This window comes from Rhodopirellula sp. UH5 (assembly GCF_056839225.1).
The window spans coordinates 5,618,432-5,676,102 of the sequence record NZ_CM166390.1 but is presented as its reverse complement, the minus strand read 5'-3'; the positions used below and the strand labels follow the sequence as shown (position 1 = coordinate 5,676,102).

The window sequence follows — 57,671 nt, the reverse complement described above, 5'->3', positions numbered from 1 at the left end:
AACTAATCCGGCGGTATCCGCATCATCCAAGTTGATCACAGAAATGGAACCGGGCAAGCCATCATAATCACCATCGCTGCTGCTGGCGATCAAGCCAATGTTGTAGCCAACAGGTCCATCGACGACATCATCATCGACGCCGGTGAGGGTAACCACTTGCGGTGAATTCCAATTCGCCGAAGTGAACGTCAGTGTGGCCGGACTTGCGGTCCCTTCGCCAGGGTCGTCCGAGACGACAGCGACAGTTACATCGTCGGTCGGCGCGCTCCCTAGCGAAACAGTGAATGTCGCTGTGTCGCCTGCTTCGGAGGTATCGCCACTGATGGACGAGACATTCAAGCCAACAGAATCGTCATCTTGGTTGGTGACGCTAATTGAGTTGGTCAGGTTGTAGTCCATGTCACTGCTCAATGTCGTGACATCGATGCTGTAGGACACATCACCGTCGGCGATCGCGTCATCAGCACCGGTCACAGTCACGGTTTTCGGCACATTCCAGTTCGCGGGGGTAAACGTGAACGATGATGTGCTTAGCGAACCTTCGCTGGGGTCACCGTTGGCTAATGTGACGAGCACATTGGCGGTTGGAGGAGTTCTCAGCACAAAATCAACGGATGCTGTTCCGCCGGCTTCATTAGTCGTCACCGATGTCGGTGTGATTGTTAATCCAACAGCATCGTCATCAATATTAGTGACGGCGACCGAACTCGTTAGCCCAAGATAATCCCCATCAGCCGAGGCGGTGACCTCCAGATCGATATCGTAGTCAACGTCGTCATCGTCCAAGACATCATCCACACCGGTCACAGTTACCGTTTGTGGCGAATCCCAGTCGGCTGGCGTAAAGGTCAAGGTCCCTGGAGTCGCCGTGCCTTCGCTGGTATCGTCGCTGCCGACCGTGATAGTGACGTCTGAGGTGGGTTCGGAATCCAATTGGACAGTGAACGTTGCCGTACCACCTGCTTCAGTCGTCGTCCCGGAGATCGCAGACGCCGTGATGCCGACGGCGTCGTCGTCCAAGTTCGTAACGCTGGCCGAATCGACCAAACCTTGATAATTCGTATCGGGGCTGAATCCCTCCAAGTCAACCATGTAACCGATATCACCGTCCTGTACATCATCATTGACACCGGTGACCGTGACCGCTTGAGCGACATTCCAGTTGCCGGGCGTGAACGTCAAAGTCGCGGGGCCAACGGTGCCCTCCGTCAAGTCACTGCTGTTGACAGTGAAGGTCACGTCATGAGTCGGCTCGCTGAGCAAGACCACGTCGAACGACGCTGGCGTTCCATCTTCGGCGGTATCGCCAGTAACCGGAGTCAACAAAACGCCTGACTCATCTAGATCATCTTCGTTTTCCACAGAAACCGTCGTGGAAGCCGATGGTCCATAGTTCGGATCCGCACTGGCCGAGTTCAAGGCGATCGAGTACGTCACATCACCGTCATCGATTGCGTCATCGAGTCCGGTGACGGTCACGCTCTGCGGCGTATCCCAGTTACCCGGTGTGAAGGTCAACGTGGTGGTCGAAAGCGTGCCCTCGGTGGTGTCGCCATTGACCAACGTAATCGTCACATTAGCAGTCGGCTCCGAATCGAGCACCACATCGAAGGAGTCGCTGCTCAGGTCCTCGCCCGTGGTCACCGAAGTTGGCGAGACGCTGATGCCGGCGGTGTCATCGTCGATGTTGGTGAATCCAACCGTCTCCATCAGCCCATCGTACGCCGTGTCACCACTCGCAAAATCAAGGGTAACGTTGAATGGCTTGTCGCCATCGTCAATATCTTCATCCACTGCCGTGACGGTCACCGTCTGCGGCGTGTCCCAGTTGGCAGGCGTGAAGGTCAAGGTGCCAAGGTCGACGACTCCTTCGGTCGTGTCATCGCTGGCAACCGTCACAGTGACGTCATCCGTTGGCTGACTGTCGAGGACGACATCAAAGGTTTGCGAGGTTGCTCCCGCTTCATTGACTTCGCTATCGACAGGTGGAGTGATCGTGACACCTGAAGTGTCATCGTCTTCATTGACTGTAGCGAGTGTGGTCGCAGCGCCGGTGTAATTTGAGTCGACGCTGAAGGATGTGACGACAATTCCGTAAGGCACATCGCCATCTTCAACCGCATCATCTTGACCGGTGACGGTCACAATTTGTGGGACGTTCCAGTTTCCGGCGTTGAAGGTTAGCGAAGCTGGCAATGCTTCACCTTCAGTCGCATCATCGCTCGCTACCGAAAACAGAACCGAGCTTGTCGGTTCGCTCTGAAGCACAACGCTGAACGTGGCCGTGCCACCCGCTTCGGTGGTGTTTCCTGAAATTGGAGTGATCACGATGCCGGACGTGTCATTGTCCTCATTTGTAACCGAAACAGAATTTCCCAGACCGGTGTAGTCCGATCCCGACGCGGTTACATTGACATCGACATCAAACGTCTGATCGCTGTCATCCACGTCGTCGTTCACGCCCGTGACCGTGACCGTTTGTGGTGTGCCCCAATTCGCCGACGTAAATGTCAGCGTCGTCGGGCCGACAGAGCCTTCCGTCGTGTCACCACTTACCACTTCGACGGTTACGTCGCTGAGTGGTTCGGTGTCCAAAACAACGTCAAACGTGGCAGTCGTACCGGATTCATTGGTCGTCAACGATGTTGTGGAAACCGAAACACCCGCAATGTCGTCATCCAGATTGTTGAGCGATTGCGAGCTGGTATAGGCATCGTAGAACGCGTCGCCACTGGTTCCATCCAAAGTGATGGTGTAATTGATGTCACCATCGACGACGTCATCATCTTCGCCAGTGATCGTTACCGTTTGCAGCGTGTCCCAGTTTGACGAATCAAAGACCAACGAGGTAGGGCTCACGGTGCCCTCATCCGTCGCACTACTGGTGACGTCGATCGTTACCGGTGTGGTTGGCTCGCTATCCAACACGACGGTGAACGTTTGGAAGCCGCCGGTTTCATCGGTGTCGCCCGCGATGGTCGAAACGGTCACGCCTGCAACGTCGTCATCTTCGTTGACGACGCCAACTGCGTCCGAAAGCCCCTCGTAATTTGCATCAGCGACCGATGTGGAGGCAACATCAATGTTGTATGCAACGTTTCCATCGGCAACGTCGTCATCGACGCCGGTGACGGTCGCGATTTGCGGGGTGTTCCAATTGCCGGGCGTGAACGTGAAGGTCGCCGGTGAAACCGTGCCTTCGCTGGTGTCGTCGCTGGTTAGCGTGACGGTTACATTGCCAGTGGGCTCCGTGTTTAGAACGACCGTGAAGCTGCCGTCGGCACCACTTTCGTCCGTGTTGCTGGTGAGCGTGGAGACAGTGAGTCCGGCAGTATCACCGTCATCCTCGTTGGTTAGCGAAACCGAGGGGATCGCGAAACCATCGTAGGCCGCGTCGCCCGTCGAACTGGCGGTCAAAGTGACCGAGTAGGCAACATCACCATCTTGAATGCTGTCATCCACTCCTGTGACCGTCACCGTTTTGGGCGTGCTCCAGTCGCCGGGCCCGAAGGTAAGCGTGGCCGGTGAAACGATCCCTTCTCCGACGTCCAGCGACGCCAAATCGATCGTAACGGTATCGGTTGGCTCGGTGTCCAGTACGACAGTGAAGGTCGCGGTATCGCCGCCCTCATCGGTAATGGCGTCTGTCACGTCGACGGTGACTCCAACCGAATCATTATCAAGGTTGGTGACCGCGACGGAATCGGTGAGTCCCTGGTAAAGCACATCCGAGCTGAGAGCGACTAAATCGACATTGTATCCCACTGGGCCATCTTGCACCGCGTCATCTTCGCCTGTGACGGTAACAACCTGCGACACATTCCAGTTGGCGGGCGTGAAAGTCAATGAAGCAGGAACGGCAGAACCCTCGCCCGCATCATCACTATTAACCGAAACCACCACGGTCAACAACGGCTGGCTATCCAACACGACTTCGAACGTTGCTGAACCACCATCTTCGTCGGTATCACCGGATATCGGTGTGACCGACAGCCCCGCTGTGTCGCCATCATCCAAATTGACAAAAGTCTCGGTGACCCCCAACGGATCGTAGTTTGTATCCGAGCTTGAACCCACCAGCGTGACGTCGTACGAGACGTCACCGTCATCGATCGCATCATTGACGCCAGAGACGACCACCGCCTGTGGTGTAGCCCAGTTCGAAGGAGTGAAGGTAATTGTTGCTGGAGCAACAGTTCCCTCGGATGTGTCACTGCTGGCGACGGTGAAAACCACATCGTCGGTTGGCTCGCTAGTCAGCACAACATCAAATCCTCCCAAGTCGCCGCTTTCGCTAGTGTTGCTGTCAAGCAAAGTAACACTAATCCCGGCAGTATCACCGTCATCCAAGTTTTCGGCTGACAAAATCTCATCAGGCAATGCGTCGTAGGTTGCGTCGCCACTGGTGGTGCTCAACGTGATGTCATAGATCTGTGTTCCATCCTGGATTGCATCATCTTGACCGGTCACGGTCACGGTTTGAGGTGTCGCCCAGTTGGCGGGAGTGAAGGTCAAGGTACCAAGGTCTACGCTGCCTTCGGTTGCATCATCACTGGCGACCGTCACGGTCACGTCAGACAACGGCTCACTCGTCAAAGCGACGGTAAAGGTATCGGGCGTGCCGGTTTCGTCAGTGCTAATTGGCGACATAGCAACGACGTCTAGTCCCGCGGTGTCACCAACATCCAGGTTGGTCAATGACAACGTATCGGTGAAACCGTTATAGAGCGGGTCGGTGCTGAACGACGCCAGATCGACATGATAGGGAACGTCCCCATCGTCGATCGCATCGTTTTGACCGGTCACGGTCACGGTTTGAGCCACATTCCAGTTTGCAGCCGTGAAGACCAATGCCGCCGCACTCACGGCCCCTTCGCTTGCGTCATCACTGGATACAAAGATCGTCACATCTGTCGTCGGCTCGGTTGCCAATTGGACGGTGAAAGTCGAATCCGCACCTGCTTCGTCGGTTGTCGGTGAGGAAAGTGCCGAAACCAACACTTCGGCCGTGTCGCCTTCGTCTTCGTTAACTACCGAGACCGTTTCCCCCAGTCCCGTGTAATCGGCTCCCGATGCGGTCACATCGACACTGACGTCGTAGGCGATGTCGCCGTCGTCCAAGGCGTCGTCCAAGCCCGTGACGGTTACCGTCTGAGCGGTCGCCCAATTGGCGGCCGTGAAGGTCAATGTGGCTGGAGAAACCGAACCTTCGGTCGCATCACCACTACTGACCGTGATCGTCACATCGCTGAGCGGCTCGGTGTCCAACACAACGTCGAACGTCGCGGTGGTGCCTGTTTCTTCTGTCGTAAGAGTCGTCTCCGACACCGAAACACCAGCGACGTCTCCGTTATCCTCGTTGGTGAGCACGGCAAGGCCCGTCAACCCGTCATAATCAGGGTCCGTGCTGCTGGCATCGAAATCGATGTTGTAGTCGACGTCCCCGTCGTCAACCATGTCTTCGACGCCCTCGACCGTGACGGTCTGAGGCGTGTCCCAGTCCGAAGATGTGAATGTCAAAGTGACTCCTCCAATGACGTCACCTTCGGTGGTGTCATCACTGACCAGCATCAGCGTCACGTCGTCGGTCGGCTCACTATCGAGAACAACACTGAATGTGACGGTATCACCATTCTCAGTGGTGTTGCCAGAAATGGCCGTGATCGTCACACCCGGCGTATCTGCATTGTCTTCGTTGGTGACCGAAACAGCGTCCACCGCAAGACCCGCGTAGTTCGTGTCAGCACTGGCGGTGGTGAACGTGATATCGTAATTGATGTCGCCGTCGTTGATCGCATCATCCACACCGGTCACAGTAACCGTTTGCGGGGTGTCCCAGTCAGCGACCGTGAACGTCAGTGTGGTTGTGGACAAGGTTCCTTCACTTGCATCACCGTTGACAATCGTGATGGTCACATCATCAGTCGGGGTGCTCTCAAGAACGACATCAAAGCCAGCACTGGTGCCCGATTCACTGGTCGTCAAAGACAGCGGCGATATTGAAACGCCGGGCGAATCATTGTCTTCGTTGGTGACCGATACTGAGGCGGAGAAAGTCGCTGCATAGGCGGGATCCGTGCTACTGGTCGCCAAATCGACCGCGATCGCTTGATCTCCGTCAAGCGCCACATCGTCGACGCCGGTCACGGTGACTGATTGGGGAACGTTCCAATTGGCTGCCGTGAACGTCAAGTCACCCGATACCGTAGCTTCGCCCGTGTCGGAACTTGTAACGGCAACAGTCACGTCGGCGAGGGGCTGGCTATCGAGCACAACGTCGAATGTGGCCGAGGTGCCGTCCTCGGAGACTGTCAGTGGAGTCGTATCCACCGACAGTCCTGCGGTGTCAGCGTCATCTTCGTTGATAACTTCGACCGATCCAGACTCTGCGTTGTACACAGAGTCTCCGCTGGTCGTCGACCAATCCACATTGAACGCAACGTCACCATCATCAATCGCATCATTGACACCGGTGACGGTCACGGTCTGTGCCGCAGCCCAATTTGCAGCGGTGAAAGTCAACGCTGCGGGACTGACAGTCCCTTCGGAGAGATCATCACTGACCAAACTGAACGCCACATCGCTGGTTGGTTGGCTGTCTAATACCACGGTAAAAGTGGCGACCGCCCCAGACTCGCTGGTGTTGCCCGTGATGGTTGTCAACGAAACACCAGCGGTGTCATCGTCCACATTGCTGAATGCCAGCGTGTCGCTAAAACCGTCGTAATCGCCGTCCGTACTGGTGGCGTTCAAAGTGACATTAAAAGGTTGATCCCCGTCATCGACCGCATCATCGACCCCGGTCACCGTAACAGTTTGCACATCGCCCCAATTAGTGTCGTCAAAAGTCAGTGAGGCTGGGCCAACTGTTCCTTCGCTGGTGTTGCTGCTGGCGACAGCGATCGTGACGGTTCCCGTCGGGGCGCTTGTCAAAACGACATCAAAGGTTGCGGCCCCACCCGCTTCGGTAACTGAACCCGTCGCGGCTAAAACATCGACTCCTGCGATATCTCCGTCGTCGATGTTCTTGACCAGCGAGACTCCTGTCAGACCTTCGTAATCCAGGTCGGAACTGGTCGTTGAGATAGTCAGGTTGTAGTCAACGTCGCCATCGGCAACATCATCGTCTTGTCCTGTAACGACGACTGGCTGGGCGACATTCCAATTCGCAGGAGTAAACAACAGTGTGTCTCCCGTGGTGACCACGCCTTCGGTGGCGTCGTCGCTCATGACGCTGACGGTCACATTCGCCGTTGGAATCGTATCGAGAACAACCATGAAGTTGGCGGTCCCGCCGGCCTCGCTGCTGTCGTCGTTGATTGCGGACACCGTTACACCCGCCGTGTCGCCGTCATCCAGGTTGGTCACGTCGACCGGACCGGGGATCAGCGGGCTGTAATCAGCGTCGCCACCGGTGACCGACAGATCGATTTGAAAAGCGATATCGCCGTCGGAGACAGCATCATTCACACCCGTTACCGTGACGGTCTGGGCGGTATTCCAATCTGCCGCTGTGAAGGTAAGCGTCGCGGGAAGGGCGGTGCCCTCTGTCACGTCGTCGCTCAGAACGTCAATCGTGACATCTGACGTCGGCTCGGAGTCCAACACAACTGTGAACGTGGCGGTACCACCCGCCTCGGTAGTGTCGCCAGAAATCGCTGAAACCGTGATTCCAGCCGTGTCGTCGTCGGTGTTGGACGCGGCCACGATCACATCGGCGAGACCATTGTAGGTTGCGTCGCCAGTGCTGCTAATGTCAAGGGTGACCGAGTATGCAACGTCTCCGTCATCGACAGCGTCGTCGACTCCCGAGACGGTGACTGACTGAGCAGTATCCCAATTGGCAGGAGTGAACGTCAGGGAGGTCGTACTGACCGTTCCTTCGTCGGTGTTGTCGCTAGAAACGGCGATCGTCACGTCATCACTCGGCTGGCTATCCAGTGTTACTTCAAATGACTGGGCTCCTCCGGCCTCGGTGGTCGTTACATTGGTCGGCGTCACCGACACGCCTGCCATGTCATCATCCTGATTCGTAACCGCGACCGAGGTTGTTACACCGATGTACTCCGGGTCCAAGCTAAATGATTCAAGGTTAATATTGAAAACCTGATCGCCGTCGTCGACATCGTCGTCCACTCCGGCAGCGGTGATGGTTTGCGGTGAATTCCAGTTTGCCGCTGTGAAATTCAATGTCACCGGCGACGCTGTGCCTTCGGCCGTATCGTCGCTACCGACGGTCACAATCACCAAATTTGTGGGTGCTTGCGAAAGCTGGACATCGAAAGTTGCAGTCCCACCGGCTTCCGTCGTTGAGCCAATGATTGCAGATGTCAAAATGTCACCGGCTAACAACTGACGCTGCTCAAGCATTTCAGGATTCAAGCGACTGCGGGTGGTGTTTTTTCGCTTGCTACTCTTTCGTTTTTTGTTGCGTCCAAATTTGACGCCGAACGGCAGCATCGCGGTGAACGGCACCGAGGGGCGTTTTTCAATGCTGACCACAAACGGTGGGTTGGCGATGAAGTTCCAGAGGGCAACGAGCCCCAGGCCGATCTTGGTGATCCAGCTGCCGCGGAAGGCGTTGCGGTAGCGTTCGATGCGAGCTTTCTGGCGCTCGATGAACATGGACTTGCGTTCGTTGGCCTTGTGCTCCCAACGATTGAAACGCTCTCGCATTTTCTGCATGCGAGCGACGGAGGTGTTCTGGGTGTTGCCGGCGAAGTTGTGATGACTGGGGCGAATCGACATGGGTATTCTCTGATTATGAAAGTCAAATGCATGGGGGATGAAGCCTGGAGCGTTGGGCAAACGGCAGGCTTTGATTAGCTGTCGACGAGAATTCAACACTCGTCAGCGGTCGCGAAGCGAACTTTGGCGAACGCGGCCCCTCACTTGGGGAAAAATCGTTCGAACACGCCTCACTCACGTGCCGCCCCGAGGCGGGTGAGGCGGCCGGAAGACTTGCCAGCGTGACTGGCAGGTTGGCCCCTGCGAGTGCGATAAAAAGGGAGGCAGCGACTGCTCGAAATCTTGTTTTCCCGCCCCATCGAACACCATGCGGCGTCGCTCAGGAATCGCGGTCGTATCGATGCACTCAACCATTGCGTCTTCTCACTCGAGGAAGATACCAACCGCCCAAAAAGCGGCTTCAATCGAACCAGCCCGACCGGACACACCCCCAATGCTTGCTAGCACTGAAAACGACACAGCAACCCCTTGCTGGGGGGAACCAACCGAGCTTAGCGGAAGATCCTAACTGGGGGTTCTAGGGGAAACAAGCATTTGGATTGATAAATCCGGAAGAACTGTTCCCCCGTTTGAAAAAGTTCCCGCGAAGAGATTCAGCGACACTGCACAAAACACGATCAAAATCAATTTGACCCTTAGTTTTGCAGTCTTTTTGAACATACATCGCTTCAAGAAAAAAATTTTTCTTGAGTACATTTCGAGTGGCCGAGCGTACGAGGCTTCGAAACAACCAGCCACCACCGCTCACGAACCCCCTTTCAGGCAGTGTTCACCCGAATCCTGAACGTAATTCACCGACCATTTAGCGAAACCTTCCAATCACACCCATCCGTTGAGTTGACACAAATTTCTCGTTTCCACACGGGCCCCCTCTGTGATGGAACGCACGGCATCGCCAATCGACCCACAACGAGAGAGTCGCCTGAACGCCCATGCACCTCGCTGTTCAGCGTTGACGAAAGGCCGGGAATGCCACTGATGATGGTTCGAAACCAACGCTCTCGCAGCCCACTCAACTTGGCGCCGGCTGACCCTCACTTCGCCCCTCACACACGAGGAGGTCGTGCGGCTTTGCTTCCCCCTCCCGATGGGAGCTTGTTGATGAAAGGCCTGGCGATACGAGCAATGAAAACCGCACGACCTCCGAGAGCGTGGGCCCGGCACGTGACCGCCAACGGACGATGGCTGACGCGCAAAATGGGGGCCGGGAGATCGGCTAAGATGGGGCGGAAGCGTTCTCACGCTCGCGATCCGAACCGCGGTCGCAGGACGCTTTCCCCACCCCACTTCCCACCCTTGGAGCAGAGCTGATGAATCGTGACGTGAATGCTGTTGACGGCCCCGGACTTTCCAATATGAATTCCGAATTCTTGGCGAATCCGGCTACGGGATCATCTTCCGAATTCTTGGCACCGGACGGCTTGCGCCGTTCCGCTAACGATGGGGACGCGTTGGCTCGTCGCGGCTTTCTGAAATCAGCGACGTTGGCTGGTGGCGTTGCAGCAGGATTGACGCTGAACGCTCCTGCCGTGCATGGGCAGGAGACTCCGGATGTGATTCAAGTCGCTTTGGTGGGGGCGGGTGGTCGTGGAACGGGGGCTGCCAATGATGCGTTGCATGTCGACAACGCGAAGCTGAAAGTGGTCGCGGTGGCGGATGTGTTTCCGGAGAATGTGGCTCGCAGCGTCAAAGCTCTCTCGAATGAACACATCGATGCGCCGGAGAAAGTGGACGTGCCGGAGGAACGGCAGTTCGTTGGCTTCGATGCTTACAAGCACGCGATGGACGCGCTCAATCCTGGCGACATCGTGATCCTGGCGACTCCGCTGGCGTTTCGATGGATGCACTTCCAGTACGCGATCGACAAGGGTCTGAACGTGTTCATGGAGAAACCGCTGACGGCGGACGGGCCTTCGTCCAAACGGATGCTGGAACTTTCCGCCAAGGCCGACGCGAAGAATTTGAAGTGTGGCGTGGGTTTGATGGTTCGTCACTGCCGCGGACGACAAGAGTTGTTCGAACGCATTCAAGACGGCCAGATTGGCGACATCATCATGATGCGTGCTTACCGGATGCACGGCCCGATCGCGTCAGCGTTCACGAAACGCCGCTCGGACGACATGCCAGAAACGCTGTGGCAGATCAAGAATTTCCACAGCTTCCTGTGGGCCAGCGGTGGTTGCTTCAGCGATTTCTACATCCACCAAATCGACGAAACGTCTTGGATGAAGAACGCTTGGCCGGTCAAGGCTCAGGCTCTCGGTGGACGTCACTACCGCGGCGATTGGATCGACCAAAACTTTGACACTTACGCGGTGGAGTACACCTATCCCGACGGCAGCAAGCTGTTCTTCGACGGGCGCTGCATGACCGGGTGCCGCAACGACATGTCGAGCACGGTGCATGGCAGCAAGGGTTCAGCGATCGTGAGCACGTCCGGGCACACGCCGGGCAAGGTGCGGATCTTTGAAGGCCAAAACCAAAGTCGCCGCGAGGTGGCTTGGGCGTACCCGCAACCGGAGAAGAATCCGTACCGCCTGGAATGGACGGACTTGGTCGACGCGATCGTTCACAACAAGCCCTACAACGAGGTGCCACGTGGTGTGCAAGCGAGCTTGGTGACCAGCATGGGCCGCATGGCGGCTCACACGGGCCAAGAGATCACGCTGGAACAGATGGCCAACTGCCCGCACGAGTTCGCTCCCGGCGTGGCGGAGTTGACCGTTGACGGATCGGCGCCTGTGATCGCCAATGCAGATGGCTCGTACCCGGTTCCGCAGCCAGGGATCTTGAAAGAGGTTGAGTACGAGCTGTTTGACGTGTGAAAGGCGTAGCCGGATTCCTAAAACGTAGCCGGATTCGCCAAGAATTCGGACGGGCAACAATCAGCAACATCCGAATTCTGTCGAATCCGGCTACGGTGGCCTGACGGGTGCTGAGGATGAGTTTGGCCGTTGGCCAAGAACCCTCGAGGCGGACTTGCTTCGCAGCCTGTTGATTTAGCATCAAACGGTGTTTAATTGTCGGCTTTCGTAGTGGACGAGGTCACGAGTCCCGGACTGCTGGACTCGTAACCTCGTCCACTACGACACTTATTGACCGCTCATTCCTTCGTCAGCCCTAACCCGGGGCGTTGCCCCGGGCTGTCATAGGGCTGCCCCGTTGGGCAACGCCGTGAACGATTTAGGCGACGGTACAAAACCCCAGTTTTTGAAGTCGATCGCGATCTTCTTTCGTGGCGCGAGTGACGTTGGGGAGACCGCAACGAGGCTTGTCTTTCTTGTTCGGTTTATACCTCGCCTCCTTGCTCGACTTGCGTTCGTAATCATCGATCAGCGCATCCCTCAGCATCTCCGATAAGCTCGGTTCCTCGAGATCGGTCTCGTTGAGGTTCTCAAGAATGCGTTGGAAAGAACGCACCACCCCTGCGAAGCTGATTCGACCAGGCATCGCGACCGGATCACCCCGGCGACGTTTCTTCGCGAGGTGTACTTTCAAGGCATACAGCTTGACGATCAGAATACTGAGGATCGACCAATGCAACTCCACCAACGCCCGGACGCTCTGGCGGCAGCGAAGTTGTCGTCGTCCATACGTTTGCTTTAGGTTGCGAAATTCCAATTCGATTCCCCAGCGGCTCTTGTAAATTACCAGTGCTTGCTCGTCCGTGAGCTTCTTCTCATCCAAAACGCTCGTTAAGAGAACTGCCTCTTTGCGGCCGAGTTGGATCTGAATCATGCGAAGCTTCAGGGGACGCATGCCCTCACGGCGTTTGTCCTTGGGCCAGCAGTAAACAAGGTTGTCTTCGCCAGGCTCGACATCGTAGCCGAGGCTATGCAGCAAGTTGACGTTCGCGCCGACGCGAACGAGAAAGTGGTGTCCCCCATCGATGATGCTCTTCCAAAATTCGTAGCCAACGAATCCCGCGTCACCGGTAAACAACGTTTTCCCCGGGAATTCGCCGTTTTCTAGCATCTCTTGCACGTGTGCTCGTTCGGACGCATTGCTAGGCCCAAGTTTCCAGCACCAAGTCAGTTGCGTGGCAACGTGCCAAATCTTTGTGATCCAAATCTGGGGTACTGGCGGTGCCGGTGGATTCTTCTCGATGGCCTGACGGCGCATTCCTTTGGTCTTCTTTTTTCGATACCGAGCCGTTGTCCCGTGACCATGATTGGGAGCGCAAAACGCTTTTTCGTTACTCAGTGTTCGCGGCGTTGTGTTTCGAGAACCATCGACAGCCATGACGACCCAACCAGTCGTCCTCCAAAGCTTGCCGGCGGTTGCCTCGATTTGCTTGTGAATCCGAGTAAGCAAAACCTCGGACAACCAGGGAGTCCATCGAACCAGCGCCTTGATCAGTCCAGAGTAACTTGAAAATGCGATCCTCCCGTGGACCTTTTTGCATTGCCGGGTGCCTGAATCAAAAGCATCCTTGAGCTTGTCCTTGTCAGAGAAGATCCACAGCAAGGCTTGGATCATCAGAGTCATTGTCTTCCAGCCAGTGTTGCCGTGGGCCTGCGTCGGCACTGCCTGCTCGTCACCCAGCACCCAATCGATCGCACTGCGGAACTCTTTGGCGTTGCGCGTCTGGGCTTTCCGATAACGCTCTCGCTGAGATTCGATCTTGACCTTGCGCTTAGCTCGGTTGGATTTCCTTTGTCGAGCATGTTCTTTGGCCTTGCTTGATTCGTGAGAATCGAGTTTCTTTGACACAGCCGGATTCCTTTCTGACTGAAGTGTTTCAGTTGGTTGGTAGGGGGATCCGGCTTTTACACTTCAAGGGCAGTTCAGCAAAACACCACAAATCGCGGCCTCAAAATCGTTCACGGCGTTGCCCGTTGGGGCGAAGTCGTGGAACAGAACTTGCGCAAACCAAGACGCTCCACAACATCAAACATTTCGCGGTCCAGGCGAGCGTCCGTCGTCTGATCGTTCAATCTTTGAAACGTCTTGAATCAACAGTCTGTTGGCCAGTGAGGTGAGTTGGCTGCGTCATCTTGGTGAGCTCTGTGCTCTTTGTGGCAAACGACATGCAGTGGGCGAGATTGGGAATCTACTGGACGCCTCGCTTCTGGCGAAGCATCGGCTGGGTGCCATGTGAGACATGGCCTACATTGGTGCCGGGAACCATACCTAGCCGGTGCCGGGAATGCGCATGCGTCCGAATTCTGGCGAATCCGGCTACGGGCGAGACCGGAATGAAAAGGAAAACAGGTTTGTTTGAGTTGCGTTGCACGGTTCGGAATTGCGGGTTGGCTTTGTCGCCGGTGGAGGGTGGGCTGCGCTGTGAGAAGCGGCACCATTTCGATCGGGCTCGCGAGGGCTACTACAGCTTGTCCCAGCCGCAGGATCGCAAGTCGAAACAACCGGGCGACGCGGATGCCGCGGTGCTGGCTCGTCATCGATGGCTGCAGCGTGGGCATGCTGCTGGGCTGATCGAGGCCTTGCGGCCTTGGGTGGCGGCGCGGAACGAGGCCAGCAACTCCCGAACGATCGATCTCGGTTGCGGCGAAGGCACCTTTGGGCCGGCTTTGTTTGGCGATTCGCCAGGCAGTTACTGCGGGATTGATCTGTCGAAGAAGGCGATCAAGCTGGCCGCTCGCGGGTGGCCGGAGGCGACTTGGGTTTGGGCCAACGCGGACCGATCGCTGCCGGTGGCGGATGCCAGCGTGTCCTGCGTGCTGTCATTGTTCGGCCGTCGGCCGGTCGCCGAGATTGCTCGCGTGCTCATGGAAGATGGCCAGCTGATTGTCGCCGTTCCGGGTGAAGAGGACTTGATCGAACTGCGTGAACACGTGCAGCAATCCGGGCAGCGACGAAGTCGATGGGAGAAGGTCGTCGACGAGATGGCGGTTGCGGGATTGAAACTGGTCGAACATCGGCTGTGGCAAGAACAGGTTGACCTGGACAGCGAGGCGATCGCCGATGCGATGGCGATGACCTATCGCGGTGTGCGGTTTTCGCAGAACGCTCGAGTGCAGACCGCCACCGCGATGCCAGTGACGCTGGCGGCGGATCTGATGTTGTTCCGGACGTAGCCGGATTCGCCAAGAATTCGGAGGGACGACGAGCAGAGACATCCGAATTCTGGCGAATCCGGCTACCGGGTGGGGCGAATCCGGCTACGAACCTTGTTGCAACCCGTGGGATCGCAGGTAGGAAACGATCCGCCAATATCGCGTCCAATAGTCGGCCGCGAAGGGAGCCAACTCGGGATAGCCGGGAACCAAGCACCCAGTGAACTTGTATTCGGCGTAGCCGTCGACTGGCACTAAACCAGCACGCTCTGGGTTCCGAGCGATGTAGTCACAGATTGCCTCAATCGATTCTTCCTTGCGTTCCTCATCCTGCAAAACGTCATCGTAGGCCTGCCCCTGCAACTCCACCTGGAGTCGCTCCAGCACATCATTGAATCGGTCGCGAAAGTGACGCATTGCAAGACGCTGATCACTGCTCTCAAACAGCCCCATCCAAAGCATGTGGATATGGTCCGGCATCAGACAATACATCGGGCAAGCGATGGCGTATCGAAAGGCGGTGTGCGTTAGAAGCTCGCGAAACTTGTAGAGCAAAATCGGTTTGCACCAGCCTTGTTTGCGGTCCTGAATGACAAGACTCCAGTGCACACAAGCATCCCCACGATAAAACTCGGGCGGGAGACGCTTGAGGTAGGAATGCTTGCTGGACGGACGCTTCATGAGCCTGATCTGAGAGCAGGTGGAAGAGCACTGCTGGTTGTGGGACCGTTTCGATGTAGCCGGATTCGCCAAGAATTCGGAAGGGCGACAATCAGGGACATCCGAATTCTGGCGAATCCGGCTACGGGTGGGGCGAATCCGGCGACGAATGGCGGCGGATCGGGGCGCAGCCACCTACGTCAGGATTTCTTCGACGACTCGGCTTTGTTTGACTCCGGTGAGGCGCTGGTTGAGGCCTTTGAAGGGGTAGACCATCGTCTCGTGGTGGAAGCCGAGCAGGTGCAGCATCGTGGCATGGAAATCTCGCAGGTGCACGGACTCGGTCGCTGCGGTGTAGCCGACCGCATCGGTCTCGCCATAGGTGAACCCCGGTTTGACGCCGCCGCCGGCCATCCACATCGTGAACGCCTCGGGGCTGTGATCGCGACCGTGGAACGCCATCGTGGTTCCGCCTCGGTTCTCTCGCATCGGCGTGCGTCCGAACTCGCCGCCCCAGACGACCAGCGTGTCTTCCAGCATCCCACGCTGCTTCAAATCAGCCAGCAACGCCGCAATGGGCTTGTCCGTTTGCTTGCACTTGTCCGGCAAACCGTGCTCGAGCGACTCGCTGCGGTTGGACCCGTGCGTGTCCCAGCCCCAATCGAACAACTGCACAAAGCGGACGCCTTCTTCGACCAAACGTCGCGCGAGCAAGCAGTTGTTGGCAAACGATTCTTTGCCAGGTTCGGCGCCGTAGCTCTCGAGGGTCTCGGCGGTTTCTTGCGACAGGTCCATCGCTTCGGGAGCAGCCACCTGCATCCGATAGGCCATCTCGTACTGAGCGATCCGGGTGACCGTTTCCGGGTCGCCGTACTGCTGCAGCGACTCTTGATTGAGTGCCGCCAGAGCATCCAACACCTGGCGTCGTTCTTGCCGCGAAACGCCTTCGGGGTTGGCGACATTCAGAACCGGATCGCCTTTGGATCGACACTGCACGCCTTGATAGACCGATGGCAAAAAACCGGATCCCCAAAGAGCCTTGCCCACCCGAGGCAAACGACCGCCGGACAACAGCACGATGAATCCGGGCAGGTCTTCGTTCTCGCTGCCCAGGCCGTACGTGACCCAGGAACCGATCGACGGCGATCCCATCGGTGCCGCGCCGGTGTGCACCATCAACTGAGCCGGTCCGTGATTGAACTGGTCCGTCTTGACCGTTTTCAAGAAACACAGGTCGTCGACTTGCTTGGCCAGGTGCGGCATCAACTCCGAGACCCACGCCCCGGACTCGCCGTGTTGCTGGAAATCATACTGGGGCCCTAGCATCCGTGGCGTGCCGTTGATGAAAGCGAATCGCTTGCCCTCCAAGAACGACTGCGGGCATTCCATGCCATCGAGTGCTTTTAGGTCCGGTTTGTAGTCAAACAACTCCAACTGGCTGGGGGCACCGACCATGTGCAAGTAGATCACTCGCTTGACCTTGGCTGGTTGAGGCGGCACGAGTGGACTGAGCGGGTTGGTGGCGTCGTGCTGGGGATCAAAACCATGTTGCAGCGACGGATTGGCATGCGCAGCATTTCGGCCCGCTTGCTGAGTCGCCAAGTAAATGGCGCCGAGGCCAGCGGCCGAATCGGTCAAAAATTGCCGACGACTGGTTTGCAACAACGACTGACGAAAAAGTTCTTGAGAGATTGTTTCGCGATGCATCTTATTTGCTCATGATTTCGTCGAGGTTCAACAACGCAGACGCGACCGCTTCGTAGGCGTCTTGCTCTTGTTCGGACGGTTGCTTGGCTTGCTCGTACAGAGTCACCAAGATTTTCTGTTCCGCGGCCGTCGGCGACCGGGAAGTCACCAACTGAAAACCTTTCGTCAAACGTTCTTCCAAAGTTCCATCCATGGCTTCGACTTTCTTGGCCAACGCTTGCATGCACTCCACGAAGGTGACATCGTTGAGTGTTGTCAGGGCTTGCAGCGGCGTGTTGGATCGAAGCCGGCGCGGTGTGCAGAACTCACGCGAAGGAGCGTCGAACGCAGCAAACATCGGATAAGGAATGCTGCGTTTGGTGTAGGTGTAAATCGAACGACGGTAGCGATCCGGGTTGCCGACCTCGGGCGTGTTCCATTTGTCGCCGCCTTGGAATGGTTTCCAAACGCCGTCAGGAATCGGCGGATGAACGGGAGCCCCATGCACTTCTGGCGAAAGCAATCCGGACACAAACAAGGCTTGATCGCGAACCATTTCGGCGGGCATGCGGAAACGAGGCCCGCGAGACAACCATCGGTTCTGTGGATCGACCAAGTCTGATTTCGGATCGATGACGGCGTCTTGCCGGTAGGTGCTCGACAACACAATCGATCGAATCAATTGCTTCCAGCTCCAGTCGTATTCGGTTTGGAACTTGATCGCCAAGTGGTCCAGCAACTCTGGATGCGTTGGACGCTCGCCGCTGGAACCAAAGTCTTCCTCGGTCGGCACCAATCCCATTCCGAACAACCGAGCCCAGACGCGGTTGACGGTCACGCGAGCGGTCAGCGGGTTGCTCGGATCCACCAACCACTTGGCCAGATCCATTCGGTTGAAGGGTCCATCGCCGGCAATGGGTGGCATGGAATCCGGCACATTCGGCTGGACGACTTGATCCTTTGTCAGGAACAAACCGCGAATGAACACGTGGCTGGGACGAGCCAAATGCTCGGGGCGTTCCATCATGATTGGAATGCGGACCGAAGCGATCTTCCGTCGTTCGCCGGAAATCCGTGACAGTTCGGCTCGCTCATCTGACAAGTCTTTGTCGGTCCACGCCAGCAAAGCCTTCTCGTCCGAGCACACATCAACGCTGCCGCGACGGACGACCAAGGGAAAGGCCCCCAACGCTTGTTGTCGACAACTCATGTCGAGTTTGAGCTTCGCACCTCCAGGGACTTCGATTGGTTCCTTCAACAAGAACACGGCCACACGAGGATGGTGAATACGAGTGAAGGCAGCGAACCCGTCGCTGTTCTTTGGATCCATGCTGGACCGAGGATGCTTCAGCGGCTCGGGCTCATCCGCGACGACGTGCGAGAACTCAACCTGGATCTCTTCGTCATCGTCCCCGACCAAGACCGCATTCAAATGCGACAGCACAAATCCCCACTCGGAATCTGCCAGTGCGGTTTTAGGATTGCGAGGCAGCAGCGTCAAACGGATGGCGGTGAGCTTGTCGGCTGATTCGGGCATCTCGCACTCCAGCGAAATAGTCGTGCCGTTGGACAGCGTGTCGATCGTGTAGAACTCCGTCCGCCCGTTGCGTTCTTCGACGTCGACCTTGGTTTGCTTGGTGGCCGAGGCGGTCATGGAGTCGATGTGCTTCCAGTCCAACTCGTTCTCGCTGACCGCTTCGAATTCCTGGTGCCAGATCGATTGCTGGAGCGAACGAATTTGACGATCGAGATCAGAGGCACGTTCTTCGTCTTCCTTGGCCAGCGGCACGGACAACAACGGTTCTTCACCACTCAAGTCACAATCGACCGAGTTGTTGAAGAACGCCATGAACTCGTAGAACTCATCGTGCTCGATCGGGTCATACGGGTGACTGTGACACTGGACGCAGCCAAACGTGATGCCTTGCCAGGTTTGCCAGACGGTGCTGACGCGATCCATCACCGCGTTGATGCGGAACTCTTCGTCGTCCGTGCCACCTTCTTCGTTGGTCTGAGTCAAACGACTGGCGGTGGTGGCCAAGCGATCGCTGATCGAAGGATCAGGCAACAAGTCACCCGCAATTTGCTTGATCGTGAACTCGTCAAACGGGATGTCGTTGTTGAACGCATCGATCACCCAGTCGCGATACTTCCACGCGTTACGGCGTCCATCCAATCCCAAGCCGCGGCTATCGGCGTAGCGAATTTGATCCAGCCACACCGAGGCCCAGCGTTCGCCATAGCCGGATGACTTCAATAGCTCATCCACCTTCTCAGAGTAGGCCGCGTCACCACGTGCTGTCGCAGCGTCCTGGAAGCGTTCGACTTCCTCCAGCGTCGGTGGCACACCGGTCAGGTCCAACGTGACTCGCCTGAGCCATTGGTGAGGAGGGGCATCAGCGGCGGGTTGAATCCCTTTCTCTTCGAGCGACTTGCGAACGAATCGATCGATGGTTTGGCGGCAGGCGTCCGGGTCGGCGACCTCGGGAACCTTTGGTGCCACCGGCGGTTCGTAGCCCCAGGATTGTTTCCACTGGGCCCCTTCCTCGATCCAGGTTTTCAGCAGGGCAATCTTTTCTTCGGACAGTGGTGCCCCATGTTCGGGTGGCGGCATGACCTCCGATTCGTCCTCCGACAGAATCCGATCGATCATGTAGGAACCATCGACGTCGCCCGGCTCGATCACGGCCAGCGCGCTATCGCGATGAATGAATGACAGATCGCCCGCCTGCTTGACCCCGCCATGGCAGGCCACGCAGTGCTCGTTCAAGATCGGCTGAATGTCGACGGCAAAGTCGACCGCGTGCGAAGTCGCCCCGCCTCCCACTGCCAACGCGAGTATCGTCGTGACAAGGCGACCAATCTGAGAGCGTAGCGTCATGAATGAATGATCAAGAAGTGTGTGCCGACGAGCAAGACATGGTCGCGCCACCTAGGAAGCAAGCGGGATGGCCGGACGCGAGGAGCGAGATCGAAACGACTCACGCTCCATCAACCGATCGTCCCCTCGCTACACAACGGAACGCTCCGCCAAGAAACCGTCTCGCATAAACAGGGAAGATGCTTCCCCACAATAAGCGGACTCTGCCCATCCAGCAAATCGGTCAACCACGCCAAAGCCAGCAAAACGACGGTGAAAACGCAAAACGCCCGTCATATCGAAAGATACAACGGGCGTCCACGTTTTGAAGAAAACGCAAAGTTGAGCAAGAACGAAGACACCAAGTCAAAACTCTTGATCAATCACCTCTCTTGCACCACGGGTCCCAAGTGACCCCCACAATCCGTAGGGGCTGGCCGATCCCGGTGGGTTGCTACTTTCCTCCGAAGCGTTGCGATGCCAGACGGTTTCCGCCCGGCTGTTCCCGGCTTCGATCGAGTCGGTGATGAACTTCACCGCCCCATCGGCCATCAACACGTGCACGCCACCTTGGTGCCGGCTGCTGGCGGTCGTGATGCCTTCCGTGCCGTGGTTTCCCCCCAAGCAAACTTCGCTGTTGGGCGGAAGGATGCACAGGAATTGAGAATAGAGCGGGCGAAAATCAGCCCAGCGTCCGCCACGTGTTGTGGCCCCACCACTGGTCGTCGTGCCAGCCAACCAGAACCCCGGACGAGCAGGATCGATCAGAGCATTGTCTTCGCAAGTCTTGGGATTGCCCATGATGCCGTTGCCCCACTGGCCACCGTGACCGCCGTTGTTCAGCGCGGCTGCCGAGCGGATGTCTCGGTCGCCCAAGTCCGTGACGATTTCGCCGCACATGATCGTGTTGGAAGTCCCATCGAGAATGTCTCGGAACATCGTGTTGCCGCGGGGAACAAAGACGCCGCGCAAGTTCGCCCGGCATTGGCGGACCAAATAGGTTTCATCCTGGTATCGCCATCGGCCTTGCCCGCCAGCGAAATGCGAAGCACCGATCTGAGTTCGGCTGGTCGCATCGCCCACGCAAGCCGCGTAGTTGCTGCGTCCGACGGTCGGCAGTCCCCGACCGGGATCGCTGGGGCAACGGTACGTCGGCACATCCGTTCGCCAAGGTTCGTAGCGGACCGCGTAGGGTGCCGGCCCCATGGCGGGCCAAGTTCGATCCGCTTCGTCAGTGAGTGGATTGGAGATGTGTTCCCACATCCCTTGCTGCTCAATGAACGGGAGGATACCGACCGAATAGCTCAACATGTGCCGGCTGAATCCAACGGGAGGAGCGGGTGCAATCCCGTGATCATCCCCCAACGACCAAGAATCATTGCTTTCGTTGGTGGCCCCAGTGCCGTGCATGGGCAATTGGCTGAAGGCCGCGTGATAGTTATGAACCCCCAAGCCAATTTGCTTGAAATTGTTGCCGCAACTCATTCGACGAGCCGCTTCGCGAGCGGCTTGCACCGCTGGCAACAGCAGCCCGACCAACACACCGATGATGGCGATCACCACCAACAACTCAACCAAAGTGAAACCGCCGTGCTGACGATTCCTGTGGCCACTCCACAGACGTGGAAGCCGGCTTCCGCTTCTTTGAATGAACATTTCACCGAACTCGTAAAAAGGAGAAAAGAATGAGCGCTGGCGACAATGAAGGCGGACAGCGTGAGATCCCGGTGAGGATTTGCAGGTTGGAACGGCCCCCTGCTGTGGATGCAGACCGCCCAGATCAAGGAGCCAGTTTCTCGGCTTCCTCGGCGGCCTCCGCTTCGGCGTTTTCCATCGCTGCGTCGTAGGCCGCGAACGCGTCCTCATCTTCACTGATCACCGTGGGTTTCGCTTCGCAGCCAACCCACATGCCAACCAGCAACAACGCCAACCAAGACTTGCCGAACAACGAAGCGACTTTCATCGTCCCTACCAATCACAACCGAGAGAACGGAGACGCAGGCACACAACGGGGCGTTCCGCCTCACTGCGCGCCAACAACGAGCCTGAGAACAACATCGCCACTGATGGTGGGGGATCCTCGCCGCGAAGTCAAACTCGATCGGAACGACTCTTTTCATGTCATCAAAAGTGGCGCAGCATTCGCTTGGGGTCCGTCAAACCCCGCAGGTCAACCATTGACTCGCTGTCTTACCCACGAACGCGTCAAGATAGGTAGCAATCGAAAACTTCGCGGGCGTGAACATCCACTCAAGAAAATCGCCCAAAAAATTTTCTTTCAAGGACTTTTGGGCGAAACCTTTTCAGCCAACGCGTGAACCAGGAGGTTCCCGGGCGTTTTCGGCCCCATCGCTGCAAGGGACATCCATTTCTTCAGTAGGCCGGATCAAGCATGAGGCTGGGCGTTGCCCTGGGCTGACATAGGGCTGCCCCGTTGGGGCGAAGTCGCAGTCGGCCAAGCCCCCCCATCACAACCCGACGCGTGAGCGAGGGACGCCCCCAACTCCCACGACGGCCCCATCCGGGGCGAAACCCAGACGCCAGCCACCATTTATTTTCGAACATCCCTTGGGGCGAAGTCGCAGAATAAACTTGGCATCCGCAATCAGAGCGTCAATGGTGACGGTTTGTTGACTCAGTTCTCAACGACGTTTCAGCGCATGCAGGATGGGCACTCTTGCCTTTTTATATACCCCACATCTTTTGGGAGCCGCTTGCGTTGGGAAACCAGGCGTTGTGAAGCCAAACATCCCTTGTCCAAGAACTATTAGTGTTCGAGATGTGGGGTTCAAAAAGGCACTCTTGCCCGTCAGAGTCGGCCAAGACCACCCATCACAACCCGACGCGTGAGCGAGGGACGCCCCCAACTCCCACGACGGCCCCATCCGGGGCGACCGTTTGTTTTCCGGCATCGGTCTCTCGGGGCTTCCACCCCGAGCTAAGCACGACGGCCCCATCCGGGGCGAAACCCAGACGCCAGCCACCATTTATTTTCGAACATCCCTTGGGGCGAAGTCGTGGAATAAAACCTGCGTCGTCCAAAGCGGCGTCAAGAAAGCCGCACGGGCTACCAAGGCGGGCAGTCAGCGCATGAAAAAACGCCAAGGCAACCAGCATGACTTGCTGGTTGCCTTGGCGTGATGTGTTGTCGAGTGCCGCTGAAGACGGCGACAATCAAAGATCAGGAGCCGACCTTGGCTTTGGTGCGAGCTTCCCGCAGACCACGGCTGAGGATGTCACGCAACATGGGCGAGTAATCCTCGTACTTGCTCTCGTCTGGTGCACCGCTGCTGAACTGATAGATCGCATCGCGTGGTTTCACACCCAAGGCGATCAGCGTGCTGCTGACCGTGGCGTAGTCGCCGTTGCGAATGACCATGCTGGGACGACCTTGCCCGACCGGTGAACGAGCGAAGACTTTGCTGGCCACGGCCAGAAACTTCACCGGTGAGTCCAGCGTTTGCAGGGTCAGAAGGCGGCGAGCCAATTGCACGCGACCGTCATCCGGGTCGTTCAAGTTGCGAGCCCCGATGATGTTCAGGCCCTCCTGCAACTCGACGACTTCTTGACGTTCGTCGGCGTGAATCGCAAAACCAGCCTTGGCATCCGCCAAGATGATGTTGCAACCCTCGTAACGATTCTTCGCGAATTCAGCGTGGGCTTTTTCCAGTGCACGACGAGACGACGTGCAACGCAATAAGTCCATCGCCAACTGGCCACGAGACCGTTGACCGAACAAGGGCGTCGCGGTGGCGCGGTTGGTCAAACCAACAAACAACCCGTTTTGATTTACCCCCAACCAAGTTCCACCGGCCTTTTGGTCGATCCCACACAAAACGCGTGGTTTACCGGATTGGATGGACGGCGTTTGGCTCGGGCGGTCCACATACTCCTCGCGGTTGGCCGCAACGAGGATGGGACTTTCGGGAACCAAACGGTACTGAACAGCAAGCAAGCACATCTGGGAGACATCCAACTTTCAAAGATCGGTGATTTCCAGTCTCACGCACGTGATCTCTCGCCGATTGATCGGGGACCCCCCGGCGAGCCTGGTGCGATACACGTGGGAACAATGTAGCCACGCGAAATCCGCCACCACACCCCCGCCTGGGTGGTTTCGTAGATATTTCTCAGATCTGGCGCGGAAGACAACCGGTCAGGGAAGATCGGCCGAAACCGATGTTCTTTGCCGTTTAGGCAGCCTATTTCGGGCCCGGGCGAGCCAGCGAGCCCGAAATCAGAGGGTCCAAGCTCAGGCTTTTCGTGCTGCGATTTCAGCCTTCATGAATTCCAGACCCTCTTTCGCGAGCGTCAGTTCGTCGGTGAACATCTTCCGCCAAATCTTGGTGGCGGCCGCGATTTCCGGCAGAGCCAGCCCGAAAGCTTCGATGGTCAGGTAGCCGTCGTAGCCTGATTTGGCGATCGCGTCGAAGTTCTCTTTCCAGTTCACGCCGCCCTTGCCAGGTGTGCTGCGATCATTTTCGCTGATGTGAATGTGGAACAACTTGTCGCCGCCGGCCAAGACCGCTTCGGTGACCGATTTTTCTTCGATGTTGCTGTGGAAGGTGTCGTACATGATCCCGCAGGACGGATGATCGACTTCGCGAGCGAAACGGGCTGAGTCGCCATGGCAGTTCAGCAGGTAGCACTCGAAACGGTTGAGGGCTTCGATGCCCAATTTCACGCCAACGGTCTCGGCGTACTCGGCAGTCGCTCGCATCGATTCGACGCCCCACTTCCACTCGTCATCGGTTGGCCCAGCGCCGCTGAACAACCCGATCGCCGAGTGATACGGTCCGACCAAAATTTCAATGCCGGCGGCGGCACAGCAATCCAACGTCTTTTTGTTGAGCTCAACGCCTTTGGCGCGGACCGCGGCATCTGGCGAGATCGGGTTGTCTTCTTCGCCGCGAATCGTCACGGCGGTGCGTCCCAGCCCGAGCTCATCCAGATGTTTGCCAATCTTGGCGTAGTCCAGGTCGAGGTTGAACATTGGCAATTCAACGCTGTCGTATCCGAGTCCTTTGAGCTGCTCGCAAACAGGCAACATTTCCTCGGTGACTTCGCCGGACCACAACAGCAGGTTCATGCCGTACTTCATGATGTTCTTCTCTACAGAGTTCTCGAAAGGGGAATTTCAACGCGGTTTCGCGTCAGCGGGATTGGCTGGGGAAGCCAGCGTCAGCTCAGGATAAGCCATCGGGCGACCTCCAGGGGCGAGCAGACGTGCGTGATGAAGTCGCACCTCTCGGCGGGCTTTCGGCAGCCAATCGCGGACGGCGGTGGGCAACGCCAGCAACCCAACTCGGGCCATGACCTGGTTCAACCGCATCAGCAGTGTGTCGTCGTTCAAGTAATCGTACAAGAACCGGGTGGACGCGAACCGCTGCAGCGTCGAGGGGATTTTGTCGGTCGATTTGCCCGTGATTTTCTGAACCGCAAGCGAGATTTCGTCCAAGGGGACTTCCTCGAACAACGCGTAGTACCGCTCGCCAATCTCCGGTCGGTCCTCGATCAGATTCGAATCCAACAGCATCTCGATCAGAATGTGACCGACGAAACTGGGGCGAAAACCGGCATCACCCGGCAACAGGTCTCGCAACTGCACGGCGAATTCCAGGTTCATCCGGGCGAACGTCTCGCCCCCGTGAAACCAGTGGTCGTCATCCACGTGTGCCAGCACCCCGCGAGCGACTTGTTGAAGCACCGGATCGGCGTCGTCGACAAACGGAGCCGCCAATCGTCCGCGGGCTCGGATCTTACGATCGATCACCGACAAAAAATCGGGGATGCCCGTGGAAACCGCCATCACAGGATGTTCCAGGTAAGGGATGGCGTGACACAGAAAGTTCATGGGCAGATCTTCATCGATCAGCAAGAGAATGCGAACGTCGTCTCAAACAAATGACGTTGGGATGTGAGTTCAGAACAGCCCGGAAAAGAGTGTCAGGTACCTTTTGCCGGAACGGCCCGGTGGGTGCTTCGCACAAAAGGTACCTGACACCTTTTTCCCCGCTCATTGCTGTGGGATGGTCAACGCGTTGCGCTGCCCGTCCCATCTGGGGGCAACGACGCCGAGTGCCATTGTCCCAACCACTGCATCATCGACCACCGCAGGTCGGACTGGTGCTTGGCGATCGCGTCGTTCAACCGGTCCGCCAGTCGAGCGTTCTCTTTCTTCAGCCACAACCGGATCAGCGTGTCCTCGGCCAGGTTGCCAAGCTCTTCCGCCGCGTCGCCACCCAGCTTGCTGATCCGTTCCACGTTGAAACGATCCATTCGCACATTGGCCTTTGCCACGTGCACATCCAACTGAATCGCGGGAGGCACCTCGCTGTAATCGGCGGACATTCCGATCACAAACTGGCACTCCAGGTTCACTTCCATCGTGCCATCCACGCTGATGCTGAACGCCTGCAAGCCGAGATTCCAACGTTCCAAACGAGTGTGAAATTTGGCAGGCGTCCGCACGACCGCGTCAACCAACCAACCGGGATTGCCGGCCGGCGTGGTCGAAGGCACCACGGACCGAATCGTCAGCGGTGACTGAGCGAGCGGAACCTGGGCGAGCGTCGAATCAGCCAGCATCCCCGCAGGGTCGAGGGGCAGGGTGGAGGGCCAAGCCAACGCGGAAAACAGTCCGGTGTCAGCGGGCAAGCTGAGGTCATGCTCGGTCCTCCCCGAGGGAGGGTGAAGTGCCGGTTCGGCTGTTGAGATGGGGCGTTGGAGCTCAGCGAGTTCCGGCAAAGAAATGTCATAGCGGACCCAACGCCCGTGGCGGACATCGCGACGGCGACGATTGGTTTTCAGCTTCCAACCCTCGCGGCGGACTTTGACGCCCGCCCAAACCGATTTGGTGTTGCCCCAATCGTCGTCGCCATCGAAATGATCTGGCACATGCTGGAGCAGTTGATCAGCCAACCATTGCACGGATTGACGAGCCTGATCCGGCGTCATCGCGAAACTGGTTGCTGGCGGCAACGCTGCCGCGATGCTGGAACGCTCTCCCGCAACCGGCCAGCTGTTCGCCGGCGCGGTCAGCGGAACCTGTCCGCTGCATCGCGCCCAATTTCCAATGCCATCCGATGGCTCGACCGCCGACTCAGCAAGAGCGACGGCCATCACCATCGCGTGAATCAGCGATACACGACGCAGAAGTAAACGCCATCGCGACCACGCGCCATCGCGGCACCTGCCACTCGCATGTTGGGATCGCTGGTGTAACAAGCCGAGACTCCGGCGGGCGTGTGGGAACTGCTCCACCCAACGCCTTCATAGCGTCCGGGGGCAAACGATCCCGACGGATGAGTTTTCAAACCCGTCGACGCCATCAACTGAGCGCGTCGTTCCGCGACCGCTTGCAATTGCGGATCATACGCAAGACCACGCAGTCCCTGTCGAGACCGTTGTGCGTTCAAAGTCGACAAGACGCTCGAAACCGCGCCACCCACGCGATGCGAATGAGCCGCTGAATGCGAGACCGGCGTCACCGCAGGCTGGCTCGTTTGGTGAATCACCTGGCCATGCTGGATCGCAGGGCGATGCGAAACCACTTGGCTGCCATGAATCGTTTGGCCGACGTGAACAGGCTGGCTGGCGTGAACGGGTTGGCTGGTGTGAAACACTTGCGTTCCATCCACAACCGGGCTCCCCTGGTGAACCATTTGGCTGTGTTGCACGGGCTGCCCATGTTGCACCGGACTTCCCACCGAAACAGATCGGCTGGAAACCGGTGAATGCGTCACCACGCTTCGATTCTGACCGCAATTGGTGCAGCCAGATCCGGTGGGGAGCGTCGTCCCCTGAACCACTCTGCCATTGGCAGCGTGGGCTTCTGTCGAGGTCGCCAACACCGAACCGCAGGTGAGCCCACCGATCGCGATCAACGCTGGCAGGTGAGGCACAAACAACCGAGGCACGAAACCTTGTGCAAGTTTGGCCAACGGGTTCCGTCCAGAGAAACGAGACGCTTCAAACAATCGAGACATTCGACACTCCTAGAGAAAAGGAGCCGGTGGAGCCATTCCATGGTCCAAGAACAAGTCACATCCGTGTGCAGCACCGGCGAGATTCCGTCGCCGCGAACCATTGCGATTCCCCGCATCGCGAAAAGCCCCTTTCTGGCAAAAAGTGCTTTTCATCGCGGCTTGCGCTAACGGAGAACGACGGAAGTCACCATCCGTTCACCACTTAGAAATGAAGCGATCGCCCGAAGAAGTTTCCAAGGTCTTTCGGGTGAGGCCAGGCCACCTGTCAAACTGGGCAAACCTGCCGCACTGAAAAGCAGGCCGGACCAAGGCTTCTAGCTTCTAGCTTCTAGCTTCTAGCTTCTAGCTTCTAGCTTCTAGCTTCTAGCTTCTAGCTCGTACTCGTGCTCGTGCTCGTGCTCGTGCTCGTGCTCGTGCTCGTGCTCGTGCTCGCGCTCGCGCTTAACTAGAAGGTGCCAGCCACCTTCCAAAGTCCTCTGCCATCAACTGTTCCGTCGGGCAGCCTTCCACCGCCAAGCCTCATCGCAAACAAGTCCACTTTCAACCATTCGCGTCACACTGTTCGACGACACCAACCAGTCACGCAAACATTTGGGGACAAATGTTCTACTCTGAAAGGACATTCAGCCCCCCGCGACTAGAAGGTGCCAGCCACCTTCTCAACCCTTTAAGAACCCCGCCCGACGAAGTTGGGAGGGGTCGGAAAGCGAGCGTTCAGCGAGATTTCCGGGGGAGGGCAGTGCGCCGTTTCCCATCCCCGGCCCTCACCCTCGCGTACGCCTGAACGGCGTCGCTCGACCGCTCCCCAAACTGCGTTTCAGGAGAGGTGCGCCGTATGAAAACCCGCCGAAAAGCGGTCTCAAAAATCGACACGATCTCTCCTGCCACGAGGGGGAACTCGTGCCTAGAAGGTACGCAGGTGTCATCGGGTATGTGAGCCGCTGGCGTTAGCCACGGTTTTCACGCACAACCGGGGCTAACGCCCAAACGGCTCACATGGTTGTGCTTGATCACTCCTGCCGACCTGCCTAGAAGGTGCCAGCCACCTTCCAAAGTCCTCTGTCATCAACCGTTCCGTCGGGCAGCCTTCCAACGCCAAGCCTCATCGCAAACAAGTCCACTTTCAACCGTTCGCGTCACACTGTTCGACGACACCAACCAATCACGCAAACATTTGGGGACAAATGTTCTACTCTGAAAGGACATCCCGCCCCAACTCACGCCACCTTCTTGCCGCCGGGGGCTCGCAGGTCGAACAGACCGAAGATCTCGTCGCGTGACAGTCCACCGGCCTGGGACAACGGTCCCGACTTCGCCGGGCCATCGCCCGCGGCGTTCTTGGACGCATCGCGTTGATCCGCGAACAGCATGTCAAACATCTCGCGTTTCTGATCGAGCACCGCCGCGATGCGTTGCTCGATCGTGTTGACCGCCATCATTCGCGTGACCGTCACGCTGCCAGCCGCTCCAATGCGGTGGGCTCGATTGATCGCTTGATCCTCAATCGCGGGGTTCCACCACCGATCAAACAAAAACACGTACCGGCAAAACTGCAGGTTCAAGCCCACACTGCCGGCGCCATAGCTCATCAAAATGATGTGGCTGTTGGGATCGTTTTTGAATTGCTCGATCACGCCTTCGCGTTTCTTGTGCGGGATCTTGCCGTGGTATTCCAGCGGTCCAAACCGTTCCAGCGTGGGACGCATCTTGTCGATCGTCTTGGTCCACTGACTGAACAGGATCGCCTTCTGGCCGCTGGCAGCGACCTCTTCCATGTCCGCTTCGAGTCGCTGCAATTTGGCGCTGGAATTGGTCACCGGATCGAAGTTGCAAATCTGCTTGAGCCGCAACACCAACTCGAACACGTGTTGCACGGTCAGAGACTCTTCCAGTTCCTCCAGATGAACCACGCCTTCCTTCTCAGCGGTGTCGTAGCGAGCCCATTGTTCGGGCGTCAGATCAATGTCTGCGTCGCGATAAAGTTTGGGCGGCATGTCTTCGAGCACCATGTCTTTGGTGCGTCGCAAGATATAGTCCCCCGCCATGCTCGCCATCTGCGACATCGGCATGCCGGTTTGCAAGTACCCCGGTGAGAGAAAGTCAAAGATGCCGACCAAATCATCGGGCGAGTTTTCGACGGGCGTTCCGGTCAGAGCCCACGACCTGGTTCGCGGGATGGCGCGAACGATTTCGCTGGTCGAGTTGTTGATGTTCTTGATCCGCTGGGCTTCGTCGAGCGCCACCAAGTCAAAGTGCAGACCGCCCTCGAGCACGATCTCTTTGTCTCGCATCAACAATTCATAATTGGCAATCTTCACCGGCACATTGGGCTCGCGCCACTGGAACTCGCGCTTGGCCGCGTTGCCTTCGATTGCGACCACAGGGATCTCCGGCGCCCAAACGCTGAACTCGCGCAGCCAATTGCTGACCAACGGCTTGGGGCAAACCAACAACACGTTGCGGAGTTCGCCGCTGCACAACAACATCCGCATCGTGCTGATCGCTTGCATGGTTTTGCCCAGCCCCATCTCATCGGCCAGCACACAGGCATACCGAGGAAACAGGAACGCGATCCCATCGAGCTGATAGGGAAACGGTTCGAACGGAAAGTTCAATTGCCCGCTGCCGACCAGCAAATCCAACGGCGGTTGCAACAGGTAATACAACCGGTCCTGCAACTTCACGATGTCATTGGGCGGCTTGATCCGCGAACGCTTGCCCATCGATTTGCGACGCTTTTTGAAACCTTCGTCCTCGGTTTCGGATTCGCCTTTTCCCTCGGGACCGATGGAACCGGCCACAGCCTGCGTGGGTTTCTCCGCTGGCTTGGGAATCCAAGACGCCGACTCGGGGAACAAGAATCCCGTTGTCTTGGCGACCAGCGGCGGCAATTTGATCGGCACGCGCATCGGTTGCAGTGCCGGCAACGTCCACTCGTTTGTTTCCAACTCAAAAGCCGTCGCGGCATCCCAACTGTTGGTACCGTCGATCTCACACTGCATCGTGGGACGCGGTGCCGAAGCCACTGCCGAATCGGCCGCTGGCGGCGCTGCGTCAGTCGTCAGCATCGAGGGCGCCGACGTCCTGGATGCGTGCGGCGAATCCTCTGCAACCGGAGACGATTTTCGGAACCACACTACGCCGCCCTCGCGATTTGGGACTGAGCCTCTCGGATCGCTTCTCGAATCCGCTCGAAAGGTTCCATCACATCGGGGAAGTCACCCATCTGCTGCGTGACTTGTTCGGCGGCTTCCATTTGTTCCATCGCCACCAGAACCGATGCCCCGCGAACTTTCATGGCGCAATGCCCGTTGGGTTCTCGCGCGACGTAGGCCTTGCCATCGTTTTCCGGCGTGGCGACAAACCCGATCGTGCAACTGGCATCCGCCATCTGCAGGGACTCCGTTTGCTCACACATCAACATGGAGATCGGTGTGCGACATTTCTTCAAGAGCGTGGGTCCGATGACGTCACAGATCAGGTGTTGACGCAGCGTGTTGCCAAACAAGATTTCGTGAGCCTTGGTTGGACGCAGCGGCAACGTGCACTGGAACTCCAGAGGCCGACCGCCTCCGTTGAGGACGAGCAATCCGCCCGTCCAACCGGTGCGTTCTTGTTGAACGATCGTGAAATAACCAAGCGTCGCAGGTGCCAATTTCGACTCCATCGTGGATTCGATCAGATGTTTGATTGGGGTAGGTCATCAAAGTTTCGCGGGCGAACGGACGCAATCGACATGCGGGTGTCAACTGCGTCCGCCCACTCGACGAATGGACGATCGATCACGTCCCGGCTGGGTCGACGAACGAGCCCGGTGCATCTGCGGAAGATGCCCCCGACTCGTTCGTCCCAGGACGAATCGATCGTTGAGTCAAGAAAACAACGGCCTGAACCGTTTTGCGGTCTGAAAAAGCGAATGGGGAGGTCATCACCGTGGCGAAAGTCGTCAAGACTTTCGGGATTTCTTCGAGCGAGTCGAAACTCTTGACGAATTTCGCCCCCCGAACCATTTGCCGTCACGGCCTTCTAGCGTCGCGTCAGCTGGTTCCCTTGCGAAGCCAATTGGAGATGGCCATACAGCGTCTGGTCTTTTCGAACGAGGTAGAACTTGGCCTTCGAACCGCGGCGGATGTTGGGTTGGTCAAGAATCTCGGCCAAGTCTTCCAGCCCGGCGGTTTGCCACACGTGAATCCCCAGCAGAACGTCGCCCGCCGTGATCCCTTGTTCGCTCGCTGCGGAACCGGCCCGCACATCGGTGACGATCAAACCGCCGCGGTAATTGGTTTGCAATCGCGAATTCATGCGATGCACAAACGACTTCCCAGCAGGTCGGACAGAGACACCCACGACTTGCCATGCAAGTGCGGCAGCTGGGTCACCAAATTCTTGCGACGAAACCGCGGTCGCCAATTGCGTTTGAAAGAACTCGCCCTCGCGTTCGAATTCGACCTGCATCGGATCCCCTGGCCCAACTTCTAGCACTGACAACGCGTAGTTGAGTGGATCCGCGATGTCTTGCTGGTTGATGCGTACCAAGCGATCGCCTGTCTGCAGGCCAGCCTGTTGTGCCGAACCACCGTCGGACAATCGTGTCACCTGCAATCCACCACGCGAGACGGCCGATCCATCCATTCCGATCACCATCCGGCGATCGTTGTGGCGGTTGATCATCTCGGTCACGGTGTCGAGCACCTGATCAATTGGAATGGCAAACGCAATCTGTTGAGCACCGACGCGAACGGCAACGTTCACACCGATCATTTCACCATCGATGTTCAGCAGTGGACCGCCGGAGTTGCCGGGGTTGATGCCGGCACTGGTTTGAATCAGATCGCGGTACTGCTGTGTCTCGTTGACCGGCACATCGCGGTGAAGAGCACTGATGATGCCTTCGGTGCTGGTGTGGACATAGCCAAACGCATTGCCGATGGCGATGACCGTTTCACCGATCATCAAATCATCGCTGTGACCACGTGGGATCGTTGGAAACGGGCCTTGGCCTCGCAATTTCACCAACGCCAGATCGCTTTGTGGATCCGAGGCGATCAAATCAGCGCGGGTGGCTTCGCCGTTGTGCAATGTCACGTTGAGTTCGTTGACGTCTTCGACCACATGGTAATTTGTGATCACATAACCACGCGGATCGATCACGACCCCTGTGCCCATGCCGTTGACTTGGCGAAACGAATCGGGCGCCCCACCAGCCATGCTGGCCGCGGTGGTGCGAATCGTCTTTTGACCGTGCAAATTCACCACCGAAGGCGAAGCACGACGAATCGCCGTCACCGTGGGCGTTTCACGCAACGATCGCGATGACCGACCGGTCGATCGCACGTCCCGTACGCTTGCGTCGCTGGAGCGAAAGCTGGTCGCCGTCACGCTCTGCAAGTCATCGGCTGACACCGAATCATCGCTGCCGACGCCGACGGTCAATCCCGCCAGCAACCCCATCGACAGCAACACACCCATGGATGGGGAACGATGCACCGACACGTCGTGACGTGAAGGCGAATGTTTTAGAAACCAACGCATGCAATCCCCGCACTCACGCAATCAAGCGGAAGTCATTGAAACAACCGGAACAACACGCCGCCAAGGCAGCATCTTGCTCCTGTGATGTCACCTGCCCGATCCGACAAAGCGGAACCAGGCGGAGTGACCGGTACGAGGGTTACCATCGGACATCGCCGCAAGGTCGCTTGATCAGTGACAGACCGCGCCGCAAGGTTTGCCAAACTTGACAATTGGCAGAAAATCCAAGATTTGATTGAAGCCGCCAACTCGCATCCCCAGGGCGACTTTCCCCCCACACCCCACCGAAGTCGTGCAGTTTTCAAATGCGGTGTTCGCAATGCCTTGAGAACCCCGCCCGCGCAGGAGGTCGTGCAGTTTACAAGCACCGTGTTGCCAAGCGTTTATGATCACCCTCCCTTGGGACGTTCGAAAAATAAATGGTGGCGGGCGTCTGGGTATCGCCCCGGATGGGGCCGTCGTGGGAGCTGGGGCGTCCCTCGCTCACGCGTCGGGTTGTGATTGGTGGTTGCTGCAGAAATCTGCCGAAAAGCGGCACCAGAAAACTGCCCGACCTCCAACGACGGAGGAAACCCAATGATCGAGGAGACTCAATTGTCGAGAAAACTCAGGGGCCCATCGGGCGGCACCACGCCCAACCGGCGTTGCCGATCGGTCAGTTCAGAGGGCGACGCTTTGGTGATCGGAAGAACCACCTGGGGCAGTTCTCCCAACGTTTTGCCGGGATTGGCATCCAACCAAGCGTTCTCGAACAACTTCAACTGTCGGCGCAGTGGCGGTGAATTGGGTGTCAACTCGACCGCTTTCCGCTGCGTCACAATCGCGGAGGGCAGATCGCCCACCGCGTAGTAACAACGGCCGCACGTGTCCAACAAAGCCTCACTGCCAGGACTCATCTCCAGCGACTCGATGCTGCGCTGGAGAGCTTTGTCGTAGTCGCCTTCGGTGTTGCTGACCAACCAAGCGTATTGGTTGTAAAAATTTGCCAGCAACAAATCGCGAATCGCGGTTTGCCGCCCGGGACGACCGTTGCCGGTCTCGCGAAACGTCTGCCGCGTTTCTTCGATGTCGTCGTCGATTTCCGTCAACACAGATTCGATCTGGCTGATCACGTCGTCCTTCCACGCCTCGTTCCAGTCCATCCGATACATCGCGATCAGAATGTCGATGTTCTCGGGATTCATTGAGAAGGCGGACTGCATTCGTTCGCTCGCTGCCGCATGGTCCTCGCGGTTGGCGAGGTCCAAACCGGCTTGAAAATCCAGGTGGCTGCGGAGCGAGGAGTAATCAAAGTCATGAGCCATCAGCTTGTGCCGAAAGTCATCGTCCTTCTCCATTCGTTCCACCAGCGGCTGCAACAAAGCGACCACTTCGCCCGGCTGCTGCAGCTCGGCCAAGTGTTCCGCGAGCTCCCACCGCGCCGTCGCGGAAGACACATCGTGCAGCGGCAACTCATCGATCAGTTTGCGATACTCATCTTCCGCCCAATCGGACAACCCGCGATCGATCAGGTCCGCTGCGATGCGAAGATGAGCTTCCGCATGGCTCTCCAACAAAACGGGGTGCAGCGGGGGCTGCCCGGATCCTTCCGAGTTCGCAACCGGATTCAGCTCCAACGCCTGTTGGGCTCGCTCAGCCGCCAACGCCGGTTGCCCCGATTCCAACAAAGCCTCCGCTGAGGCATACATCAAAGAAGGCGACTTTTCGAACAACGATTGGTGCTTGGCGTGAGCCGCGGTGATGACGTCAAACAATTTGTGATCGATTGCCCACAACGCCGCGTCGGTCAACTCCCGTGTGCGTGGCGGAATGACATCGATGTGTCGCGAGAGAAATCGTGACGCATCGTCGACTTGGCCCAGCACCCGAGCTCGTTCCGCGTTCAACCATGTCAGCCGAAACATTTCGTTGCCGCTGATCATCGCTCCGGGAGCAATCCTCCCCCGAGCCACGTCCTGCGACGACGCACCGTCATCGATGTCCCAGCTGGATTCCATCTCCTCAATCAGCTTGTTCCAGCCATCGGCTTCAAAGCGTCCCGATTCCAACTCCTTGGCGTATTGCCTCATCCACAATCCGCTGAACTGAGTGTCCTTGGCAAACACCTGCTGCAGATGCGTCACCATCAGCGATCGATCGTGGGAACTCAGCCCCAGCCAATTCTCGTTTTCCGAGTTCGGTACGTCTTCTGAATTGGGGGCATCCGAAGCGGCATCTTCGCTGGCGTTTTCAGGGGCCCATTCGGAACGCAACTCCAACGTGGCCCGGACCGGTTGTGCGAGCAACGCCATTGCGGCGAAACGGCTGAGCGTGGGCTCGGCTTCGTAACGCGTCAAACGAACGAGCGCCGGGAACGATTCCATCGTGGGCAGCGAAGCCAGTTCGCCAATGCGTTGCCGACGAGACATCACGGAACGCGACCCGTACTCATGCAAGATCTCCTGCACGACTGGCGAGTCCGTGTTGACCGACCAAGGCACCTCGACACCGCTGGTCAGTTTGCGAGCCACAATCGCAATTTCGCTGTCGGGATGCTTGCGGGCTTCTCGCAACGCGTCGAACGCGGCCAAACCAATTCGTGACAAACGTTGACGACAGCGAACTCGCGTGGCGTAACTCTGTGATCCCAGCCCTTCGATCAACGCTGCAATTTCGTCATCATCGACGACCGGCAGGGTGCGAAGCCATTCGCTGTCCGCCATCGCAGCAGGGCTCATCAATGCCCCCCCGCCCGGGAGCGATATCCCAGCCAACGGGCCAAGAAGAACGCTCAGAACCAAGCAGCCAAACGCCTTTTTCGCGGGCTGGGAGAAGAGATTTTGGATTCGCATCGTTAGGACTTCGTATGAACGAGAGAACCGGTCCAAAAAAATTGCACTCCGAATTGTAGCAACCTGGGACGACCACACGTGATTCTCACCGGTGACTTTCCCCAGCGAACGCCCGACTTCGAATCCAAGGCGTCAACGTTTTGTTTGATTCCCCCGGTGCAGACAACTAAGCTGAAACGGTCTGTTGTTGAACCATCCGCTCTTCTGTCACAGGGTCCCCGTCTCGATGAAGATTCGCCTTGCCTCGCCGCTTTTCCTTTTCGCCTTGGCGATTGGCTTTTTGAGCACCACCCAGACCAGCACCGCCTCCGCCCAATCTGCTGTGCTGGCGGAAATTTATGGCCGAGGTGTTCACGCCTACAACGCTGGAAACTACAGCAAAGCCTACGAACTGCTTTCGATGGCGATCGACAACAACATCCGTGACCCGCGGGCGTATTACTTCCGCGGACTGGCCGCCAGCGCCAACGGAATGGGCTACGCCGAAGGCGATTGGCAAATGGGTGCGGAACTGGAAGCACGCGGCGGCGACGCTCGCTCGATCGGCCGCGCCCTGTCTCGCATTCAAGGCTCTCAGCGTCTGAAACTCGAAGACATTCGCGAAAAAGCTCGTTTGCAAGCACTCGCGACCGGAGCCGCTCGTTCGACCATCCGTGCCAATGAATTGTCAGCCCAGGGCGGTCAGCCCGCAGCTGCTTCCGGAGCCCCTGCGATGCAACGTGGTGCCACGCCACCACCGGCCCCCGCCTCCGATGACAATCCCTTCGCCGACGATCTGGCAGGCGAAGCTCCCGTGGTGGAATCCAACGACGCCCTCGAAGGCGCGATGGACAACCCATTGGCTACTGAAGCGGCTCCCGCCGACGCCCCCGCTGCTCCCGCCGATGGTGGTGCCAGCCCGTTTGAAGGTGGGGCAGCTCCTGACGATCCATTCGCCCCCGCCGGAAACGACGACCCGTTTGCTCCCGCTGGTGGTGGTGACGATCCGTTCAGCGGATTTTGATTTTGAAAGCGTTCGCGTCTGGAACGTGAGCCTTTCCTCCCCCAGATTCGTTGTTCCCACAGCGATTCAGTGACCTTAAAGTGTGTTCCTTCGAGCACCTTTCCTCCCAACGGTCGCGAATCCTGTGTCTCCCACCATCGAATCCATTTGCCAATCCCTGTCCTCCATCGCTCCGTTGAAGCTGGCGGAGGAATGGGACAACGTGGGTCTGCTGCTGGGAGACCGCTCCGCGGAAGCCCACCGGATCCTGACCTGTTTGACGATCACTCCCGCGGTGGTCGAAGAAGCAACCGAATTGGCGGCGAACTTGATCGTCGCCCACCATCCGCTGCCGTTCAAACCGATGAGCCGGATCACAACCGATTCCGCCGCGTCAGCGATGGTCTGGAATCTGTGTCGAGCCGGAATCGCGGTCTACAGTGCTCACACCGCCTACGATTCAGCGCACAAAGGCATCAATGAGCAGTGGGCAAACCGCCTCGGGCTGACCTCGATCACCCCCCTGACGCCGTCCATCGAAGACCACACGGTCGGTACGGGCCGCTACGGCGAGCTCCCTGAGCCGATGACGGCGAGAGAGTTTTTGGCCTTTGCCGCAAAATCATGTGGCTCCACCCGGCCTCGTTTGGTGGGTGATTTTGAACGTCCTCTCCGACGAGTTGCGATCGGCTGCGGCAGCGGAGGTTCGTTCGTCGGTGCCGCTCGGCGACGCGGATGCGATGTTCTGCTCACCGGGGAAGCCACGCTGCACACGTGTTTGGAGGCGAAAAACACGGGATTAACGATGGCTTTGGTCGGTCATCACGCCAGCGAACGCTTCGCCATGGAAACGCTGGCCGAACAGCTTCTGCGAGAGATCCAGCCGCTGCACGAAACCTTTGCCGGCAATCAAGACCCGTCGACTCCGGATCCCACGGGCAATTGGGTCCGTAGTAGCCAACGCGAACAAGATCCGATCGCAGTTGACCCAATTTCCCTGAACCCGTAACGTTGGAAGTTGGCATGGTTTACGTAAGCCGCACGCTTTCACCCCCCAATCGCACTGATTTGATCTTTTATGTCCATCCTGGAACGTCTTTGGGACCTCCTTGGCCTCGTCTTCGGTAGCACGTTTGAGCGTGTCGGCAGCCTGGCCACCAGTGTGTTTGGGTCCGCCAATGCCCGGCAAGTCGCGAAACTACAAGAATCCGCCGACCGAATCACGGCGATGGAATCCAAGTACGCGGCGCTGTCGGACGACGAGCTTCGTGAACAAACCAAATTGTTTCGCAAACGCCTCCGCGAAGGCGAAACCCTCGACGACATCATGGAAGAAGCCTTCGCCGTCTGTCGCGAAGGCGGCAAACGATTCCTGGGCATGCGCCACTACGACGTCCAGTTGATCGGCGGCATGGTGCTGCACTCCGGCGCGATCGGTGAAATGGTCACCGGGGAAGGCAAAACCCTGGTCGCCACCTTGCCCGCTTACCTCAACGCGCTCGAAGCCAAGGGCGTTCACGTCATCACGGTCAACGATTACTTGGCCCGCCGTGACATGGAGTGGATGGCGCCGCTGTACATGAATCTCGGCCTGACCGTCGACGCCATCCAATCCGGAATGTCGACCAGCGAAAAACAAGCCGCTTACCAGTGCGACATCACGTACGGAACCAACAACGAATTTGGTTTCGATTACCTGCGTGACAACATGCGTCCAGCCGCCAAGGGCGATGACCGCTTCCCCAGCGAAGTGCAACAATGCCAAGGCCCGCTGAACTACGCCATCATCGACGAAGTGGACAACATTCTGATCGATGAAGCTCGGACACCACTGATCATCAGCGGTCCCGCCGACTTGGATCTGGGACGTTATGGCGAAGCCGACCGGGTCGCTCGGCAACTGAAAAAAGAAGAGCACTTCACCGTCGACGAAAAACAACACAACGTCACCCTGACCGACGAAGGCGTTCGCGCGGCCGAAGAATTGGCCGGTGTCGAGAGTTTCTACACCGCGGGCAACATGGAATGGCCGCACCTGATCGACAACGCTCTGAAAGCACACTTCCTGTACAAATTGGACGTCAATTACGTCGTCAAAGACAAACAGGTTGTCATCGTCGATGAATTCACCGGTCGTTTGATGGACGGTCGCCAATGGAGCGATGGCTTGCACCAAGCCGTCGAAGCCAAAGAAGGCGTGCCGATCAAACAGGAAACGCAAACCTTCGCCACCGCTTCCCTTCAGAACATCTTCAAGATGTACAAGAAGCTGTCCGGGATGACCGGGACGGCGATGACGGAAGCGGACGAGTTCTGGAAAATCTACAAACTCGATGTGGTCGCGATTCCCACGCACCGCGGAATGCAACGGATCGAACACCCCGACCTGATTTACTTGACCGAAAAGGACAAGTTCAATGCTATCGCTGACGACGTCGAACGCACCCACAAGTGGGACGTTCTGGTTCTGAAAGACGGCACGGAAATTTGGGGACACATCAAATCTGAGACGGATTCGGCTGTCGAATTGCTCCCCAAAGGCGAGAAGCAAACCGAGTCGTTCCCACGCGAAAAAGTGGTTGCGATCGAGCGGGCCGGTCGGCCGGTCCTGGTCGGTACCGTCAGCATCGAAAAGAGCGAACGCCTCTCAGCACTGCTCGAGCGCCGCGGCATCAAACACGACGTGTTGAACGCCAAGCAACACGGCCGGGAAGCGGACATTGTCTCGCAAGCCGGTCGCATCGGCGCCGTCACCATCGCCACGAACATGGCCGGTCGCGGTACCGACATTATTCTCGGTGGTAATCCAGAAACTCTCGCCTGGTCGCAACTGCAACACCAGTACGCGACTCGACTGGAAGTGCCAGACGCCGAGTGGAAAGCGCTGGTGGACGAAATTGACGAACGCGAAAACATGAGTGCCGAGGGCAAGATCGTTCGCGAAATCGGTGGCTTGTACGTGCTCGGCACCGAACGTCACGAATCACGCCGAATTGACTTGCAGCTTCGCGGTCGTTGTGGTCGTCAAGGCGACCCCGGTGGCAGCCGATTCTTCTTGTCTCTCGAAGACGACCTGATGCGGATCTTTGCTGGCGACTTCGTCAAAAGCATGATGGAACGCATGGGCATGAAAGAGGGCGAAGCGATCGAATCATCGCTGGTCACCCGCCGGATCGCTGCGGCTCAAAAGAAGGTCGAAGAACGCAACTTCGAAATTCGAAAGAGCTTGCTTGAGTACGACGAAGTGATGGACGAACAACGCAAACGCGTCTATCGCTATCGCCAAAACCTGCTCGACGGACACAGCTCTCGCGAAATGTTGTTGACGTTGATTCACAACGAGATTCAATCGCACGTCGACACGTTCCTGGATCCCAATTACGGCGTGGACACCTTTGCCTCGTTCGCCGGCGGAAAGTTGGGTTGCCAACTGGACGCACGCGATTTCCAGAACATGGATTTCGAGATGGCGGACACCTACGCAAAGGATCAAGCCGAACGTGCTTCCGAAGTCACGGTCGGGGAAGCGGTGGAAGAGAACCTTCCCGAAACGATGGAAGACGAGTGGAACTGGAAGGCGATGGCCACCTGGGCCAACACGCGCCTGAACACGAACTACCAAGACCATCAGCTGAAGAACAAAGACCGCGAAGAGATGATCGACGAATTGATCGCTCACTCGCACAAACAAATCGAAGAGACGGATCTGTCCGAAGGTGAACCCTTGCTGGAAGCCGACTACGGCCTCCGTGTGCTGTGCGCTTGGATGCGACACAAATTTGGCATCGAAACCACTCCGGAAGAATTCCGCGATGTCGAAGATCGTCGCCAGGTCACCGAAGAACTCAACCGTCGCGCCGAAGCCGCCTACACCGAGAAGGAAGCCGAGTACCCGGTCCTGACCGGCATCTCGCGATTCACCGACAAACAGGGCGCCCAAGTCTCGCTCGACCGCGAAGGTCTGGTCGACTGGGTTCACGGTCGTTTCAACCACGAACTCAGCGTCGATGAGGTCAAACTCAATCGGGACGACCTGAAGGTTCAGCTGATTCAGTACAGCAAACAAACCGCCAGTGCCTCGGGTGCAATGCTCGAACAAGCGGCTGCCAAAGTCCAAGATTTGTTCGGCAAAGCCGATGATGACGTGACCGCGACACTCGCCAGCGGCCAGTCCGGCAAGTTGGAATCCTTGGCAACTTGGTTGCAAGAAGAACTTGGCAATCGCAACACCGCCGAAGACCTCTCGCGGATGAATCGTGCGGAGCTGACTTTGGCCGTCAACGGTGCTGTCGACGACAAGTTCCACCCCGAAATGCGTCGGATGGAACGTCAGATTTTGCTGAACATCGTCGACGACTCGTGGAAAAACCACTTGCTGACGATGGACCACTTGCGAAGCAGCGTTGGCCTGAAGGGCTACGCCCAAATGGACCCCAAGGTCGAATACAAACGCGAGGGCATGCGTCTGTTCGAATCCATGTGGGATTCGATTGGCGAACGTGTGACGGACCTGATCTTCCGCATGGAGTCTTTCAATGATGACTTCATTCGCAGCACCTGGGTCGACGCGAGAACACGTCACGACGACGCTCACGAAGCTGGCCGTTCGGCTCAACAAGCCGCCCAAATGGAGTCCAACACCGCCGCTCAACGAGCCGCCGCGGGAAGCGAAGGCCGAGCCGAGGGCAGCGTCGACACCGTTCGAGTCGAAGAACCTCGTATCGGTCGCAACTCGCCTTGCCCCTGTGGCAGCGGCAAGAAGTACAAAAGTTGCTGCATGCGTCGCGACGGCTGATCAAACAAGTGGCATAGGCTTCCAAGCAGGTACGCAGGTGTCATCGGGTATGTGAGCCGCTGGCGTTAGCCACGGTTTTCACGCACAACCGGGGCGAACGCCCAAACGGCTCCCATGGTTGTGCTTGATCACTCCTGCCGACCTGCTTAGCCTGTGAAAAAGAGCAGAAAGGAATTCGATGTGGTCCCTCGCTCACGCGTCGGGTTATGATTCCCATGCTCTTTTGATGTGAACCACGCAAACTCGGGGCGCCCCGCATGGTTTCGCTCAAACAAAGAGTTCGTTCCCCGACAACAATGTTCCACTCCTGCCAAGGAAGGCAACCATGTGGCTCAACCTCGCCTACGCTGCTGCCTTGACCGCGGTCTCGCCGTTGGTGCTGCACCGGATGATTCGCCACGGTCGTTATCGCCGCGGTGTGGGTCAAAAATTGCTCGGGCTGTCGTCCGAACGAGCCGCGGAAATCCGTGGTGATGCCGAACGAACCATTTGGTTGCACGCCGTCAGTGTTGGCGAAGTCAATTTGCTTCCCGAGTTGGTTCGCCGATTCGAGAAACAGCATCCCGAAATCGCACTGGCGATCAGTTCCTCGACGGACACCGGTTACGACCTCGCGTGCAAGCACTTCGGTGACGATCGCGTTTTCTTCTGCCCACTGGATTTCACCTGGGCCGTTCGTCGCACGCTGAAGAATCTTCGCTGCGAGCAGTTGGTGCTGGCGGAACTGGAACTGTGGCCCAACCTGATTCGCTGTGCCCAAGAAGCGAACTGTTCGGTCCATGTCATCAATGGCCGACTCAGCGAAACCAGTGCGGGACGCTATCAACAGTTTGCCAAAATCTTGCGTCCTACGTTCGCGCGTTTGGATGCCGTTGGCTGCCAAGACACATCGGCAGCGGAACGTTTCATGGCTTGTGGAGTCTCCCCCGAGAATGTCACCGTCACGGGTTCCCTGAAGTTCGACAACGCACCTCGGACGCGGGACACCACCGAAGTCAACGCACGAATCAATTGGTCTGGGATCGATCCTTGGCACCGAGCGTGGTGCTTTGGCAGCACCCAAACTGGCGAAGAAGCGATGGCTCTGCGGGTCTACGATCGCCTTCGATCCCAGCACCCCGAACTCCGCCTGATCTTGGTGCCGCGTCACGTCGAACGCTTCGAAGAGGTCGCCGAACTGATTCAATCCCACGGTTTGTCGCCGATTCGTCGCAGTCGCAATGACAGCCAATACGCGGATCAATGGGACTCCGACGATGTCATCTTGATTGACACCATTGGCGAACTTCGTCACTGGTGGGGCGTCGGTCAGATCGCCACCGTCGGCGGCAGCTTTGGCGATCGAGGCGGCCAAAACATGCTGGAACCTGCCGGTTATGGCTGTGCCGTGTCCTTCGGCCCCAACACGAAAAACTTCGACACGATCGCCAAGCAATTGATCGCCGCCGAGGCCGCGATTCGCGTGGCGGATGAAGCCGAACTCGAACAGTTCGTTTCGCGCTGCCTGACGGACATCCCCGCCGCCGATTCGCTCGGCCAAGCCGCTCGCGAGTTGGTCAACCAACACCGGGGTGCGTATCAAAAGACGCTGGAGATGTTGATCCCGAGCAAAAACGCCCGACTTCAACGGGCCGCCTAGCGGTCACCCAACGCCAGCGTCTCGAGCTCGCTTGCTACGGACAGCCCGACGTGTAACAGCCGATTGATTGAGACGTCAACGAGGTTTGAACGCATGTAGGATGGCACTCTTGCCCGTCCAAGTTGCGGATGTCGGCCAAGAGTGGCCAACCAACAGCAAAATCGAAAAGCCGGGCACCCAGCAAACTGGAAACCCGAAGCCGAACGGCTTGTTGATTGATTCGATTACACAACCCGACGCGTGAGCGAGGGACCAGGAAACGCGAAGCGTGAGCGAGAATCTTGAAACCCCAGAGCCGTGCCGAGCAACGCGAGTCACGGCAAATGCACGTCATCCTGGCTCAGCGGTTCTGAGTCGCCCAAGGTGCCGAAGCCGCGTCCCAGCCATTCTGGGCACCTGTTTGGGGTTGCCCGTTGTAGTTTTGCTGCGGATACGCGTTGGGATTGTACGCCCCTTGCTCACCGTAACCCGCATTGGGCTGACCGGTGGGGTAGTTGTTGTACCCAGGCACTTGATTGGAATTGGGCACGTTGTAGTTGGGCGCACCGTAATTCGGGGCGCTGTATCCCGCCCCCTGCACAGGCTGGCCTCCTTGTGGCGGCCACGCATTTGGATTGGCAGGCGCACCGCCCGGATAGTAGCCACCTTGATCAGGGTAACCGCCGGGTTGTTGAGCCCCCTGCTGTTGAGCCGCTTGCTCGCGTTGCCGCTCGTCCAGAATGTCTCGCCCTCGATCAATTGCGGACCGCGTGTCGCTGCGGATCTCCGTTTTGTTGATTTCAATGCGAGTTTTGTCGCCATCACGCTCGATGGTGAACCATCCCGCCATGAAAGCTCCACCGATGGCCAAGCCGAGAAATAGTATTGTTCGCATGACACATCCTTGAAAACAGAAAAGACGAAACGGTCCTCCGAACGTTCGATCATCTCGAAGATCGAGTTTCGGCGGAAGATCAATTCATCAAGCCGTATCGGCATTCCCCAACCGGAAAATCCAGTCGAACCCTGATTTCTTTCCAAATCATTGCAATCGGCCGCAACTGCAAATCCCTGTTGAATCGACACCTGATTCACTACGATGGGACGTCCCCGCCGCGTCGCACGAAACGAAACCATGAAACACATTCGCAATTTTTGCATCATCGCCCACATCGATCACGGCAAGTCCACCTTGGCGGACCGACTGATCCAATCCTGTGGCGGTGTGACTCAACGTGAGTTTCACGACCAAATGCTCGACTCGATGGACATCGAGCGAGAACGCGGCATCACGATCAAAAGCAACACGGTCACGCTGAATTACACCGCGAACGACGGGGAGGCGTACCAATTGAATCTGATCGACACACCCGGCCACGTCGATTTCTCGCACGAAGTCCGCCGGTCGCTGATGGCCTGCGAAGGCGCTCTGATGGTCGTCGATGCCTCCCAGGGGGTCGAAGCCCAAACCGTCGCCAACCTGTACCTGGCGCTTGAATACGACCTGGAACTGCTGCCGGTCATCAACAAAATCGACTTGCCCGCCGCCGATGTGGACCGCGTTCGCGGAGAAATCGACGAGGACCTGGGACTCGATCCCTTCGTCGCGATTCCGGTCTCTGCCAAAACCGGCCAGGGCATCGAAGACGTGCTCGAAGGAATCGTCAAGAATCTGCCCGCTCCACAAGGCGACCCGAAAGCGCCGCTGAAGGCTTTGGTGTTTGACGCTTTCTTCGACAAGTATCGCGGTGTGATCCTGCAATGCCGCGTCATGGACGGAACTCTGAAACCCAAAGACGAGATCCACTTCATGCACGCCGATCGCGACTTCACCGTCGACGAACTCGGCTACAACCAATTCAAACTGGTTCCCAAAAAGGAACTGACCGCCGGGGAAGTGGGCTACATCGTGGCCGGTGTCAAATCGGTGCAAGACATCGAAATCGGCGACACCATCACACTGGCCAACCAACCCGCCGACGAACCGATCCCAGGCTATCAACCCGCTCGCCAAGTCGTGTTCTCGTCGGTTTATCCGATGAGCACCGATGAATACCAAGACCTCACCAAGGCACTTGAAAAACTCTCGATCAACGACGCCGCACTGACGTTTGAAAAAGACAGCTCAGCGGCCTTGGGATTTGGCTACCGCTGTGGCTTCCTCGGACTGCTGCACCTCGATGTCGTGCAAGAACGCTTGCAACGCGAGTTCGACATCGGACTGGTCATCTCGGCTCCTTCGGTGCAGTACAAAATCAAACTCAAAGATGGCTCGACGCAGGACGTCGACAACCCGACTTACTGGCCCGACCCCTCAACCATTGACTCGGTCAGCGAGCCCTACATCAAAGCTCAGATTTTGATTCCGGAAGAGTACGTCGGCCCGGTCATGGAACTTTGCCGCGAGCATCGCAGCGAGAGCCAAACGATGAACTACTTGTCGGCCGGACGATTGGAAGTCACCAGCGAAATGCCTCTCGGAGAAGTCTTGTTCGACTTCTATGGCAAGCTGAAGATGATCACGCGTGGCTACGGATCGTTCGACTATGTGCCGATCGAGTACCGCAAAACGGACATCGTCAAAGTTGACATCTTGGTCAACAAAGAACCTGTCGACGCGTTGGCCTACCTCGTGCACCGCGACAAATCACGGGCGCGTGCGATGCACTACTGTGAGCAACTGGCCGAAGCGATCCCACGTCACCAGTTCAAGATTCCGATCCAAGGTGCGATTGGCGGCACCGTGATCGCGCGAACCACAATTGCCCCGTACCGCAAAGACGTGACCGCGAAGCTTTACGGTGGTGACGTGAGTCGGAAGAAGAAACTGCTGGAAAAGCAGAAGAAAGGCAAAGCCAAGATGAAACAGTTTGGCAGCGTCAACATCCCGCAAAAAGCCTTCATCTCCGTGCTCCGCACCGATAAAGACTGATCAGGCAAGAACGATTGGTTTTCACCCTGTGAACCGTTTGGGCGTTAGCCCCGGTTGTGCGTGAAAACCGTGGCGAACGTTGTGCTGCGAAATGTTTGGGCTTGTGGCGGCCATGTGTTTGCACAAGTATTCATCCCGGTAGGGATGTCAGATGGTAGCCGTCGGTAAGCGATAGCGCCACCGATGGACATGCCCCCCACGCCGCCACTCTCCATCCCGCCGTGGCCATTGGCCACGGCGGGATGGAGAGTTTTACGGGAGCTCGTTTTCCGGGGGTGCGCTGCTACGCAGCAACCCCCGGCTACCATCTGAAATCCCTACTGGGATGAAGAAAGACAGAAGCGACGCGATGGATCCGATCCTGAACACTCACCTCGTGTGCCGTTGGGGCAGTATGTGACTTGGAGCGGCTCCAGCTATTTCGGCCGCATGATTCACGACGGCCCCATCCGGGGCGGCTTTGTGATGTCCACCAATGGTCTCGGGGCTTCCGCCCCGAGCTATCAACGTGGACTCCTCCGGAGCCGTTCAGCCCGAATGGTGCCGTTGGTGATCACCCCAGAAACCCGAACAACCGCGTTCTCCGCTACTTTGCATCCGCCTCATACCCGTGCCACATCCAGGCCAGCGTGTCGGCCAAGGTCGCTTCGAACACTTTCCGGTCGCAGTGCCGGGTCGCTTTCGAGAACACATACCGATACTCATAGCCCTTGGCTTCCAAAGCGTCCGCGGTTCGCTCGTTCGCCATCACCCAGTTGTGATAGGTCGACTCGGGATCGTTGGCTCGATTGTCGTTCTCCGCGACGTGCGTGAAGATGCGAAGCGGTTTCTTCTCGCTGTTCTCAATCAGCTTCATGCTCGAGTGATACTCCCAAGCCCCCAGCGGGTACTCGGCTTCTTCGGGCGCATCATCGTCCTGCTGATCCACAAACGTGCCCGAGTACGTGATCAAACGGCGGAACCATTCCGGACGGAACCAACCCATTGTCAGGGCCGCCGCACCGCCACTGCTGCACCCCATCACGCCCCGTCCCCAGGGGTCATCCGTCAGCTTGAAATTCGGGTAGGCCGCACGGATTTCAGGATGGTTCTCGACAGCAGGCAAAACTTCCAGCTGAATGAACCGAGCCAATCGGTCTGACATCGTGTCGTATTCCAAACCACGTTGGCTGCCTTTGCTGTCGTTGCCACCGTTTTGAACTGCGATCGCAATGAAAGCGGGAAGGCGGCGATTCGGATCCTTCGAGATTGTCATGTTGTCGAGCGCGTTGCGAACCAAGTTCAACCGACTCGGCCCATCGTGCATGACCAGGAACGGTGCCGCGGTTCCGTCTTGGTAAGCCGCTGGAACATAGACCACGATTTTGCGTTCCTTGCGAACGTCTTTGCGTGGATTCAAAGTCGAATCCGTGCCGTCAAAAATCTTGCTTTCCGACAACGGCATCATGAACTCAAACTGCTTGCCCTTGGGTGCCCCGTGATCCTTCAGTTCAGAGGCCAGCTCATAATCCGGACCGATGACGACCCGACCGTTCTTGAGAGAATCGGACGCTGAATCCTCTGCCAATGCGGTTGCACCAAGGAAGCCAAGCAGTGCGATCGGAGCCAAGGCTCCCATCCAAGATCGAATCGACGAGTGACAAAAATTTTGCATGGGGTGGGTCATGAACCAAGGTGGGGTGGGGGTGGGAATCGAGGAAGCGACCATTCTAACTGCCACGTCGGAAGCCGTGCTTGTGAGACAGAAACCGAAGGTTCATTCCACCGAAAACCTTGCCCTGAATCGATTTGTGAATTTGAGTGGAAGAGTGTTTGCAGGCTTCCCCCATGGCGGTCTACGCTGGACGGTTCGGCGACCAAGCATTTGACTTTCCTCGATGGACATCCCCATGACCTACCACCAGCTGACACCTCGAACCGTTTTCTTCACCAGCTTGCTCTTGCTCTCAAGCCTCACCCTTCGTGGATCGCTGATCGCTCAAGACCAACTCAAGGTGAACTCACGCGATGGCTTCCCAACCGAATCATTTCAAGTGAGCTGTGAGGGAACCTACCCGCACCACTTGCAAGGCGTTTGCATCGGCGGAACGTCGATCTACTGGTCCTTCACCACGACGTTGGTCAAGACCGACCAACAGGGCAAGCTCCTGAAAAAGATCCCCGTCGCCAACCACCACGGTGACCTCTGCTTTCGTGACGGCAAGATCTACGTCGCGGTCAACCTTGGGAAATTCAACGACCCCAACGGCAACGCGGATTCTTGGGTCTATGTCTACGACGCGGAATCCTTGGACGAACTAGCTCGGCACGAGACGCAAGAGGTTTTTCACGGCGCGGGCGGCATCGGACACCACAATGGACACTTCTACGTTGTCGGCGGACTGCCTGATTCGCTCGGCGAAAACTACGTCTACGAATACGACGATGCGTTCCAGTTCGTCAAAAAGCACGTTATCACGAGCGGGCACACTCACCTGGGAATCCAATCCGCCACCTTCGCTCATGATCGCTGGTGGTTCGGATGCTATGGGTCACCAGCCATCACACTCGTGACCGACGCCGACTTCCAGATGAAGGGCCGGCACGAGCTCAACTGTTCGCTCGGTATCGAAGGGCTTGCTGATGGTCGACTGCTCGTTGCCAGCGGCCGTTGCGACAAAGAAAAGGGCTGTAGTGGGAAACTCCAGCCGGCGCGACCCAGTGAATCAAAAGGCTTTCAGATCCAAGAGTGATCCGACGAGCGTTCTTCGAAAAAGGTGTCCGGGAGGCGACATTCGTTCCCCGGCCATGGCTCACTCCATTAGGATCGTGCCTTTCCGCTCTCCACTCACAGAAGGCGACAGGTGAATGATGTCAGGCAAGCAACTTCCGAATCGACGTGACATTTTGGTGGGGGGGACGGCATTGGCGGCCTCTGGTCTCTCTCGAGTTTCACCTGCTCAGGATCCCGCCCCATCATCCGCCAACGATCGCCTGAAGATTGCGGCCATCGGCGTTGGCGGGCGAGGGGGCTCGAACCTGCGGACGATGGAAAAAACAGGGCTGGTCGACGTCGTTGCCGTCTGCGACGTGGACACACGTTTCACCGACCAAGCCCTTCTACGACATCCGAAGGCCAAGGCCTTTCGTGATTTCCGAAAACTGTACGACGCCGTTGGTAGCGACATCGATGGCGTCGTTGTCAGCACCACCGAACACACGCACGCTTTCGCAACGATGCCAGCCTTGCAGCTTGGCAAGCATGTCTACTGCGAAAAGCCGTTGGCGTACAACATCGACGAAACGCGGAAGATCACCGAAGCGGCCGAGCGGGCCGGCGTCGTTACCCAAATGGGAACTCAAATTCACGCCGGCAACAATTACCATCGAGTCGTGGAGTTGATCCAAAGCGGGGCGATCGGCGAAGTCAGTGAGGCGCACGTCTGGGTGAACCGAGCCTGGGGTTTGCAGTCCGAAGCCGACGCCAAGAAGCACCGCGATCTTCTGCATGTGGATTCGCGTCCGAGCGACGTCATGACACCACCGGATCACGTCGATTGGGATCTGTGGCTGGGGCCCGCGCCGACCCGTCCCTACCATTCGGTCTACTTCCCCGGGCCACGCTGGTATCGCTGGTGGGATTTCGCTGGCGGAACGATGTCGGATCTCGGCAGCCACTGGAACGACCTTCCGTTCTGGGCACTGGAACTGGATGCACCCACCACGGTGGAAGCATTCGGCCCTCCGGCTCATTCGGAAATCGCCCCGGCATCCATGTCAGCAAAGTACGAGTATCCCCAACGCGGCGATCGCGGTCCGGTCTCTGTTTCCTGGTATCAAGGCACACACAAACCTGAGATCTGGCAACGCGGTGAGATCCCCCGCTGGGACAGTGGGGTCTTGTTCATTGGCAGCAAAGGTATGTTGTTGTCAGACTATGGGAAACATGTGCTGTTGCCAGAGGAATCCTTCGTGGACTTTGAGCCGCCAGCCCCCTTCGTGCCCGACTCGCCCGGACACCATGCGCAATGGGTTCAAGCGTGCTTGGGCGAGGGCGAAACCGCCAGCCCGTTCAGCTACGCCGGCCCACTCACCGAAGCCAATCATCTCGGCAACGTCGCTTACCGAGTCGGCAAGAAGATCACTTGGGATCGAGACAAGATGGAGTGCGTGGGATGCCCCGAAGCAGCCCCCTTCATCGCCCGGGAACCACGCGAAGGATGGTCGCTCAGCTAAGCACGGCTCGATCCATCACTCCCCGTCTGAACCACGGAGCGGTGACATGCGGATAGTCTCGGGTTACGTCGGGCACTCCCATTCGTGAAGCAGGCCACGAAGTGGTCACAGACGGTAGCCGGATTCGCCAGAATCCGGACCGCTTCAGCATCCCGCGCATCTTAAGTCAGGCGAATCCAGCTCCCACCCACTTCATAACCCGAACGCGTGAGCGAGGGACTAAGCAGGTCGGCAGGAATGATCGGGCATCATCATGTAAGCCGTTTGGGCGTTCGCCTGGGTTGGACGTGGGAGCAACGACGCTTACCGAAACAGTCCAAATGCCGAAAGACTCCTGCCGACCTGCTTACACGGAACCCTGGCGAATCCGGCCACCAGGTCGACGTAGGCCAGGTCTCACCTGGAAACCAGCCAATGCTTTGGAACAAAGCGAGGCGTCTAGCCCTTGCCCACGAACCCCGCTGCGGCCTTGCCGTTTGCTGACACCGCATTTCGGCGGATTTCCACCTGCCGCACCTCTTCCGAAACGAAGTTGAAGATGAGGTCGAGCGACGTCGTTCAGGCCTACGCAGGGGTGAGAGCCTGAACAGATGAGGCGAGGCGAACGACTTCACGCGGGTCGCTCAAACCCCCATGAAGCGGCCAGTGCATCCGCGGCCTCTTCGATGTCGGTGATTGTGCCCCAACCGCCGTTTCGCAGAAACGCGTGTGCAAACTCATGGGCGATCACATAGTGTGCGAACGCTTCGGCCGCCTCGGCCAATTTGCTTCGCAGGATCACGCAGCGACTGCCATTCCCATCCACTCCGGGGGCCGGCATCAAAAACGACCAGCCCACACCGGGAACGAAATTGTCGATCTCCACTCGAAAGCGTTCGTCACCCAAAAAGTCCGTTTGCACGTCCTCGGGCAGCTCCCTCAAAACGTCCAGCACCCTTTGCTGCAAAACGGGGAACTCCGCGAAGGGTGCGATGTATTCGGAGAACGGCATAGCAAACAGAAGGAGTGATGGGTGTGGGGATGCACCTCATTTTATCTTCCGCGAACCGCGAGGTGGCCTCCGCCGAAAAGGTGTCAGGTACCTTTTTGGAAAGATAGGCAAACCCACCTTACCCAAACAGCCAAAAAGGTACCTGACACCTTTTTGCGGCGATGGCGGGTCACGTCTGACGACAGCACGGACATAAAAAAACCCCGTGAAAACCGGGGTTTGCCGTCTGGGGGTGGTGCCCAGATTTCCGAAAGAGTGCCCCCGCTAGGGCTCGAACAAGCGTCAAAAACACGAAAAAAAACGCAACCCGACGGTCCGGCGGTGTCGCGGGCGGTGTCATCGGTGCCGGGAGAAACCGAATTGCTGCAGTTGTTCCGTGATCTTGAACCTCGCAAGCAAGCGGAACTGCTGAGTATTGCTAAAGCGTTGGCAAGCAAGCATCCAGCCAACTGAATACCGTCGGTTGCTGAAATGGCTGGCGAACATACTGGCCGTGCGGTTTTGTCTTCGATCGTAGCGTAGCCGCAGCTAACCACCCAGTGGAGAACCGAGCGCCGCCCCGACCCGGTAGCCTTAGCCGCACAGCAGGGGACGAGCAACGGCGCCACACGCCACACAGCCACCGGAGAGGCGGGGAGGGGCTGGCGACGGGCACCATCGATGGCAGGTCAGCGAGTAGAACAGGGCCCAGCGAAAACGTTTTTCAGTTCGGACCGCCCCGCTATCGTTTTTTGACCCGGCACCCCCGCATCTCTCAACCGGGGTACTTGGTTGTCAGCTGGCCCTACCTAATCTGATTGGACGCCGAAGCCGTTGATTTACGAGCGACTGGCATTGCCGAGCCTCATGCCCTTCAACAGCCAGTCGGAGTACTTGAACCAGCTCCAACCAGGGGCTCAAATATCGCACCCAAGATTCGTTCACTCACACTAACTGGCTTTTTGGCTCTAACCATGGCTGCTTCTTCCGGCCCGCCCGTGCACGCAATTCATTTGGATGTCCTGAAAACTGGAAAGACCGGGTTATCATCTGGAGCTGGCCACAATGCGGCCGAAGCGGCTGCAGTCTGCTTCGAGGAGAATTCTCATTCCGCAAGCGTGAGTTTGAAAGTCGATGGCAAACGCAAAGGAAATTTCATCGTCGAGTGGGAACCCGTGACCATAGGTGTCCGAAACTCTCACAATGATCTACAGGATGCAACGAAGGATGGGGCGGTTGGCATGGCGGCTGCTTGTGCACCCTACCTGTACTCCAAGAAGATCTTGAAACAATCACGGAAGAAAAGCGGTTTTGACTACTATCTGGCGGATCAAGATGCATTTCTGTTTCAGGACGCGATTGGCTACGAGATTTCCGGGATTTTGAAGAACGATGATTCAGAAATCGCTCGTAGAACGAAGCGGAAAGTCGATCAAGTCCGCAGAGGGAACGCAGGACTGAATGCACATGTCTTCGTAATGGAGTTTTCGCAGCCAAAAGCTCGAACAGCCGTTTATGACCACCCTTGACCAAGCAGAACTGAACCGACTGCATGACAGGTCGATGGAACTTGCTGGCAAAGCGAGAGCAGTCGAGAAGGCGGGAGGTGCAAAAGCAGCAAACTACCTTTGGAAGGCAGCTTGGGATCACGAGCGACGGGTAGCAGATCAGCTCCTGCCTCATTTCGACCTGGAGCCCTCCCGGGGAATTATCTTCAGAAGCGCAGCTTCATTGGCCCTCAGGTTTGGCGATACGCAATCAGCCGAAAGGTATGCAGCACAGGGACTAGCTGGAAGCGTCAATGATCAAGTTCGAACTGAGCTGCGCGAACTGCTGGACGAAGTCAGACTGGTTGAGCACATGCAAACAATGGAGACGAGCTTGCAAGAGGAGCAGCTTCATGTCTCAATGACCGGTTCTCGGGTAGCCCAGGTCCAAATTGACGCAGACCTGCTCGCCGATCACATCCGAGTGCTTCGCCGAATCGTTGTTCGGCTCCAAGAAATGCGAATGGGGTTTGTTTTTCGTCGCGTTGGCAAGGCCTCCCGTGACGTTCGCGATGTTCTGAACGTACGTTACGCCCCAGCCAGCAATGGAGTGTTCGGGTACAACCTCGACGTTTATTCAACTCAGATGATATTCAGCTCAATGGGTGGGGATGTAACAGGAGTTGCTCAGGGAACCGGCAAGCTGTTCGAATATGCTTCCGAGGGAAGGAAGAAAGCATTGCTTGAATTCTGCAATCAAGATTTGAACTACTATCGTTTCTTCGTCAATAGCATCACAGACGCACTGCCAGATGGGCGAAGATTCGATTTCCTTTCTTTGGTCACGAACAACAAAGAAACGTTCCTGAAACTTCACAAAGATGCTCGCTCAAGAGTTCGACGGCAGCTGGCAATTACTGACGTTGGAGAAGAACGGATTGTCAGAGTTGGGAAGCTGCTTTCCATCAAAGGAGAGCCAAACTCAAAAGAAACGCTCGTTCAACTGGTCGATGAAGACTCTAGCCTTCGCGGAGAAACCTTCAGCTTGCCGGGAGGATTGACTGGTAGTCGGTTGGCCGCACTTTGGGATCAACCGGTCAAAGTGATCGCATACGGCAGTGCCGTGATGTCGCACCCACGGATCGAATTCATCGATCGGTTCTCAGGAGATGCTAGCGACGCACCATAAAGGCAATTGATGCCCGGTTATCCCACGAAGCGTCGAACGCAACGACTAGCTAGGGTCCCTCTGCGGTGACTTTGTGGCAATTAGTTTTAAGCGGGCGGCTGAGTCAGTGAAGATGATGCCTTAAGCTACCGTGTCGCAGCTGGTGAATCAGCCGGACAATGACAGACAGCGAGAACTTCAAACGGAGCAAAAGAACGAGGCCGATCTTCAGGCTCATTCGTCCCTGATCGACTTGAAAGGCTGCATGGTAAATCTTGTCGTTCCGTTCTGAGTGTGAGCACGACTAACATCTACTTCCCCTGAACGGCGGTCAATTCGGTAGACGAAGGTTTCCTCAGAAACTATGTGGTATCTGTCGTTGCATTCTTGGTAATAAGCCACTGACGCGTAGGTGGCTGATGCAATTACCGTGGCAAACAGAAAGCAAAATGCGGCGCTTCGGTTCATGTTATTCCCTGCTCGTGTTGATGGCTTTAGCACAGCATAGCAAACGACTTGAATCAGTTGGTTGGCACGAAGAACGATTGGATGATCCGAACCGGATTGACAAGCTCCCAATACAAGCACGATGGTGAGTGGAGCTCCGCTGGCAAACCTGCGAAACCGCCAACCTTCATCGCATTGCAAGGTTGCACTTCCGACACGTAGCCAAAGCGGGTTTTCGTAGCAGTGTGAGTAAGCAGGTCGGCAACAGTCTTTCGGTATTGGACCTGTTTTGGCAACCGGGATTGCTCCCACGCACAACCGGGGCGAACGCCCAAATGGTTATGCCCGATCCTTCCTGCCGAACTGCTTAGTAAACCGCAAATTTGCGGAGCATCACCCTGGCGGTTGGAAGGCTAGTCTCAGGTGCAAATTTGCCCCTGAGTTTGAGAGTTCGCAAATTTGCGAAATGTTGCAGTGAAAGGAAATGTCGTTTGGTCTTGTGAACGGTCATCGTTGACCGGCCAAACTCTGCTGCAATCCAATCGCCGCCGCCCTGGCCTTGTCCCAAGCATTCAAATCATTGTGCCAGTCACTCGCCTGCTTGTTCACGGTGCGGTCGCGACGTATTGCAGTGGACTGGCCAACGAACTATTGCACAGCGTCATGGTAGCCCTAGATCGTCCGTGCCTCCATCCGGGCTCCGGCTCGCATAGGCGGCAGAAGCGTGCCCCTGCTTCCCACTAAGCTCGCTCAAGACTCCTACGCCAATCAGTCGCGATCCGTTCCACAACGCTGTTGCGAGAATCAATGCGTTCACATTGCGTGTCAGCTGAAAGAAGCTTCTCCCGCCTAGTCCTGAGGGCGTGCGAAAATTGGGATCAGTCGTGTTTCCGCACTGGGATGACGTAAAAGAAAACGCAAAGTTTTTCATATGGGGTACGTAACCCAGCGGGTTTTTGACCTTAACTCATGACTGGCGATGAAGATGGGAAATCTCCACGCGTTTCAAAAAGCTACCCATCTGATTGACGCAAAACATTGTTTCAGTCACGTCGAAAGTTGGCACCAATGCTGAAAACCTTGTGCCATATCAAAGGCACGCTAAGTTTCATGGCATCGCATTTTGGCCGTCGTCATCCAAACGAAACGCACCCATTCCTCTATTGCCAACATGGACAACATGCAAACAGAAATGCCAATCTCGTTCCCTCAGGCTGCGACGATAGCGTCTGGGGTCGCCGGCAGGACGATTAGCCAAAAGACAGTCTGGCGATGGTCTCGCTATGGCCGATCCGGCAGAAAACTCCAATCATTCGAAGTGGCGGGTCGAGAACTGACGACCAAATCTATCCTGCTCTCGTTCATGCGAGAAACCAAGTTCATAAAGGAATGTGAATGACTCTCCGATCTGCTACTCAGCTGGGTCCACTGTGGACAAACATTCTCGTCAGCAGAGACCAAGATCAATCACCCACTGAAGGAAGGAGACGCTAAGCGTGGCAAATCAATTAAGGACGCTTGACGAGCTCGCTTGTCAGTTTGGCATTGACTCGGACTGGCTCAAAGAGCGGGCGAATGAGGGACACTTACCGTGTATCCAACTTCCAGACGGGAAGGGTGGACAAACCTTGCTCTTTCATTTTGATGCCGCTTCGAATGCCATTGCAGGCATGGCGGAACGCACTGTTCGTGATGGTGACGAGGGATTCAATGACTGACTTGCAGATTGAAACGGCCCTCTCGAATTGCGACCGGATGGCAATCGTCCAAGGTGTTGTTGATGAGCTGAAACCTTTGCTGGACGCTCGCCCGATTCTGGTAGATGGTGATGGTCTGGCCCAGTTGCTGGGTGTGAGTCGAGCAACGATCGACAGGTTGAGGTCCACTGGAACCATACCGAGTCTACAAATTGGTAGGCGACGATTGTTTCGTCCAGATGCCGTGCTAGCTGCGATTGAGAAGCAGGGAGTTAAGCATGACGAATAAATCAGACCAGGACACCCTTTGGTTGCTTCGGGAGTCTGAGCGGACTGACAATGCACTTGCAACTCGGTTCGTCGATTCATTCGGCGCCGACCTAAGGTACGTTGCACGCTGGCGGAAGTGGCTGGTGTGGGACGGACAGCGGTTTCAGATTGACGAAGGAGGAACGCTAGTTTTGAGGCACGCGAGGAAGTTCGCGAAGGGTCTCTGGAAGGACTTTGCTGGAATTGCTAACCGAAGTTCGGTTTCACGCGACGAATGCAAGGCAGCAATGGGATTCGTTCGTGCAACAAACAAGACCACTGGCATTCGAAACTTCCTGGAGCTTGCGAAGGCGGACGACCGGGTGCTGGTAGAACATTCCGCTCTCAATGAAAACGCATCGCTGCTGAACCTCCGAAACGGAACGTTCGATATGTCATCCGGCAAGTTTCGAACGCACAGCCGAGACGACTTGCTAACACAGATGTCTGACATCAGGTTTGACGAGGCTGCAAAGTGTCCCGGGTGGGAAGCTGCGGTTGAATTGATCTTCGATCGTGACAACGATCTGATTCGGTATGTCCGGCAGATTCTTGGCTATTCACTTGCGGGTTGCAGTGGCGAGCACATCCTACCAATCGCCTATGGCTCAGGCTGCAACGGCAAGTCCTTCATCTGGAACACGATCGTAGAGATTGCAGGCGACTACGGTTGCGTTGCGAACGACTCGCTGTTGCTGGGCGACAAGAACGCCCATGCCACCGAGAAAG

The 57,671-nt window shown here is 57.2% G+C and carries 31 protein-coding genes and 1 pseudogene (2 of these 32 running past the window's edge); 13 read left to right on the top strand and 19 right to left on the bottom strand.

Going from position 1 to position 57,671, the window contains the following annotated elements; translation table 11 throughout:
* Positions 1 to 8,808, bottom strand: partial view of a beta strand repeat-containing protein gene (locus UH5x_RS20095; protein WP_482633464.1) — the 5' portion only. The gene continues 2,706 nt to the left of window position 1, outside the view; the window shows 8,808 of its 11,514 coding nt (coding positions 1-8,808); it begins with the start codon at positions 8,806 to 8,808; the stop codon falls past the left edge of the window.
* A gap of 1,250 nt (positions 8,809 to 10,058) precedes the next feature.
* On the opposite strand from UH5x_RS20095, the gene UH5x_RS20090 reads away from it, so the two are divergent.
* Positions 10,059 to 11,573 carry a Gfo/Idh/MocA family protein gene (locus UH5x_RS20090; RefSeq protein ID WP_482633463.1) on the top strand — a complete coding sequence of 505 codons (1,515 nt, stop codon included), beginning with the start codon at positions 10,059 to 10,061 and terminating at the stop codon, positions 11,571 to 11,573.
* A gap of 358 nt (positions 11,574 to 11,931) precedes the next feature.
* Here UH5x_RS20090 and UH5x_RS20085 read toward each other — a convergent pair whose 3' ends face one another.
* On the bottom strand, positions 11,932 to 13,461 hold the full coding sequence (locus UH5x_RS20085; protein ID WP_482632748.1) for a transposase: 1,530 nt from the start codon (positions 13,459 to 13,461) through the stop codon (positions 11,932 to 11,934).
* A gap of 503 nt (positions 13,462 to 13,964) precedes the next feature.
* On the opposite strand from UH5x_RS20085, the gene UH5x_RS20080 reads away from it, so the two are divergent.
* Positions 13,965 to 14,786 carry a methyltransferase domain-containing protein gene (locus UH5x_RS20080; protein WP_482636033.1) on the top strand — a complete coding sequence of 274 codons (822 nt, stop codon included), beginning with the start codon at positions 13,965 to 13,967 and terminating at the stop codon, positions 14,784 to 14,786.
* Positions 14,787 to 14,870: 84 nt separating this feature from the next.
* Here the strand turns inward: UH5x_RS20080 and UH5x_RS20075 are convergent, their stop codons facing one another.
* The 14 genes and pseudogenes from UH5x_RS20075 to UH5x_RS20010 all read right to left on the bottom strand — a co-directional run bounded on the left by UH5x_RS20075 (position 14,871) and on the right by UH5x_RS20010 (position 36,322).
* Positions 14,871 to 15,446, bottom strand: a complete 576-nt coding sequence (locus tag UH5x_RS20075) for a transposase (protein WP_482633462.1) — start codon at positions 15,444 to 15,446, stop codon at positions 14,871 to 14,873.
* Positions 15,447 to 15,620: 174 nt separating this feature from the next.
* A complete protein-coding gene (locus UH5x_RS20070) occupies positions 15,621 to 17,132 on the bottom strand; it encodes a DUF1501 domain-containing protein (RefSeq protein WP_047815237.1) in 1,512 nt (503 codons plus the stop codon).
* Between the two features lies 1 nt (position 17,133).
* Positions 17,134 to 19,992, bottom strand: a complete 2,859-nt coding sequence (locus tag UH5x_RS20065) for a PSD1 and planctomycete cytochrome C domain-containing protein (RefSeq protein ID WP_482633461.1) — start codon at positions 19,990 to 19,992, stop codon at positions 17,134 to 17,136.
* 345 nt (positions 19,993 to 20,337) lie between these two features.
* A complete protein-coding gene (locus tag UH5x_RS20060) occupies positions 20,338 to 21,627 on the bottom strand; it encodes a DUF1559 family PulG-like putative transporter (RefSeq protein WP_482633460.1) in 1,290 nt (429 codons plus the stop codon).
* Positions 21,628 to 21,751: 124 nt separating this feature from the next.
* On the bottom strand, positions 21,752 to 21,934 hold the full coding sequence (locus UH5x_RS20055) for a hypothetical protein (RefSeq protein ID WP_047815240.1): 183 nt from the start codon (positions 21,932 to 21,934) through the stop codon (positions 21,752 to 21,754).
* A 1,218-nt stretch (positions 21,935 to 23,152) separates the two neighbouring features.
* Positions 23,153 to 23,932, bottom strand: coding sequence for an NRDE family protein (locus UH5x_RS20050; RefSeq protein ID WP_007328055.1), 780 nt, complete (start codon positions 23,930 to 23,932; stop codon positions 23,153 to 23,155).
* A 291-nt stretch (positions 23,933 to 24,223) separates the two neighbouring features.
* The gene (locus UH5x_RS20045) at positions 24,224 to 25,072 is read right to left on the bottom strand and encodes a sugar phosphate isomerase/epimerase family protein (RefSeq protein WP_047814832.1); all 849 of its coding nucleotides are present in this window, start codon (positions 25,070 to 25,072) and stop codon (positions 24,224 to 24,226) included.
* A 36-nt stretch (positions 25,073 to 25,108) separates the two neighbouring features.
* Positions 25,109 to 25,825 (bottom strand): hypothetical protein, encoded by a 717-nt coding sequence (locus UH5x_RS20040; protein ID WP_047814870.1) that lies wholly within the window; start codon positions 25,823 to 25,825, stop codon positions 25,109 to 25,111.
* Between the two features lie 179 nt (positions 25,826 to 26,004).
* The gene (locus tag UH5x_RS20035) at positions 26,005 to 27,099 is read right to left on the bottom strand and encodes a hypothetical protein (protein WP_482633459.1); all 1,095 of its coding nucleotides are present in this window, start codon (positions 27,097 to 27,099) and stop codon (positions 26,005 to 26,007) included.
* 8 nt (positions 27,100 to 27,107) lie between these two features.
* Positions 27,108 to 27,959: a CAP domain-containing protein gene (locus UH5x_RS20030; RefSeq protein ID WP_482633458.1), complete on the bottom strand. Its 852-nt coding sequence runs from the start codon at positions 27,957 to 27,959 to the stop codon at positions 27,108 to 27,110.
* 1,217 nt (positions 27,960 to 29,176) lie between these two features.
* Positions 29,177 to 31,027 (bottom strand): DEAD/DEAH box helicase, encoded by a 1,851-nt coding sequence (locus UH5x_RS20025; protein WP_482633457.1) that lies wholly within the window; start codon positions 31,025 to 31,027, stop codon positions 29,177 to 29,179.
* A 68-nt stretch (positions 31,028 to 31,095) separates the two neighbouring features.
* Positions 31,096 to 31,690 (bottom strand): annotated as a pseudogene (locus UH5x_RS20020) (hypothetical protein).
* Positions 31,691 to 31,985: 295 nt separating this feature from the next.
* Positions 31,986 to 33,428: a trypsin-like peptidase domain-containing protein gene (locus tag UH5x_RS20015; protein WP_047814879.1), complete on the bottom strand. Its 1,443-nt coding sequence runs from the start codon at positions 33,426 to 33,428 to the stop codon at positions 31,986 to 31,988.
* A 653-nt stretch (positions 33,429 to 34,081) separates the two neighbouring features.
* Positions 34,082 to 36,322: a tetratricopeptide repeat protein gene (locus UH5x_RS20010; protein WP_482633456.1), complete on the bottom strand. Its 2,241-nt coding sequence runs from the start codon at positions 36,320 to 36,322 to the stop codon at positions 34,082 to 34,084.
* Between the two features lie 226 nt (positions 36,323 to 36,548).
* Here UH5x_RS20010 and UH5x_RS20005 point away from each other — a divergent pair, with 226 nt between their 5' ends.
* The 4 genes from UH5x_RS20005 to UH5x_RS19990 all read left to right on the top strand — a co-directional run bounded on the left by UH5x_RS20005 (position 36,549) and on the right by UH5x_RS19990 (position 43,738).
* Positions 36,549 to 37,325 carry a hypothetical protein gene (locus UH5x_RS20005; protein WP_047814136.1) on the top strand — a complete coding sequence of 259 codons (777 nt, stop codon included), beginning with the start codon at positions 36,549 to 36,551 and terminating at the stop codon, positions 37,323 to 37,325.
* A gap of 124 nt (positions 37,326 to 37,449) precedes the next feature.
* The gene (locus UH5x_RS20000; RefSeq protein WP_047814137.1) at positions 37,450 to 38,313 is read left to right on the top strand and encodes a Nif3-like dinuclear metal center hexameric protein; all 864 of its coding nucleotides are present in this window, start codon (positions 37,450 to 37,452) and stop codon (positions 38,311 to 38,313) included.
* Between the two features lie 69 nt (positions 38,314 to 38,382).
* Entirely contained in the window at positions 38,383 to 42,099 is a 3,717-nt protein-coding gene (gene secA / locus UH5x_RS19995) for a preprotein translocase subunit SecA (protein WP_482633455.1), read from the top strand.
* 325 nt (positions 42,100 to 42,424) lie between these two features.
* Positions 42,425 to 43,738, top strand: a complete 1,314-nt coding sequence (locus tag UH5x_RS19990) for a 3-deoxy-D-manno-octulosonic acid transferase (protein WP_482633454.1) — start codon at positions 42,425 to 42,427, stop codon at positions 43,736 to 43,738.
* Positions 43,739 to 44,078: 340 nt separating this feature from the next.
* Here UH5x_RS19990 and UH5x_RS19985 read toward each other — a convergent pair whose 3' ends face one another.
* The gene (locus UH5x_RS19985) at positions 44,079 to 44,567 is read right to left on the bottom strand and encodes a hypothetical protein (protein WP_482636032.1); all 489 of its coding nucleotides are present in this window, start codon (positions 44,565 to 44,567) and stop codon (positions 44,079 to 44,081) included.
* A 285-nt stretch (positions 44,568 to 44,852) separates the two neighbouring features.
* Here UH5x_RS19985 and lepA point away from each other — a divergent pair, with 285 nt between their 5' ends.
* Complete coding sequence (gene lepA / locus UH5x_RS19980) at positions 44,853 to 46,649, top strand: translation elongation factor 4 (RefSeq protein ID WP_047814220.1); 1,797 nt, start codon at positions 44,853 to 44,855, stop codon at positions 46,647 to 46,649.
* Between the two features lie 586 nt (positions 46,650 to 47,235).
* Here lepA and UH5x_RS19975 read toward each other — a convergent pair.
* The gene (locus UH5x_RS19975) at positions 47,236 to 48,303 is read right to left on the bottom strand and encodes an alpha/beta hydrolase (RefSeq protein ID WP_482633453.1); all 1,068 of its coding nucleotides are present in this window, start codon (positions 48,301 to 48,303) and stop codon (positions 47,236 to 47,238) included.
* A gap of 235 nt (positions 48,304 to 48,538) precedes the next feature.
* On the opposite strand from UH5x_RS19975, the gene UH5x_RS19970 reads away from it, so the two are divergent.
* Together UH5x_RS19970 and UH5x_RS19965 are read left to right on the top strand one after the other, a co-directional pair.
* Positions 48,539 to 49,381 carry a hypothetical protein gene (locus UH5x_RS19970; protein WP_482633452.1) on the top strand — a complete coding sequence of 281 codons (843 nt, stop codon included), beginning with the start codon at positions 48,539 to 48,541 and terminating at the stop codon, positions 49,379 to 49,381.
* 118 nt (positions 49,382 to 49,499) lie between these two features.
* Positions 49,500 to 50,864 carry a Gfo/Idh/MocA family protein gene (locus UH5x_RS19965; RefSeq protein WP_482636031.1) on the top strand — a complete coding sequence of 455 codons (1,365 nt, stop codon included), beginning with the start codon at positions 49,500 to 49,502 and terminating at the stop codon, positions 50,862 to 50,864.
* 610 nt (positions 50,865 to 51,474) lie between these two features.
* On the opposite strand, the gene UH5x_RS19960 is transcribed toward UH5x_RS19965, so the two are convergent.
* Positions 51,475 to 51,855: a hypothetical protein gene (locus tag UH5x_RS19960; RefSeq protein WP_047812220.1), complete on the bottom strand. Its 381-nt coding sequence runs from the start codon at positions 51,853 to 51,855 to the stop codon at positions 51,475 to 51,477.
* Between the two features lie 953 nt (positions 51,856 to 52,808).
* Here UH5x_RS19960 and UH5x_RS19955 point away from each other — a divergent pair.
* The 4 genes from UH5x_RS19955 to UH5x_RS19940 form a co-directional block, all read left to right on the top strand.
* Positions 52,809 to 53,363, top strand: coding sequence for a hypothetical protein (locus tag UH5x_RS19955; protein WP_482633451.1), 555 nt, complete (start codon positions 52,809 to 52,811; stop codon positions 53,361 to 53,363).
* Positions 53,350 to 54,510, top strand: a complete 1,161-nt coding sequence (locus tag UH5x_RS19950) for a hypothetical protein (protein WP_482633450.1) — start codon at positions 53,350 to 53,352, stop codon at positions 54,508 to 54,510. The genes UH5x_RS19955 and UH5x_RS19950 overlap by 14 nt, the downstream gene beginning before the upstream one ends.
* A 2,136-nt stretch (positions 54,511 to 56,646) precedes the next feature.
* Positions 56,647 to 56,922: a helix-turn-helix domain-containing protein gene (locus UH5x_RS19945; protein WP_482633449.1), complete on the top strand. Its 276-nt coding sequence runs from the start codon at positions 56,647 to 56,649 to the stop codon at positions 56,920 to 56,922.
* Positions 56,912 to 57,671: the 5' portion of a DNA primase family protein gene (locus UH5x_RS19940; RefSeq protein WP_482633448.1), read on the top strand. It continues 644 nt past the right edge of the window; only the first 760 of its 1,404 coding nucleotides appear in the window; the start codon lies at positions 56,912 to 56,914; its stop codon lies off the right edge, out of view. The genes UH5x_RS19945 and UH5x_RS19940 overlap by 11 nt, the downstream gene beginning before the upstream one ends.

Coding starts and splice junctions, on each gene's coding strand:
- UH5x_RS20090 (WP_482633463.1), top strand. CDS start 10,059: ATGAATCGTGACGTGAATGCTGTTGACGGCCCCGGACTTTCCAATATG.
- UH5x_RS20075 (WP_482633462.1), bottom strand. CDS start 15,446: ATGAAGCGTCCGTCCAGCAAGCATTCCTACCTCAAGCGTCTCCCGCCC.
- UH5x_RS20070 (WP_047815237.1), bottom strand. CDS start 17,132: ATGCATCGCGAAACAATCTCTCAAGAACTTTTTCGTCAGTCGTTGTTG.
- UH5x_RS20065 (WP_482633461.1), bottom strand. CDS start 19,992: ATGACGCTACGCTCTCAGATTGGTCGCCTTGTCACGACGATACTCGCG.
- UH5x_RS20060 (WP_482633460.1), bottom strand. CDS start 21,627: ATGTTCATTCAAAGAAGCGGAAGCCGGCTTCCACGTCTGTGGAGTGGC.
- UH5x_RS20055 (WP_047815240.1), bottom strand. CDS start 21,934: ATGAAAGTCGCTTCGTTGTTCGGCAAGTCTTGGTTGGCGTTGTTGCTG.
- UH5x_RS20050 (WP_007328055.1), bottom strand. CDS start 23,932: ATGTGCTTGCTTGCTGTTCAGTACCGTTTGGTTCCCGAAAGTCCCATC.
- UH5x_RS20045 (WP_047814832.1), bottom strand. CDS start 25,072: ATGAAGTACGGCATGAACCTGCTGTTGTGGTCCGGCGAAGTCACCGAG.
- UH5x_RS20040 (WP_047814870.1), bottom strand. CDS start 25,825: ATGAACTTTCTGTGTCACGCCATCCCTTACCTGGAACATCCTGTGATG.
- UH5x_RS20035 (WP_482633459.1), bottom strand. CDS start 27,099: ATGGTGATGGCCGTCGCTCTTGCTGAGTCGGCGGTCGAGCCATCGGAT.
- UH5x_RS20030 (WP_482633458.1), bottom strand. CDS start 27,959: ATGTCTCGATTGTTTGAAGCGTCTCGTTTCTCTGGACGGAACCCGTTG.
- UH5x_RS20025 (WP_482633457.1), bottom strand. CDS start 31,027: ATGCTGACGACTGACGCAGCGCCGCCAGCGGCCGATTCGGCAGTGGCT.
- UH5x_RS20015 (WP_047814879.1), bottom strand. CDS start 33,428: ATGGGTGTGTTGCTGTCGATGGGGTTGCTGGCGGGATTGACCGTCGGC.
- UH5x_RS20010 (WP_482633456.1), bottom strand. CDS start 36,322: ATGCGAATCCAAAATCTCTTCTCCCAGCCCGCGAAAAAGGCGTTTGGC.
- UH5x_RS20005 (WP_047814136.1), top strand. CDS start 36,549: ATGAAGATTCGCCTTGCCTCGCCGCTTTTCCTTTTCGCCTTGGCGATT.
- secA (WP_482633455.1), top strand. CDS start 38,383: ATGTCCATCCTGGAACGTCTTTGGGACCTCCTTGGCCTCGTCTTCGGT.
- UH5x_RS19990 (WP_482633454.1), top strand. CDS start 42,425: ATGTGGCTCAACCTCGCCTACGCTGCTGCCTTGACCGCGGTCTCGCCG.
- UH5x_RS19985 (WP_482636032.1), bottom strand. CDS start 44,567: ATGGCGGGATGGTTCACCATCGAGCGTGATGGCGACAAAACTCGCATT.
- lepA (WP_047814220.1), top strand. CDS start 44,853: ATGAAACACATTCGCAATTTTTGCATCATCGCCCACATCGATCACGGC.
- UH5x_RS19975 (WP_482633453.1), bottom strand. CDS start 48,303: ATGCAAAATTTTTGTCACTCGTCGATTCGATCTTGGATGGGAGCCTTG.
- UH5x_RS19970 (WP_482633452.1), top strand. CDS start 48,539: ATGACCTACCACCAGCTGACACCTCGAACCGTTTTCTTCACCAGCTTG.
- UH5x_RS19965 (WP_482636031.1), top strand. CDS start 49,500: ATGTCAGGCAAGCAACTTCCGAATCGACGTGACATTTTGGTGGGGGGG.
- UH5x_RS19960 (WP_047812220.1), bottom strand. CDS start 51,855: ATGCCGTTCTCCGAATACATCGCACCCTTCGCGGAGTTCCCCGTTTTG.
- UH5x_RS19955 (WP_482633451.1), top strand. CDS start 52,809: ATGGCTGCTTCTTCCGGCCCGCCCGTGCACGCAATTCATTTGGATGTC.
- UH5x_RS19950 (WP_482633450.1), top strand. CDS start 53,350: ATGACCACCCTTGACCAAGCAGAACTGAACCGACTGCATGACAGGTCG.
- UH5x_RS19945 (WP_482633449.1), top strand. CDS start 56,647: ATGACTGACTTGCAGATTGAAACGGCCCTCTCGAATTGCGACCGGATG.